This is a genomic window from Aquimarina sp. (assembly GCF_977115655.1).
The window spans coordinates 1-57671 of record NZ_CDSBKO010000008.1 but is presented as its reverse complement, the minus strand read 5'-3'; the positions used below and the strand labels follow the sequence as shown (position 1 = coordinate 57671).

66 protein-coding genes and 1 tRNA gene (1 of these 67 running past the window's edge) are annotated in these 57671 nt (G+C 35.8%); 29 read left to right on the top strand and 38 right to left on the bottom strand.

Annotated elements, in window-relative coordinates:
* The 10 genes from ACZIYX_RS05015 to ACZIYX_RS04970 all read left to right on the top strand — a co-directional run.
* Positions 1-2291 carry the 3' portion of a T9SS type A sorting domain-containing protein gene (locus tag ACZIYX_RS05015; RefSeq protein WP_462681106.1) on the top strand. It extends 946 nt beyond the left edge of the window, so only the last 2291 of its 3237 coding nucleotides appear in the window; its start codon lies off the left edge, out of view; its stop codon occupies positions 2289-2291.
* A complete protein-coding gene (locus ACZIYX_RS05010; protein WP_462681105.1) occupies positions 2291-3664 on the top strand; it encodes a PKD domain-containing protein in 1374 nt (457 codons plus the stop codon). Before ACZIYX_RS05015 ends, ACZIYX_RS05010 begins: the two co-directional genes overlap by 1 nt.
* 18 nt (positions 3665-3682) lie before the next feature.
* Positions 3683-4864: a hypothetical protein gene (locus ACZIYX_RS05005; protein WP_462681104.1), complete on the top strand. Its 1182-nt coding sequence runs from the start codon at positions 3683-3685 to the stop codon at positions 4862-4864.
* A 53-nt stretch (positions 4865-4917) separates the two neighbouring features.
* Complete coding sequence (locus ACZIYX_RS05000; RefSeq protein WP_462681103.1) at positions 4918-8046, top strand: fibronectin type III domain-containing protein; 3129 nt, start codon at positions 4918-4920, stop codon at positions 8044-8046.
* An 89-nt stretch (positions 8047-8135) separates the two neighbouring features.
* Entirely contained in the window at positions 8136-8492 is a 357-nt protein-coding gene (locus ACZIYX_RS04995; protein WP_462681102.1) for a hypothetical protein, read from the top strand.
* Positions 8489-9769 (top strand): hypothetical protein, encoded by a 1281-nt coding sequence (locus ACZIYX_RS04990; protein ID WP_462681101.1) that lies wholly within the window; start codon positions 8489-8491, stop codon positions 9767-9769. Before ACZIYX_RS04995 ends, ACZIYX_RS04990 begins: the two co-directional genes overlap by 4 nt.
* 177 nt (positions 9770-9946) lie before the next feature.
* Positions 9947-10387, top strand: a complete 441-nt coding sequence (locus ACZIYX_RS04985; RefSeq protein ID WP_462681100.1) for a hypothetical protein — start codon at positions 9947-9949, stop codon at positions 10385-10387.
* Positions 10388-10489: 102 nt separating this feature from the next.
* Positions 10490-12838, top strand: a complete 2349-nt coding sequence (locus tag ACZIYX_RS04980) for a TonB-dependent receptor (RefSeq protein WP_462681099.1) — start codon at positions 10490-10492, stop codon at positions 12836-12838.
* Between the two features lie 37 nt (positions 12839-12875).
* Entirely contained in the window at positions 12876-13106 is a 231-nt protein-coding gene (locus ACZIYX_RS04975; RefSeq protein ID WP_462681098.1) for a hypothetical protein, read from the top strand.
* Between the two features lie 132 nt (positions 13107-13238).
* Complete coding sequence (locus ACZIYX_RS04970; RefSeq protein ID WP_462681097.1) at positions 13239-13709, top strand: hypothetical protein; 471 nt, start codon at positions 13239-13241, stop codon at positions 13707-13709.
* A 202-nt stretch (positions 13710-13911) separates the two neighbouring features.
* On the opposite strand, the gene ACZIYX_RS04965 is transcribed toward ACZIYX_RS04970, so the two are convergent.
* Genes ACZIYX_RS04965 through ACZIYX_RS04875 form a run of 19 tightly spaced genes read right to left on the bottom strand, consistent with a single transcriptional unit; the run spans position 13912 to position 23092 of the window.
* The gene (locus ACZIYX_RS04965) at positions 13912-14403 is read right to left on the bottom strand and encodes a D-Ala-D-Ala carboxypeptidase family metallohydrolase (protein ID WP_462681096.1); all 492 of its coding nucleotides are present in this window, start codon (positions 14401-14403) and stop codon (positions 13912-13914) included.
* Positions 14400-14546 carry a hypothetical protein gene (locus ACZIYX_RS04960; RefSeq protein WP_462681095.1) on the bottom strand — a complete coding sequence of 49 codons (147 nt, stop codon included), beginning with the start codon at positions 14544-14546 and terminating at the stop codon, positions 14400-14402. Before ACZIYX_RS04960 ends, ACZIYX_RS04965 begins: the two co-directional genes overlap by 4 nt.
* 13 nt (positions 14547-14559) lie before the next feature.
* On the bottom strand, positions 14560-15186 hold the full coding sequence (locus ACZIYX_RS04955; protein ID WP_462681094.1) for a glycoside hydrolase family 73 protein: 627 nt from the start codon (positions 15184-15186) through the stop codon (positions 14560-14562).
* A gap of 16 nt (positions 15187-15202) precedes the next feature.
* On the bottom strand, positions 15203-15646 hold the full coding sequence (locus ACZIYX_RS04950) for a hypothetical protein (RefSeq protein WP_462681093.1): 444 nt from the start codon (positions 15644-15646) through the stop codon (positions 15203-15205).
* 1 nt (position 15647) lies between these two features.
* Complete coding sequence (locus ACZIYX_RS04945; protein ID WP_462681092.1) at positions 15648-15935, bottom strand: hypothetical protein; 288 nt, start codon at positions 15933-15935, stop codon at positions 15648-15650.
* Between the two features lie 37 nt (positions 15936-15972).
* A complete protein-coding gene (locus ACZIYX_RS04940) occupies positions 15973-16335 on the bottom strand; it encodes a hypothetical protein (protein WP_462681091.1) in 363 nt (120 codons plus the stop codon).
* Positions 16332-16676: a hypothetical protein gene (locus ACZIYX_RS04935; protein ID WP_462681090.1), complete on the bottom strand. Its 345-nt coding sequence runs from the start codon at positions 16674-16676 to the stop codon at positions 16332-16334. The genes ACZIYX_RS04940 and ACZIYX_RS04935 overlap by 4 nt, the downstream gene beginning before the upstream one ends.
* Before the next feature lie 5 nt (positions 16677-16681).
* The gene (locus tag ACZIYX_RS04930; protein ID WP_462681089.1) at positions 16682-16924 is read right to left on the bottom strand and encodes a hypothetical protein; all 243 of its coding nucleotides are present in this window, start codon (positions 16922-16924) and stop codon (positions 16682-16684) included.
* Positions 16925-16926: 2 nt separating this feature from the next.
* Positions 16927-17469 (bottom strand): hypothetical protein, encoded by a 543-nt coding sequence (locus tag ACZIYX_RS04925; RefSeq protein ID WP_462681088.1) that lies wholly within the window; start codon positions 17467-17469, stop codon positions 16927-16929.
* Complete coding sequence (locus tag ACZIYX_RS04920) at positions 17466-17597, bottom strand: hypothetical protein (protein ID WP_462681087.1); 132 nt, start codon at positions 17595-17597, stop codon at positions 17466-17468. The genes ACZIYX_RS04925 and ACZIYX_RS04920 overlap by 4 nt, the downstream gene beginning before the upstream one ends.
* A 35-nt stretch (positions 17598-17632) precedes the next feature.
* Entirely contained in the window at positions 17633-18157 is a 525-nt protein-coding gene (locus ACZIYX_RS04915; protein WP_462681086.1) for a hypothetical protein, read from the bottom strand.
* 12 nt (positions 18158-18169) lie between these two features.
* Positions 18170-18664: a hypothetical protein gene (locus tag ACZIYX_RS04910; protein WP_462681085.1), complete on the bottom strand. Its 495-nt coding sequence runs from the start codon at positions 18662-18664 to the stop codon at positions 18170-18172.
* Complete coding sequence (locus tag ACZIYX_RS04905; RefSeq protein ID WP_462681084.1) at positions 18661-19113, bottom strand: hypothetical protein; 453 nt, start codon at positions 19111-19113, stop codon at positions 18661-18663. Before ACZIYX_RS04905 ends, ACZIYX_RS04910 begins: the two co-directional genes overlap by 4 nt.
* Before the next feature lie 31 nt (positions 19114-19144).
* Positions 19145-19615, bottom strand: coding sequence for a TIGR02594 family protein (locus tag ACZIYX_RS04900; RefSeq protein WP_462681083.1), 471 nt, complete (start codon positions 19613-19615; stop codon positions 19145-19147).
* Entirely contained in the window at positions 19612-21291 is a 1680-nt protein-coding gene (locus ACZIYX_RS04895) for a YncE family protein (protein ID WP_462681082.1), read from the bottom strand. The genes ACZIYX_RS04900 and ACZIYX_RS04895 overlap by 4 nt, the downstream gene beginning before the upstream one ends.
* Positions 21288-22046, bottom strand: coding sequence for a hypothetical protein (locus tag ACZIYX_RS04890; RefSeq protein ID WP_462681081.1), 759 nt, complete (start codon positions 22044-22046; stop codon positions 21288-21290). Before ACZIYX_RS04890 ends, ACZIYX_RS04895 begins: the two co-directional genes overlap by 4 nt.
* A 5-nt stretch (positions 22047-22051) precedes the next feature.
* On the bottom strand, positions 22052-22570 hold the full coding sequence (locus ACZIYX_RS04885; RefSeq protein ID WP_462681080.1) for a hypothetical protein: 519 nt from the start codon (positions 22568-22570) through the stop codon (positions 22052-22054).
* Positions 22571-22620: 50 nt separating this feature from the next.
* Entirely contained in the window at positions 22621-22848 is a 228-nt protein-coding gene (locus ACZIYX_RS04880) for a hypothetical protein (RefSeq protein ID WP_462681079.1), read from the bottom strand.
* Complete coding sequence (locus tag ACZIYX_RS04875) at positions 22832-23092, bottom strand: hypothetical protein (protein WP_462681078.1); 261 nt, start codon at positions 23090-23092, stop codon at positions 22832-22834. Before ACZIYX_RS04875 ends, ACZIYX_RS04880 begins: the two co-directional genes overlap by 17 nt.
* On the opposite strand from ACZIYX_RS04875, the gene ACZIYX_RS04870 reads away from it, so the two are divergent.
* Positions 23091-23408, top strand: a complete 318-nt coding sequence (locus ACZIYX_RS04870; protein WP_462681077.1) for a hypothetical protein — start codon at positions 23091-23093, stop codon at positions 23406-23408. The two genes, ACZIYX_RS04875 and ACZIYX_RS04870, sit on opposite strands and share 2 nt — an antisense overlap.
* Before the next feature lie 59 nt (positions 23409-23467).
* Here ACZIYX_RS04870 and ACZIYX_RS04865 read toward each other — a convergent pair whose 3' ends face one another.
* From ACZIYX_RS04865 to ACZIYX_RS04850, 4 genes are all read right to left on the bottom strand, one after another.
* Positions 23468-24250 (bottom strand): hypothetical protein, encoded by a 783-nt coding sequence (locus tag ACZIYX_RS04865; protein WP_462681076.1) that lies wholly within the window; start codon positions 24248-24250, stop codon positions 23468-23470.
* A 7-nt stretch (positions 24251-24257) separates the two neighbouring features.
* The gene (locus ACZIYX_RS04860) at positions 24258-24905 is read right to left on the bottom strand and encodes a hypothetical protein (RefSeq protein WP_462681075.1); all 648 of its coding nucleotides are present in this window, start codon (positions 24903-24905) and stop codon (positions 24258-24260) included.
* Between the two features lie 96 nt (positions 24906-25001).
* Entirely contained in the window at positions 25002-25850 is an 849-nt protein-coding gene (locus tag ACZIYX_RS04855; RefSeq protein ID WP_462681074.1) for a hypothetical protein, read from the bottom strand.
* 95 nt (positions 25851-25945) lie between these two features.
* Complete coding sequence (locus tag ACZIYX_RS04850; RefSeq protein WP_462681073.1) at positions 25946-26116, bottom strand: hypothetical protein; 171 nt, start codon at positions 26114-26116, stop codon at positions 25946-25948.
* A 348-nt stretch (positions 26117-26464) separates the two neighbouring features.
* Between ACZIYX_RS04850 and ACZIYX_RS04845 the strand changes: the two genes are divergently transcribed.
* The 16 genes from ACZIYX_RS04845 to ACZIYX_RS04770 all read left to right on the top strand — a co-directional run bounded on the left by ACZIYX_RS04845 (position 26465) and on the right by ACZIYX_RS04770 (position 36483).
* A complete protein-coding gene (locus ACZIYX_RS04845) occupies positions 26465-27043 on the top strand; it encodes a DUF3592 domain-containing protein (protein WP_462681072.1) in 579 nt (192 codons plus the stop codon).
* A 566-nt stretch (positions 27044-27609) separates the two neighbouring features.
* Entirely contained in the window at positions 27610-28275 is a 666-nt protein-coding gene (locus tag ACZIYX_RS04840; RefSeq protein WP_462681071.1) for a recombinase family protein, read from the top strand.
* Positions 28276-28485: 210 nt separating this feature from the next.
* Positions 28486-28556 (top strand) — tRNA-Cys (locus tag ACZIYX_RS04835).
* 60 nt (positions 28557-28616) lie between these two features.
* Positions 28617-28778 (top strand): DUF1737 domain-containing protein, encoded by a 162-nt coding sequence (locus tag ACZIYX_RS04830; RefSeq protein ID WP_462681070.1) that lies wholly within the window; start codon positions 28617-28619, stop codon positions 28776-28778.
* 209 nt (positions 28779-28987) lie between these two features.
* Complete coding sequence (locus ACZIYX_RS04825) at positions 28988-29254, top strand: hypothetical protein (RefSeq protein ID WP_462681069.1); 267 nt, start codon at positions 28988-28990, stop codon at positions 29252-29254.
* A gap of 4 nt (positions 29255-29258) precedes the next feature.
* Complete coding sequence (locus tag ACZIYX_RS04820; RefSeq protein WP_462681068.1) at positions 29259-29438, top strand: hypothetical protein; 180 nt, start codon at positions 29259-29261, stop codon at positions 29436-29438.
* Positions 29439-29452: 14 nt separating this feature from the next.
* Positions 29453-29686 carry a hypothetical protein gene (locus tag ACZIYX_RS04815; protein WP_462681067.1) on the top strand — a complete coding sequence of 78 codons (234 nt, stop codon included), beginning with the start codon at positions 29453-29455 and terminating at the stop codon, positions 29684-29686.
* A gap of 72 nt (positions 29687-29758) precedes the next feature.
* The gene (locus ACZIYX_RS04810) at positions 29759-30388 is read left to right on the top strand and encodes a hypothetical protein (RefSeq protein WP_462681066.1); all 630 of its coding nucleotides are present in this window, start codon (positions 29759-29761) and stop codon (positions 30386-30388) included.
* Between the two features lie 257 nt (positions 30389-30645).
* Complete coding sequence (locus ACZIYX_RS04805; protein WP_462681065.1) at positions 30646-30939, top strand: hypothetical protein; 294 nt, start codon at positions 30646-30648, stop codon at positions 30937-30939.
* Between the two features lie 103 nt (positions 30940-31042).
* Positions 31043-32101, top strand: a complete 1059-nt coding sequence (locus ACZIYX_RS04800) for a hypothetical protein (RefSeq protein WP_462681064.1) — start codon at positions 31043-31045, stop codon at positions 32099-32101.
* Between the two features lie 95 nt (positions 32102-32196).
* Complete coding sequence (locus ACZIYX_RS04795; protein WP_462681063.1) at positions 32197-32622, top strand: hypothetical protein; 426 nt, start codon at positions 32197-32199, stop codon at positions 32620-32622.
* Positions 32623-32693: 71 nt separating this feature from the next.
* Positions 32694-34523 (top strand): GmrSD restriction endonuclease domain-containing protein, encoded by a 1830-nt coding sequence (locus ACZIYX_RS04790; protein WP_462681062.1) that lies wholly within the window; start codon positions 32694-32696, stop codon positions 34521-34523.
* Positions 34524-34664: 141 nt separating this feature from the next.
* Positions 34665-35243 (top strand): nucleoside monophosphate kinase, encoded by a 579-nt coding sequence (locus tag ACZIYX_RS04785; protein ID WP_462681061.1) that lies wholly within the window; start codon positions 34665-34667, stop codon positions 35241-35243.
* Positions 35244-35265: 22 nt separating this feature from the next.
* Positions 35266-35580: a hypothetical protein gene (locus ACZIYX_RS04780; protein WP_462681060.1), complete on the top strand. Its 315-nt coding sequence runs from the start codon at positions 35266-35268 to the stop codon at positions 35578-35580.
* An 81-nt stretch (positions 35581-35661) separates the two neighbouring features.
* Complete coding sequence (locus tag ACZIYX_RS04775; RefSeq protein WP_462681059.1) at positions 35662-35949, top strand: DUF3144 domain-containing protein; 288 nt, start codon at positions 35662-35664, stop codon at positions 35947-35949.
* 213 nt (positions 35950-36162) lie between these two features.
* Positions 36163-36483 (top strand): hypothetical protein, encoded by a 321-nt coding sequence (locus ACZIYX_RS04770; protein ID WP_462681058.1) that lies wholly within the window; start codon positions 36163-36165, stop codon positions 36481-36483.
* A 175-nt stretch (positions 36484-36658) separates the two neighbouring features.
* Here ACZIYX_RS04770 and cphA read toward each other — a convergent pair whose 3' ends face one another.
* On the bottom strand, positions 36659-39316 hold the full coding sequence (gene cphA, locus ACZIYX_RS04765) for a cyanophycin synthetase (protein ID WP_462681057.1): 2658 nt from the start codon (positions 39314-39316) through the stop codon (positions 36659-36661).
* A gap of 157 nt (positions 39317-39473) precedes the next feature.
* Here cphA and ACZIYX_RS04760 point away from each other — a divergent pair, with 157 nt between their 5' ends.
* Positions 39474-40334 (top strand): cyanophycinase, encoded by an 861-nt coding sequence (locus tag ACZIYX_RS04760; protein ID WP_462681056.1) that lies wholly within the window; start codon positions 39474-39476, stop codon positions 40332-40334.
* Between the two features lie 11 nt (positions 40335-40345).
* Here ACZIYX_RS04760 and ACZIYX_RS04755 read toward each other — a convergent pair whose 3' ends face one another.
* Positions 40346-41317, bottom strand: a complete 972-nt coding sequence (locus ACZIYX_RS04755) for an isoaspartyl peptidase/L-asparaginase family protein (protein ID WP_462681055.1) — start codon at positions 41315-41317, stop codon at positions 40346-40348.
* Positions 41318-41789: 472 nt separating this feature from the next.
* Here ACZIYX_RS04755 and ACZIYX_RS04750 point away from each other — a divergent pair, with 472 nt between their 5' ends.
* A complete protein-coding gene (locus tag ACZIYX_RS04750) occupies positions 41790-42413 on the top strand; it encodes a hypothetical protein (RefSeq protein ID WP_462681054.1) in 624 nt (207 codons plus the stop codon).
* Between the two features lie 82 nt (positions 42414-42495).
* Here the strand turns inward: ACZIYX_RS04750 and ACZIYX_RS04745 are convergent, their stop codons facing one another.
* The 13 genes from ACZIYX_RS04745 to ACZIYX_RS04685 all read right to left on the bottom strand — a co-directional run bounded on the left by ACZIYX_RS04745 (position 42496) and on the right by ACZIYX_RS04685 (position 57488).
* Positions 42496-43512, bottom strand: coding sequence for a zonular occludens toxin domain-containing protein (locus ACZIYX_RS04745; RefSeq protein ID WP_462681053.1), 1017 nt, complete (start codon positions 43510-43512; stop codon positions 42496-42498).
* Complete coding sequence (locus ACZIYX_RS04740) at positions 43451-44404, bottom strand: hypothetical protein (RefSeq protein WP_462681052.1); 954 nt, start codon at positions 44402-44404, stop codon at positions 43451-43453. The genes ACZIYX_RS04745 and ACZIYX_RS04740 overlap by 62 nt, the downstream gene beginning before the upstream one ends.
* A 6-nt stretch (positions 44405-44410) precedes the next feature.
* Positions 44411-44869 carry a hypothetical protein gene (locus ACZIYX_RS04735; RefSeq protein ID WP_462681051.1) on the bottom strand — a complete coding sequence of 153 codons (459 nt, stop codon included), beginning with the start codon at positions 44867-44869 and terminating at the stop codon, positions 44411-44413.
* A 31-nt stretch (positions 44870-44900) separates the two neighbouring features.
* Complete coding sequence (locus ACZIYX_RS04730) at positions 44901-45377, bottom strand: hypothetical protein (protein WP_462681050.1); 477 nt, start codon at positions 45375-45377, stop codon at positions 44901-44903.
* A 20-nt stretch (positions 45378-45397) separates the two neighbouring features.
* Positions 45398-45664: a hypothetical protein gene (locus ACZIYX_RS04725; protein ID WP_462681049.1), complete on the bottom strand. Its 267-nt coding sequence runs from the start codon at positions 45662-45664 to the stop codon at positions 45398-45400.
* Between the two features lie 5 nt (positions 45665-45669).
* Positions 45670-46317, bottom strand: coding sequence for a hypothetical protein (locus ACZIYX_RS04720; protein WP_462681048.1), 648 nt, complete (start codon positions 46315-46317; stop codon positions 45670-45672).
* A 20-nt stretch (positions 46318-46337) separates the two neighbouring features.
* A complete protein-coding gene (locus ACZIYX_RS04715; RefSeq protein WP_462681047.1) occupies positions 46338-46697 on the bottom strand; it encodes a hypothetical protein in 360 nt (119 codons plus the stop codon).
* Between the two features lie 3 nt (positions 46698-46700).
* Positions 46701-47045: a hypothetical protein gene (locus ACZIYX_RS04710; RefSeq protein ID WP_462681046.1), complete on the bottom strand. Its 345-nt coding sequence runs from the start codon at positions 47043-47045 to the stop codon at positions 46701-46703.
* Positions 47042-48067: a DUF7192 family protein gene (locus ACZIYX_RS04705; RefSeq protein ID WP_462681045.1), complete on the bottom strand. Its 1026-nt coding sequence runs from the start codon at positions 48065-48067 to the stop codon at positions 47042-47044. Before ACZIYX_RS04705 ends, ACZIYX_RS04710 begins: the two co-directional genes overlap by 4 nt.
* Positions 48067-49023 carry an AAA family ATPase gene (locus tag ACZIYX_RS04700; RefSeq protein WP_462681044.1) on the bottom strand — a complete coding sequence of 319 codons (957 nt, stop codon included), beginning with the start codon at positions 49021-49023 and terminating at the stop codon, positions 48067-48069. The genes ACZIYX_RS04705 and ACZIYX_RS04700 overlap by 1 nt, the downstream gene beginning before the upstream one ends.
* Before the next feature lie 31 nt (positions 49024-49054).
* The gene (locus ACZIYX_RS04695; RefSeq protein ID WP_462681043.1) at positions 49055-53338 is read right to left on the bottom strand and encodes a strawberry notch C-terminal domain-containing protein; all 4284 of its coding nucleotides are present in this window, start codon (positions 53336-53338) and stop codon (positions 49055-49057) included.
* 101 nt (positions 53339-53439) lie between these two features.
* Positions 53440-53862 (bottom strand): hypothetical protein, encoded by a 423-nt coding sequence (locus ACZIYX_RS04690; protein WP_462681042.1) that lies wholly within the window; start codon positions 53860-53862, stop codon positions 53440-53442.
* Positions 53859-57488 carry an Eco57I restriction-modification methylase domain-containing protein gene (locus tag ACZIYX_RS04685; protein WP_462681041.1) on the bottom strand — a complete coding sequence of 1210 codons (3630 nt, stop codon included), beginning with the start codon at positions 57486-57488 and terminating at the stop codon, positions 53859-53861. Before ACZIYX_RS04685 ends, ACZIYX_RS04690 begins: the two co-directional genes overlap by 4 nt.
* Between the last annotated feature and the right edge of the window lie 183 nt (positions 57489-57671).

Here is a 57671-nt window from a genome sequence, read left to right as displayed (position 1 = left end):
TTAAAGTGACTAGTGGTATCAATGGAATTCCTTTGTTTTCTGATAGCAGTGATTATTGGTTAGATAAACCTATAATTCCCCAAACACCTGTTATATTTATGAATATTCCTTCAGAAAACACAACTCCTGTTTTTTGTAAGGGAGGAAGTGATGGGAGAATATATTTTAGTGCTTCTGGGGGTGTGGGAGGATATCAGTACGAGATAAAAAAATCTTCCGAAGCCTGGACAGGGAATTGGAAACTTTTTTCTTCTGGAAATAGCCATACAGAAAGTGGATTAACAGAAGGAACCTATCATATTAAAATCAAGGATAAAAATAATTGTGTTGCAGAATTTCAAACGGGATCTAATCAAGGAGAAGAAATTGTTATGACTGCAATTATAAATGAACCTGCCGAAGCCTTGCAGGTCGTTTTTGATACCGATGCTTCTGCCGATCCTACTGCCTATGGCTTTACTAATGGTAAAATCAAAGCCCGCGTATTTGGGGGGACACCAGATAACGGAACCTATACCTATGAATGGAGAGACGCAAATAATATCCTTCTTACTACCGTTACCGAACAAATAGTATCTGGACAGGGATATTTTTTAACCCTTACCGATATCCCAAAAGGAAAATATTATTTGACGGTATGGGATAAAAACTATATCCCCGCGACGTATAAAAATACCTGTACCATAGCCAATGCAGAATATGAACTTTTTGAACCGGATCCTTTAGAGGTATCCATAGAAGAATCCGAATCTATATTGTGCAACGACCAAAATGAATTTGCAGATGAATCCAGTAATGGTCAATTAATAGTCCATGGCATTGGAGGGGTTAGATTACAACTGTTTGATAATAGAGGTTTACCCTATTATTACACATGGAAAAAACAAAACCCAGATACAGGGGTTTGGGAAGTGTTACCCATAAGCGACAGCATTGCCAGAAATTTAAACACAGGGACTTATTCCGTAAATATAAAGGATGCCAATAATATTGTTTTGGGGGACTATGAAAATAACTTATTGGTCCGGGAACAAGACAGTACCTATTTTTTAAAACAACCGGAATTATTGAAAATCAGTTTTCAGAAAAATGATATTACTTGTAGCAGCGGTCAGGATGGATGGGCAGAAGCATTTATTGAGGGTGGAACACCTCCTTACCAGATTTCCTGGTCTACTGGAGAAACCACCCATAGAATCTCTGGACTTATTGTTGGTAAATATGTGGCTTATGTAACAGATGCCAATGGATGTCAGGCTAGTGAACCTATATATATAGAACAACCAAATGGTCTACAAGCTATGGTTTTGGAGCAAAAAAATCCTACCTGTCATTTAGGGAGTGATGGACATATTCGTATTGAAGCTAGCGGAGGAGTTCCCCCATACCGATATATATGGCAAAATGGACAAACCACAACCAATCTTCAGGGGTTGGTAGCAGGAACCTATATTCTTGAATTATTGGATGCAAGGGATTGTACTACGTACTTAGAAGTTGTACTGGAAGATCCTGGACCATTAGTAGTAGATTTGGGAGAGAACAGAACTTTGTGTGCAGATCAGGAATTGTCTTTAGATATTTCGATAAGCGATCCAGAAGCTATCTACCATTGGGAAGCAGATAATGGTTTTACCAGTAATAGCCCCGATGTATCTTTAAAACAATCAGGGGTATATACTGCTACCGTAACCACTTCCGCAGGATGTATGGGAGTTGGCAGGGTACAAATAGAGGTTTCTGATCAAATTATCGATGCAGATGTGGTCGTATTATCTCAGGCATTTACTGGAAATGAGGTAACTTTGGTGAATGTGAGTACCCCAAATGGAGAATTGGTAGAATGGTATTTGCCAGGATCTGCTCCCATTGAGGTTATAGAAGAAAACAAGGACAAGCTAAAAGTAATTTTTGAAGAACCGGGAGTATATGATTTTACCTTGCGTACCTATCAAGGGGATTGTTACGCGGAATACCAGAAAACAGTTATCGTAGAAGAAGCTATAAAACTCCCAAATGTAGGAGATGCGCGTAGCCCTTTTATCGAAGAATTTATAATATACCCTAACCCCACAGATGGAAACTTTACCGTAAAAATAGCGTTAGCAGAAGCAGCATCCATAGCATTGCGTATGTTTAACCTGACCAGTAATTCTATAGAAATGGAAAATAGAAAGGATGGACAAAAGGAATATTTATTGGAGTATACCATGGAAAATGCTACAGGAGCATATCTACTGGTTTTAGAAACCCCAAAAGGAGACGAAATTCGAAAAATAATTTTTAAATAGTGAAGAACACGAACAACATATCGTTTTTAGGTATACTACTAGTGTTATCTTTTTCACTAATTGGATGTAGCAAAGAAGAAATTGTACCAGTAAGGGTAGATTTTGAAGAGGTAATTGTAGAGAACGATTATTCTGTACCAGTACAAGTAGTACTTATTAATAAAACAGAAGGAGCAGATGATTATGAATGGACTTTTGAAGGAGGAAGTCCTGCTTCCTCCAAGCAAAGAAATCCTGGGGCAATTGTCTATAATACCCCTGGAACCTATACCATTACTTTATATGCAAACAACAGGGACAGGGCAGAAGATCAAAAGAGCATTACTCTGGATCTGGATGCTCCAGTCCGTATTGATTTTATAGCAAAGATAGAAACCGACCATTTTTCCCCAGTTACGGTTACTTTAGAAAACAAAACGGAAGGAGCTTCTTCTTATGCTTGGACGTTTGAAGGAGGAAACCCGCCAACATCTGCTATAGAAACTCCTCCAAAAGTGGAATTTACCACTCCTGGAGAACATAAGATTTCCTTAAAAGTATCTAACGAAAGGGAAACTTATACCAAAGACACTACAATTACTGTGCAACCATATTTGGTGGCAGATTTTGATTGGAAAGTGGATTTTCAGGACAAAGACTTGCAAGTCCCCGTAAAGTTACAACTACAAAATAAAAGTACCAGTAGTACGATCTATCAATGGGTTTTTGAAGGAGGGGCACCTTCTGTTACAGAAGAAGAAAACCCAACAGTGGTCTTTAATACACCAGGAACACATGAAATGACTTTGATTGCCTCTAACGGAAAAGAAACAAAATTGGTTTCCAAAGAAATCACAGTAGTGGCAGATACCAATATAAAAGTGTTTACAGGCATTCGTTTTGGTATCAATACCGCACACAACACAAATACTATAGGTAGTTTCTTTTCGGCATATACAGAAAAAGTATATACAAAGGCAGAACTTACAGAAGAAAACGGGAACAGGATAGACCTTGTGTTTTTTGGGCTGAACGCGGATTTTGGTTTCAACCGTTTTTATGCTCCGGATGATTTAGCAGACACTACTTTTGATCTTTTGCCCAATGCTGCACATACCAAATTTATCAATACACAGGAAGCCTGCGCTTGTGGGGCATCCCTAACCGTTGCTCAGTTTGATGCAATGCAAAATGATAATAGGCTACAAAGCATTACCGTTACAGAAAATATTCCAGGACTCCAGCCTTTTGATAACTTGGTAGTGCCAAGGGTTGTCCTTTTTGAAACCGCAGACGGAAGAAAAGGAGCTATAAAAATTAAAAGGTTTGTTGACGATGGGCAAAACTCTTATATAGAAACCGATATAAAAATACAAAAACAAAAATCAACTTAAATTTAAACACATACACTTATGAAATCTTTAAAATTAATTGGCATCGCCTTCATTACAATAATAGGTCTTGTTTCCTGTTCCTCTAATGATGATATAGAAACTACGGGGGTTTATGGTAATGATGTTAAAATAACAGTAGGTAAACTTACTCCCAAAGGGGTTACCATATCATATACTAATGAACTTATAAATCGCTCCAATTTGGATGTTTTTTATGTTATTACTAACAAAAAAACTTCTAAAGAAAAACGCTATCCTGTACAAAAGGATTTGGTAATTAATGACCTTAACCCCGTAAATCCTTATGAAATAAAAATTGTGTATGAATACCCTAAAGGGACAGAAATAGATTTTGTTTCTGGAGAAGAGTTCTTTACTCCTTCTTTATTCGAATTAACAAGAGCTACAAATTCTTATGTAGTAAGCACATACCTAGAAGGGGTATCAGGATATCATAGGTATGTCTATTCGCACGAAGGTTTTTCTCATGTTTTATATAAAACAGATACCAATACGGATACATCAGAGATTTACTTGGTAAATAGTAAGGATCCTAACGATAGCATTCCTACGTTGGATTTAAAAATATTGGAAGATCGTATAGAATTTAAGCTTCAGGAAGATATTATACCAGACACCCCTTATGAATATTATAGAGACTATTATATCGGAATTAAAACAGGAAGCACCTATCATTATCCGACAAGTGAAATTAATATTCTTAGTAAAGATGCTAATGCCCCAATTAAAATAAGAGTCTTTAACAAAAAACCCCATATAGAAGAAGTTTCTGCTAATGAGGTTCGTACTCCTTCAGAATGTACAACAGATGCTCATTATGTATCTTTTAAGGGACATTTTTTCACTACGCAACGCTCCAATGTAGGATTGATATATAAGCCAGGATTAACAGAAAAAAGTGATGCAATCATTACTCGTATATCCGATGGAAAAGAATATATCCTACAAGATGAATTGACGAATATAGGCGAACATTGTTTAGCTTATGACCGTGTATCAAGCAAGCCTTTTGAAGGAGGCTTAGAAGAGTTTCCAAGCTTGCATTATGCTCGTTTTGCCTATTTCCAAATTCCTGTGGCGACATCTGATTTCCCTTCAGGAGAGTATAAAGTAAAATTTACATTTAACTGGGAAGGCGAACATTTTGAAACCAATGAGATCCCATTTACGCTACAATAGATCAATATAGTACTCTAATAAACCTAACGAAAACGGATATAAAGATACAGCAGATGAAAATCCACAACCAAACCACTAGCAGGATGCAAAAAAAGCTTTTTAAGCTACTACTCTTTATTGGGATGTTGTCTCCATTAGGTGCAATAGCACAACTCCCTGTACAGGTCAATGGTAATTTGTTTCCGCCGTATAGTGTAAAACTATCCGATTATGCTACTGCCGATAGTGACCGTATGGTATTTCATCTGCTTTTACGAGATGTTAATGAGTTTAACAGGCAAGTCGTTTTAAAATTATTTATCCAAGGAAACAATGGTTTTTCGGCACGTAGTACCGATGTGGTATTAGGGGCTACCCCAATTACATTAAATGGAGGCGTTCCAACAAGATTGACCAATATCGACCTTCGTCCTTATTTTCAGTTAGAAAACTTGGCAGGAATAGCTCCACAACAATATAGTCAACCACTTGCTGCGGGGTTATACCAGTTTTGTTTTGAGGTGTATGATTATCTATCAGGACAACAACTTGGAGAAAAAGGATGTGCTACTGCTTATATAGTACTAAACGATCCTCCTATTTTAAATATGCCAGTTCGAGGAGAAAATGTAATGTTTAAAGATCCTCAAAATATTGTTTTTCAATGGACTCCTCGACATATCAATGCTACCAATGTACAATATGAATTTACGTTAGTCGAGATTTGGGACAACAATATAGATCCGCAGGCAGCATTTTTGGCTGGCACACCATTATACCAGACTACCACTAGGGCGAATATGACATTATATGGTCCTGGGGAAACCCCTTTACTACCAGATAAAACTTATGGATGGAGGGTTCGAGCTATAGTAACCGATGGTATTAGTGAATTATCGTTATTTAAAAACAAGGGATATAGTGAAATTTATCATTTCTACTATACCAAACAATGTACTGCTCCACAATATGTTTTAGCAGAAAGTAACAGTAATAGTTCTGCAATGGTATATTGGCAAGGGTATGACCATAGTCAATATAAGGTGCAGTACCGAAAAAAGAATGGGGACAATGCTAAATGGTACGAGGTAAATGCATATAACGAACAAGCACGCATACAAAGATTACAGGAAAACACTACGTATGAGTATCGTGTAGGTGGAAAATGCGGAGAAAATGGGGCATATACTTTTTCGAGGATATTTGAATTTACAACAACGACCAGAGGTGGTTCAGATTTTACCTGTGGGGTAACTCCACAGATAAATATAGATAACCGAGAACCTTTACAAACTTTAGTGGTTAATGATATTTTTACTGCGGGGGAGTTTCCTGTAACCGTAAAACGCGTCCTTTCAGGAAATACCGAATCCCCGGCTGTAGGTGAGCTTGCACAAGGAGGTACTGGTGTGTTTTCTGGGTGGGGATATATTACCGTTCCTTATTTATCTGATACCAGGATCAAAATAGGGTTTGTAGATATTAAAATCAATAATGACTATGAACTTATCGATGGCATATTGGTTAGTGATTATGACCCCAATTGGGGTGGTATGGTAGATATTGGGGATACCGTAGATACCGTTGGCGATGTAATCGATACTGTAGGAGATACGGTTGGGGATGCTATTGATACTGTAGGGGATGTAATCGGTGGTATTGGATCTGGAGAAGATACACCTGTTGTAGATCCAGACACTACCCCTGTAGATCCAGACAATCCAAATCCTGATCCAACGATTACAGACCCTCCAATACCAGTTGAAGATCCTCCTGCAGAAGAAGAACCCGTTGTAGTAACAGATCCTCCTGTAGATCCAGATACTAATGATCCAGAAACAGAAGAAACTGAGAATAGTATTTTTATAAGATATAATGGTAAGGATTATAAGAATGGAGATAAGATTGAAATACAATACGAGAGAGATTTACCTTTACAAAGGTTTGAGCTAATTGGTATTAAAGGAGAAAAAATAACTTGGGATGTTTATAAAAACTTTAATGACATAGCAGTTATTAAAGCATTCACAGATACTGATAACGATGTTTCTTTTAATGTTCTAGCTATGCCTAATAGATATGTTTTAGCAGCAGAGTATGAAGAAAAAAAGGATATCAGAGTAAATATTCATATTATAAAAGATGAATTTAGTCTTACTGAATTAACAGCTACTCATAAAAAAGAACCTAAGAGAATTGCGAAGTCAGGAAAAACACTTTACTTGATAGATAACAAAGGTGTTCTTCAAACAAAAAAGGAAGTCATTTATAATGCCATTATAGAACCAAATTTAAATTCTAATGAATATGCTAAAATAGATTTTAAATGGTATTATGATAAAGCAGGTACCTCAGGAAATGATCCTAAGGATATTGGAGAAAAAGATATTGTTCGGAATCTTATAGAAACTAATAGAAAAATTGAAACCAGAGCGGAAGTAGGTTATCCAGTAAAAACGACTAAAAGTGTTGATGTTAAATGGGAAGAACAATATGAAACTTCAACAGATTATTTAAGCAAATTCAATAAGGTTTTAACTTTTTTAGAACAATTCAATAGAGTCAATGAAAAATTTAAAAAAGTTTTACCTTGTGAAGGTAGTATTTTGAAGAATTTTGAAGCACTCGTTGGAGCTAAAAAAATTGCATTCAAACTTAAAACCTACAATGAAGAAGACAAAGAGAGCCGGGAAATATATGATATATTGCAAACTAATTTGAAGCTTCAATATGCAGATCTAGCAAAAATTGAATGCGGTAAAGATATAGGATACTTAGGTGTCGCCATAGGTAAATTATATGGAGGTATGGCGTTAGGTTCTACGATCGATTTCAAATATTCTTTAAAAACTAAAAATGAAACACAGGAACAAAAAACAGTTCCTCAAATTTCTGGTGGGCTAGTACTTACTACAGATTTCGGTTTTAAAACGAATGATATACTTGATGAATATTTTTATGCAAAATTAGCTTTAGAGATTAAGGCGGGTACAAAAACAATTTATCCGTACAAGGGAGAAAATCATTTAATAGGTAGCTATTTTTATTTAGGTAAAACAAATTTTGTAGTAGAAGGATATATTGATACATGGCTAACTGGGAGAGAAAATTTTAATTTTAAATTTCTAGTTTTTGACACCTATTTAGAAAGTGATCTTAGACTTGTTTTTGACTTAAAAGCTAAAGATATTTATCTTGAATAATTTTTATGATGTCTAAACTAATAAACATAATATCAACAGCAATATTTATTCTGATTTTTATTTTACTCTTTTTAAGTAGTTTAAAAGTTATGTATATCAATATTAAATATTTTAACATTATAAAATATGGTAGTATTATAGATATAGAGTCTATAGAAGGGGCTCTCTCAGATAATGAAAGAGGGGTCTATATTAATACAATTGTAATAGATCAGACAAAAGATACAATTAAAGGAGGAAGCCAAAAATATTTTTCTATTGGGGATAAAGTAAAGTTACGTTATGTTGGTAAAACAGGAAATAGAATTTTTGAAGTTAATGACAAGACTATAAGATCAAGATATGGTATATGGGATTGGTTATCTCCTTTTTTATTCTTATTAACTTTATTTATGTTATATAAATTTATAAAACAAATAATTCTAAAATTAAAAATTAAAAAATGATTAAAGTAAAAATTTTATTAATTCTAGTATTAGGAATTTTATTAAGAGTTGATGCTCAGAACATTGATGGGGTTTGTTCTAATGCTAACATCTTTGGAGATCCTATTGAAAATAATGAGTTTGAATATATCAAATATCAACCAGTTTTAAAATTGACAGAAAGATATTCTTTTTTTAATCAAGTTAAAAATAATACCCCCGAAGAGTTAATGATTTCACAAATGTCAGTACTTGATAATAAATGGTTGTCCTATAATTTTGATGATGACTTGGAGTGGGCATCTGAACAATTTGAAAGAATAAAAACACAAGATAGAGATAAAAACTATTTGGAATTACTAAGGAAAGCAACATATACTTTTAAAAATGAAAAATACTCTATAATTAGAGTAAATGTTTTTGATGAAAGAAAAAAAACTCCCATAGTAGTAAGTTTAATGTCAAAGTATAAAAATAATAGATGGGTACTAGTTAGAAATAAATCTAAATCTTCAATTGAATTCTTTTTAACGAACTTAGGCTTGGATTATCTCGATGCTTTATTTGAAAATAAAAACTCTGATAATACTAAATTTAATCAATTCATTAAATCTTCATGGGTTGGAAATGAATTTAGGTTATCAGAGGCATATTCCAAACTAGGAAACTCTATGTTTGATAATGATGTTTCTTTGAAAACTATCTATGAGCGAAATAATCCAACTGTTATTGTAAGCAAAGATTTTCAAAAACATAGTCCTAATTTTTCTTTTAAAAAGATAAAGATAAAAACAGATTATTTGATTCCTTTATTTAATCAGAAGTATTGCACCTATTTCATAAATGACCTATCAGAATTTAAAGAAGAAGGAATAAAAAAACTTATAGGACATATAAAAGCAATAAACTTGTCAAGTGAAGATGAAAAAACAGAAATTATTCCAATTCATAAATTCGAATATTCAAAAAAAGAGAAAAAAATAATTTTTATAAAATGTTTAAAGAAAATTATTCCTAATAATCAAGAATACCTAACAAATGTTTTTGAATTGGTAGATGGGAATTTAAATATATACAATGAATTAGATAATTCTGATAATTTGATAAAAGAACTTATATCCATTTCTAAACAAGAAATTATAACAGAATTTTCAAATGGAGAAGATAATCCAAATCATCCAGAAATCAATAAATTAAAACCATTGGTTAAAGATGCTAATGGCATTTTAAATATAGAAAAACTAGCTCAAGTACTTAAAGAAAATAAATCCGCATTAAGTAAGTACTTGGATCAATGATTTATTAAAACTTTTGAAAAGCGATTAACCAAAATAAAGTAATGACATTCAAAGTTAAAAGTATAAGGTCGCGCAGAACCAGAATATTTTTTAGAAATATTAAAATAATAAAAACGTAACAAAACCAAACTTAATAACATTAATAACTAACATATATTAACTCAAATTTTCAAAACCATGAAAAAAGCAATTTTAGTGGCAGCTTTGTTTTTAAGTGCATTATCTATTTCCTGTAATAAAGATGATGATACTAGTAACGATGTAGTTTTAGGTAAGTGGAAGTTAGAACAAACTTTTACCAACGACCAATCCGAAAATATTTCAGATTGCAAAAAAAGAACAACAATGGAATTTCACGATAGTGGAACACTTATTATACAGCCTCATCAAATGATAGGGCCAGAGGGTCAAGAAGAATGTGGTGTAAGAAGCACACAATCTGGGTTTTGGAAAAATTTAGGCAAAGAAAATAAATACGAATTTACTATTGGTCATGGGGATAATGCTCAAAAAGGTACTGTAACCATAGTTGTAGAAGGAAATAAACTAACAAAATCAAGTACTTTTATGGAAGGTGACATCCAAAGTATTTTTAAAGAAGTATTCCAAAAGCAATAGCTTATTCAAATTACGAAACCTAAAATCAGCTAAAAATGTTCTAGTTGATTTTAGGTTTGTTAAAGGTTTCAAACAAAGATAAAAAACAAAAAACTATAGGTATTGAAAAACTATACCCTACTCTTTCTTATGCTTATTTCTTTGGTAGGAAACGCCCAAAGCATCGATATCGAGAGCGTCGGTAAAGCCAAACCTATTAAGGTAAGCGGTGTGGTTTCTGCGAACGGGGTATATTATAATTCCAACCAAAATAACAATAGAGCGCCTTTTACTTATTTTTTAAGGGGAAACCTTAATGTGAGCATCTATGGTTTTGCTATACCTGTCTCGTATAGCTTTACCAACCAAGGGGATAATCTGGACTATGCATTACCATTTAACTTTAACCGTATAAGTTTACACCCCAAATATAAATGGGCTACAGCACATATCGGAAATGTTGCCATGACCTTTTCTCCATATACCCTAAGCGGGCATCAGTTTACAGGAGGAGGTGTTGACCTTGCCCCACCAGGAGCATTTAAAGTTAGTGCAATGGCAGGAGAACTATTAAAAGCCACCCCAGATGATGGAGACGAACGCACCGTTCCTGCTTTTCAAAGAATGGGATATGGACTTAAAACCAGTTTTGAAAAGGAGCGGTTTACCATAGGTCTTATCGGGTTTTATGCAAAAGATAATATAAACTCTATAGATTCTGTACCAGAAGCCAAAGGAGTGTTGCCAAAAGAAAATCTGGTGATCAGCCTGAATACCGAAGTAAAGATCACCAAAGAGTTTACATTGGGTGTAGAATACGCCTCTACAGCAATCACGCAAGATGTACGCGCACCAGAAAGTAATGAAGGTAGTAAAGGGATTACTTCTTTTTTGTTCCATAACAGGGCATCAACAGAATTTTACAATGCATTCCAAACAAATTTAACATACAACATTGGCAGAACCAGTGTTGGTATCGGATATGAACGTATCGATCCTGGATATGAGACTTTGGGTGCTTATTTTTTTAATAATGATTTTGAAAACATTACGTTAAATACGGCAAGTTCTTTTTTTAAAGACAAGCTTACTTTGGCAATGAATGTAGGATATCAAAGGGACGATCTAAGAAACATAAAACCCAATGCCACCAATCGTTTTGTAGGAGCTGTTAATGCAGGATATACAGCATCAGACCGTTTAAGTTTTACAGGATCGTATTCTAATTTCCAAACCTACACCAATATAAAACCAAATCAGTTTGATGTTATCAATGATGATAATCTGCTGGATGACGAAATAGAAAATCTGGATTATCGGCAGCTTTCCCAAAATGCGACACTTGGGATTAACTATGTGCTTTCCCAAAAAAAAGAAACTACTCAAAATATTTCTTTAAATTATGCGCTTAATGATGTGGCAAATGAACAAGGTGGTGTTGTTCGTGTGGGAGATGCTTCTACCTTTCATAATGCTGCTACCGATTACACTATTGCTTTTTCCGATATAAACCTAGATATCCATACCGGGGTGAATGTAACCTACAATACTATTGGTACAGAGGATGCCACCACATGGGGTCCCAATGTAGGTGTTGGAAAACGTTTTTTAGAAAAAACACTTGGCACTCGGCTTGGATTATCTTATAACGAATCCCAAAGTACCTCGGGAAAAACAAAGGTATCCAACGCACGTTTAAATATAACGTATGTTTTATTAGAGAAACATAATTTTAATGCTAGTGCCATACAGCTATTTAGAACAGGAGCTACCCAAAAAGATGTAAGCGAACTTACCGCTACTTTTGGGTATACCTATTCTTTTGGTTTAAAAAAACCAAAATTCCGTAGAGAAAAAAACCGTTTATTAAACTTCTCTTATCAACAGCGCGTTTATGAAGGCTCTCCTTCCGAAATTACCTCACAGATAAAATCGGTAAGTGAAGAACTGGGTGTTGATCGAATGGTTTCACAAAAAAGAGGTGAACTGGAATTATTAAAAGTAGCATTAAGAAAAGCGGAGTCCAAAGATCATAAACGTTATAAGGATACTGCTTTAGAGTATTTAAAATCTCTGTATAGCTATGGGGATTTTAAAAAATTATATGACCAATGGATATATGCTGCATCTCAAAAGTTACTGAAAGAAGGTCAGGAAGTTAATTCTGACCTGAATTATGAATATACGATACTCAAAGCTAAATTTAATACCTATAAAAAACCAGAAGATCAGGAAGCTTTAAAGAGAATAGAGAAGAAATACAATGCTCATTCTAATATGTTATCCTCTATGAAGAAATGGAATCTTAAAATGGAGGATATTCAAAATCCAAAAGGAGCATTTAAGCAACTAAAGGATAAATACGAGAATAGAATATATACTATGTACATAGAGGGGAAACCCGATACTAAAATCATCAATTATATCGAAGTACGTCTGGCAGATTTATATCATAAGGTGTTGAAGGAGTAGATTGCAAAAATTAAATTTTTCACAAATCTTATAAAAAATGAAATCCTATAAAGAAAAAGTACAAACTCTGAACAAAGCATATTCTCAAATGAGAATTGCTTTTTTAGACTATGCTGCCAAAAAATCAACTTCTAAAAAAGATATCCTAACCATACTTAAAATGATGGAGGAAGCATATAGGAAGAAAAAAGCCCAGTATTATTTAGAGGAGCATATCACAAAAATAAATGGTTCTATTAAAAATATTTTGAGTGGCACTTTAAAATAGGATTTTGTTTTATAGTTGCAGGAAGAAGGCAAGACAATAAAAATTGGGAGTAGTCCAATGTGATAGTCGTAGATGGTTTATTGGAGAACAATGAGGATTAGAGGATAAAAGGAACACTTGTTATTATATTTAATGAACAACATAATTAAATTTCATATTGCCAGTAGTATTTTAAACGCTTCTATTATAGGAACGCTTATGATAGCACATGGCTTAGTTATCGAGGAATTTGACTATTTGTTCTCGATCCGGATTCCTGTATATTTTGATTTAATCTATCTTATTTCTACTGTTATTATTTCATGGATAGCTCCCTTTATGATCCATAAAATAAAGAACTACAAAAAACATTTTTTTATTCTCTTCGCTTTTTACTGGATACTGATCCTATCCTTTTTAGTATTTGAATACTTTCATAATCTGGAATATACAGATGCGTATCATGGGGTCGTAGGCTATATAAAACATTGCATAACAAAGATATTAGTAAGTGAACAAGCCATATTACTATCGGTTTTATTACCTGGAGTAATTTATGCTTTACAGTTTCTGGCAGGTAGAGTTTTTATCCCTGAATTATATGGTGATGAGATTATAGAGTAGGGAGTTATAAAGTGCAGTAAGATTTAACTTTATATGTGTAGATTGCTACATACGTAAAACGGTTTTTTGTATTTCTGTTATAACTTCTGCATGTTTAGAACTTTCTCCATATTTGCATACGACAATATCTCTGCTTTTACTTCTTTATAACTGTTTCTTTTTCTTAAAGAAAGATTGATTATATATTAATTTTTTCTAATATCTATACAAACGGATTGATTGGTGGCTTTGTTCCAGAAGGGTATCCCCATGCGACATTTTGGGATTTAGAAGTATCGCTATCCAGATGTACAAAAGTCTTTCCCACCCCGATACGTTTAAAACCAACTAATTTGGCAGCAATTACTAGTTTATTTCTAATTGCCGTATTGGGAACATGAATATCGGCAGCTTTACAGACAGGGATTTTATGAGCAGAATTAGAAACCCCGCCCACCTTCGCATTCCAATAGGGAGTTCTCGCACCAGAATTGATGTTTTTAAAAACAGGATAGCCCGTTTTGCGTTCCAACTCCTGAAGCATTCCAATAAACCTGCGATCCATACAACGTCCTGAACCTTTACTATCGGGGCTATCAAATACCTGTAACGATATCTTTTTCTTTTTTCTTTTTCTCTTCCAGATGGCCATGCTAATTCCAATCAGGCAAACTGTTCCAAAGGTCAGTATTAGGTATTGTTCTTGCTTTTTCATTTTGCGCCACAGTTACATCCTTTCTTCTTGGATTCGATACTTTTAGACTTCATATAAATGCTATAGCCTATATTGATAATACTTACCGCTAGAAATAAGGTAACCAGTGCATTGCTTTGTGTACTATTTGGGTTTTTAATCATGTAACAGGGTTTTTTATTTAGGTTTGGTTTGAAATACGACCACACCGATAATCAACACTCCAATCCCCATAAGTACTATCGGAATTGGAGAGATCTTTTTTTTATGCAATTTTTTTAGAACAATAATCTGTTCTATATCCTTCATGATACGTTTGATCTTGGTCGCATAGGCAGGATCGGTGGCATATCCAGCTTTTGCTACTTCCTCTGCAAATCGATAGGGATTTTTCTTATGTTGCAGCGCATACTGGTACCGTTTGTTTTTAAACAGTAATCCTGCCCAATCCACAAAAGAATAAAAGGGACTGGGATAGGCACGAAATACATCCTTAATCTTATACTTCCATTTTCCATTAGAAGCCTGGACGGGATATCCAGGAAACACAAAAGGAAATGGTTTAGTGGCAGAACTCGAATATTCGGTAGTGGTTACCAGTTGGGTATCCCCTTTCCATCCCCCATAATTCTTTCCAGATCCTTTTTTGATCCCAAACATCATATTGCCAGTAATGGATTTCCCCCAACCAGATTCCAATGCACTTTGCGCCAATGCAAATACCACTGGTATGCCAGAGGATTTTGCAGCTTTTTGGGCATGGGGATAGTATCGGGTTACAAATGCTTCTTTGTTGGAGGACATAGATATATTTTTGTCGTTATGGAGTGGTATTAAAAATTGGGGTTTTCGGAATTTCTAATGGATATTTAGCCATGTACGAAGGGAAATTTATTACTACTTCATCCAAGTCAGAGGATAAAAATCCTTCAATAACCAAAAGGCCATACGAACTAATCCTACAAAAAAAGGGATTGCCCTCTGTACTTTGTGCAGTCCAGGATATTACCCCGTCTACCTGTGCAGGAACAGGAAGTTTTAGCACAGTACTTTCCACTCCATTACCTCCAATTTGCCCTGCACCACCAACCCGTCGAAGGCGTATGTCGATACATACCACTAAATTGTTGTTCACAACAGTATACATGTTACTATTGCCCACATAAAAAACACTGTTCGAGTTTATGTTTTCTGGTAAAACCGAAAATACCTCCTGAAAATTTTTGGTGATCTCTATGGCATCACTTTGGTATCCTGTTTCCATATTATTGTAGTATTAAAAGTGTGGTTACCCCGATCAGTCCTCCCGTAAGCAGTATTTTATGGAATTTCCCCCGTCGGATCTTTCGGTCTTTTTTTTGCATCGCCTCTAAAAGAATGGTAGTACTTTGGTTTTTGTTATCTACCATAGTTGCCGAGTTCTTTAGTTTTGCTTTCTGAAAAGCAATCACACTATCTTTTTTCTGAAGAAAAATCCGAAGGGTCACATTGGTGTCCGAAAGTTGCGTTGCCAACGAATCGTTATACTTGCCGATTTCCAATAATTTTGCCAATGCTTTGGATTGTTCGGAATTAAAACAAAAATGTTTTTTATTCTTTATCTGTACTACTTGTGGTGTTAAATTCTGCGAAATACTGAAAAAGGGCATCATCAGTATACCGATCCATACGGTGTATTTTTTCATCTTTTCTTTTTTTTAGGGTGCTTATATTTTGGTTATTCTCTGTTAATACCTGTTGCAGGCTATCTGTTTGTGCTTCCAAAAGGAATATTCTATCCTCCAGAATGGTATTGACTTCTAAAAGCATGGTGTTGTGGTACTCCAGTTCTTCCAACTTTTTAGAATCTTGCTGTCCCTGTAGGGATTGCCCTGCGGGAAGTACCCAAACAAATAGTACTACCAACACTCCAATCCCGATAGTTACAGGAAGTATGTTTTTCCACAGGCTCATACAATTTCGTTGGTATTTTCCGGGGATCTTTGCTTTGGGAATATCTTTTCAAACAGGAGTTCTAAAAGGAATTTATGGAACACAATGGCAAAGACAAAGGATTGCAATAGCACTTCACTTTCTTGCAAGGTGTAATCCCGTATAAAAAAGACAAAAATCCCATAGATGCCCCCAATAAGTAGTACCCTGTACCGGGTGCGAACCCGAATCCCCAGTCCGTTAGTAATCCACTTGGTTACTGTACAAGAATTAAATATCCTGGCAATCAGGATAAAAGTGATCATATATGCCCAGTCCAGGGTACTTAAATAGGTAAGCAGGTTTTCTGTGATAGCTTGCATAACATTTATTTTTGAAGGTTTTTTTGAATTTGGTACACTTGTTTTTGCAGGCTTCCAAGTTGCCTGTTGGGGAAATAGTTTTTCATCAAATGAGAAACCGTTACCACTATAATACCCGATGCCAAAAGGCTAAGCACGATCTTTCCCATCGTTTCATTGGTAAGGGTAATGGTCACTTCTGTTTTTAAACCATCTTTATCTACTAAAGCATCCAGATAGTCGGAAATGTTTCTTTTTGGTTTTGCCATCTTTATTGTGGTATTTGTTGGTGAATGGGAATTCCCATTTGGTGTTTTTCGTATGTCGCTTTATCTACCATGTCTTGTTGTATGCTCTTTTGCACCAGGGCAAGGGTTTTGGCATCAAAAACTTTGGTTATTTCTCCTTGCCATCCATGATTTCGCAAGAGCCATATTTGCAGGCGTTCCACTTCCTTGCCCGTACTTCCCATTTGTAATGGGAACACGCTATCCTCTTGCTTGTTGATCTCTCTTACTGGTACAGAAGGCGCAGAATCCACAGGAACCGTTAAAATCTGCGTTGCCGCTACTGTTGGTGTCTCTTTTTCTCTCCTTACTTTTGTTTCTGTTTTTGTTTTTGTTTCTGCTTCTGCTTCTTTTTGCAGAGGTACTTGCCGTTTTAAATAGGTGGTTTTCTTTTGTGGTGGCGTTGTATCTTCGGGTATGGCTTTAGCAGAGGTAGTACCCCGCAGGAGATAGTAGGTAAGAATACCTGCTCCTGCTATTGCCCCTGCAAGCCATAATTTTTGTGGGATTGGATTGTCTTTTCTCATGGTCGAATCATTTGTATACTGGTTTTCATTCCTTTAATATCTTCTTTGGAAAAAGAAGCCTTGCCCAGACGTTTTCTGGCTGCTTTGACCGATTGCTTTGTCTTTTCTGTATGTATTTTATTTTTCATAGTCCCTAACATGGTATGTTTGTATTTTTTTTTGATTATCCGAGCAGTCTGTATTTGGGTAGTTTTCGCACTGGGATATGCACATACTCTTCCAGTTCTTTGGTACTTAAAAAGCTTTTTAAGTATTGCCACATATCGGTTTTGTAAGCAGTAAAGAATGCTTTGGAAATACTTGCTACCTGTGTTTTATCTTGTATCCGTTGAAACACCTTGTTGACCTCCATTTCATCATCATCCCATCTGCTTTTAGCATTTTTTAAGGTCTTGGCATAGGAAGCTGCTGCTTTTGGGGAAAGCTGCCGAATACGTTTTCCGCTTAGCCAATTTTTTACATCCTTTATGTAATTCATATCATAGGGATTTTTCCAGTTGGGTACTGCTACTGGAATTCCCAAGGTATTTTTAACTATCTCTTTAGAATCCAAAGGATCTACGGACAGATCCATAGGAAGTGCTGCTGCTTTCTTTTTTGGGCGTAGCCAAAAGAAATACACGCCTGCACCTATACCCATAATTCCTATTCCTGCTATAGTCCAACCCATTGTTTTAGTAATCTGCATCTTCTTATTTTTTTATACGGTTCTATAGTTTGGTATTCGCTGTAGGATCTCCAATACTTTTTTAATTTCCTCTCTATCCAAATGGTTTTGTAACTGTTCTATCAGATGTATCTTAAATTCCTGATGGTACTGTTTGGCTACCTGGGATGCCTGTACCTTATCTTGTAAGCTTCGCAGTACCCCATAGATCACTTCTTCCTTATCGCCTCCCCGGTACCAGGGACGAAAACCAGAATGTAGTTTTTTTGCCAATCGTTTGGCTACCTTGGGTTGTAATACCGCTATGCGTCCGCTTACCCGATCCAGTACCCGTTCTGCATAGTACATATCCAATGCATTTTCATTCTCCAATCCTTTGGTAGAAGGATGTAATCTTGCCGTTAGCACCTGTAAAATGGCACTACTAAGCTTATCTTGTTTACGACCCACCGATCTATAGTACAGCGATCCTGCCAATGCCAGAATACTTAGGGTTCCTGTTATTTGTAGTGGTAGGGTTTTATTCATTTTATTAGTGTTTTTAAAACCGTGGCACTTCTCCCTGCGGGATGTAGTTGTAGCAGATCTGTAGCATTCCCTTTTTTAGCCGTGTTCCATAACAGCATCCCAATTACCAACACCAAAAAACCAAGGGTTAGTGGTATCCCCCAAGACAATACCCCAGAGAGGTTTTTGCCCAATCCTGCAATATTGCCCCCTATGGTAGAAATATCAGCAATGGTTCTGGTGGCAGCGCTGGATACATCGATCTTGTTTTTGGCAAGCCAGCTATTAAATCCAGCGTTGGTGGTACAACTACTATTTCCGTTGGATTTCCACGTTACCAGCCACAACATTCGTGCATTATTCCTTCCTACTGCCTTTTGTAAACTTTGGAAATAGGAGATCCACAGCTCGCAGGGATCTCCCGATTCTGGAACTAAAAACTTTCGGTGGCGTACTTCGATTTCTGTCATGATAGGATTGCTTTTATACTAGGGATATCGGTTATACAATACCCATAGGAATGCGAAAGGATTTTTCTGGCTTTTTAGCCAACTCCCGATATCCCAATACGCGATATGCAGGATACGAGCGGATATTTACCTGATTGTTTTGGTTGCCCCCCAGACAGTATACCTTGGATCTGTCTTCACTATGCCCGATATAAAACCCCACATGTCCTTTCCAACTGCTTTTTCGTTCTCTCCAGAACACTACGATACTTCCCAATACAGGGTTTTGTATCGATTTCCCTACACCAAGCCAAGAGCGTGCATCGAGTTTGCCACTTCCGATATAGCCTGCTTTTTGGGCAACCCAATTCGCAAAACAAGAACACCACGCTGTTTCGTCCTCTTGTACCCAGGAGTGTCCGATATCGGAAAAATACATAAGGATCCTGGGATGGTGTGCTGCTCCTTTTTTTTCGGTAACCCCATATTCCTGAAGCGCAATAGAAATACATTCGTTTCTCATATCGTGTTTTTTAAAAGGTGTTGTCGTTGTATCTGTTGGTAGTAGGTAAGAATGGTAATGGTTTGTTTTGGTGCAATAGAAAACACCCATCCATTTCTCCCGTTTAGCAGAAACCCTTTTAATCCCGTAACTTCCGAGATATTGGCAAAATCCTGTGGGCTGGCATAGTTGGAAAAAGAAATGGCATGGGTGTCTATCGTTCCGTTTATGGTTTGTTCCACTACCTGTAATACCGAAAACCGCTGCGTCCCTGAAAGCACAAATTTGACATGTTCTATACGGGCAGGGTTATATATAAAATCCTGCTGTTTTTCGGTATAGCCTTCATTGATGGTTACCGCACTGGTTTGTGCGCTATAGGTAATTACCGAGATCGTCGCTGAAAATGGGGTACTGCTATATATGGTATTGGTAGCAGGATCGATAGCGATTCCTGTGTGTACGGCTCTCAACGAGAAGGTATGGCGAACCGTATTGCTTGCAGGATCGAGTACCGAAAAGGTATTCTCCCCTCGGTTTCCTACATATAAAAATTCCGTATTGGGATTCCGTAGTATTCGGTATGGGGAAGCTCCCACGGGTATTTTGGCAACTACTGTTTTGGTCTGGGTATCGATAGCATATACCATAGCATCTGTAGAAGACACAACATAGACCTGATCTTTTACGGGGCTATATACCCCGGTAGTAAGCCCATTTCCTATATCGGGAATCGTGGTAATGCCATCCTGCGTATCGATAACGGTACTACTATTGTCCCCAGAATTCCATACATATACTTCTCCTGTTTTTGGATGTACCACCATACTCCTTGGCGCTTTACCTACTGCTATAGTGTTTACTACGGTATTGGTTTGGGTATCCAGAACACTTACGGTATCCTCTGCAATATTGGCTACATATACTTTAGCGTTGATGGGATTAAATGTAATTCCGATAGGACGGTTTCCTACGTAAATACTATTTTCTACTTCCAGATCGGTAGTAAGGATGGATACGGTATTATTTAAAATACCTGCCACGTAGACCTTTCCGTAGTTTGGGGAATTGGGCAGGGAGTTCACGGTCAGGTCTACTGGCGAAGCTCCATAAGGGCTTCCTGCACCGCCATTAGGCGCGTGCAGAGGGATTTGTTTTTTTACAACCCCATCCGAAAGGATGGTGATGGTATGCGATAATTGGTTCGCGATATAGGTATACCCATTATAAGGATTGACCAGTACTGCTTGCGGATAGATCCCTGTACCACCAGCAGTACTTGTGGAAATGGTTTGTACCAGATGTTTGGGTACATCCCCGTCAAGCAAGGGACTGATTGGGGGTTGTCTATTGCCACTCCACAAATGCACAGACCGCTCTATATCCGAGGTATTGTGTATGGTAAGCTGGGTGGTATCGTAGTTATGATCTAACCACGCATTCTGCTCTTTTTTCTGAACAGGAGCAGCAAGCACTCTTTTGGATCGTAATTTTTTGGGTAGGATCACAGGAGTATATACTTCTTCTGGTAATATCCTATCTGTGGGGGCTATAAACCCATCTTCTTCTGCTTGATCTTCTGTATCTATAGGCTCTATAGGGGTACTATCCTTTTTTCTGGAAGTACCCCATAATGCCCAAAGTGCTGCCAATCCAATACCCGTCAGTATAAAGGTAAGTTCTGTACTTTTTTTCATTGTGCAAGGGTATATTGGTCTATAAATGCCATGATATCTTTGGTACGCTGTATTTGTGCTTGTCCTACTAGGTCAGGGTACATGCTAAATATTTTGGTTGCAGCATATACCGCTTCAATTTTTGGAAACCCATAATCCAGATAGTGCCGGATACCGCACAAATCTGCGGTCTTCTGGCTTCTGGTATTCAAAAACCAATGGCATCCTTCATGCGCCAAAATAGCTACCCGTACAGGAATGGTAAAGGTGGTAAAGAGCCGTTGGGAGATCTGCACTCTGGGCATCTTGCGATGTGTTCGTGCAGGGGTAATAAGTTCGTTCCCGAATCCATCTACAATGGCAGGCAGGTATTGGAACAAAAATTCCCCCGTAGGACTGTCATAAAACCCCGCAGGAACATAACCTGCCTTTTGTGCAAACTGTACTGCAAAATCCATAAAACGGTTCTGTTCTGGACTTGCCCAAATTTGCTTTGCTGGCATTTTCTCGATTTGAAAATCTACTACAGTAAAGCTCTTGGAATTTTTCGGCTCTTTTTTATCATAAACCTCCATCTCCAGATACTCCGCAGATACGGGTAAAGGAATCTGTAGGGTACGCTGTTGTCCTTTCTCCAACTGGGCTTTCCTTCGAAAATAATGGGTGTTTTCCCGATACGGATCGTATACCCTAATTCCAATAGCAACGGCAGATACCGCTTGTATGGTAAGGGAAATCGTAAAAGCTTCTCTGTTAGAAGGAATGGGAAGGAGCATACGGCTTAGGATTTGGTTATGTGTACGTATTCTTTTTGGTTGTTTTTATATAGCACCACCCCGGCAATAACCACCAAAGTGAATGCTACCCCGCCAATGATGATGGGGGTATAATTGGTTTTCTTTTTCTCTGAAGAACCCGAAGCAGTATTGGCATCTTTTGCTTGCAAACCGAAGGAGTAATCCTTGTCTTTTTCTGGAGTTTGGGAATCCATATCGGGTATAGGAACGGGCTTGCTTAGGATGGTGTCCACCGCACTACCAATCGCTGCACCACCTCCTAAATCCTGATATACGTTTCCTAGTTTGGAAAATAAAGTGCCTTTTCCGCTTTGTCGGTTTGCGATACGTTTGGCACGTTTATCTTCCCGTTTGGCAATACGGATATTTCGCCTTGCCAAACGCCTGGCTTTTCTGGCAGCTTTACGTTTGGCACGTTCTTCTTTGGATCGGAACAAAAAATCATCATAGGAATCTTCCTGAAATTGCTGTTCTAAAAGGTATTCTGTTTCTCCTGCTATCATGGGATCTTATTTTTTATGGGTTTATCTGGTGTATAGAGCTAAGTTGTGGTTTATAGCACATATAACATCCGAAGGGTAGAATCTTTGGTATCGTAAGGGATTGCGGTATAGGGTTTTCCTACAAAGGGATAGCCTTTTGCTTCTCCCGGGGCCAGGGAAACGGAATTTACCGTAACGGGGCTGTCCCCAATATTCTTTATCGAGGCAAATAGAAATCCCAATGGAATTTCTCCTGGGGTAGTAACTTCGGTTTCGGTAATTTTAGCGAGTATGTCCATTGGTTTTGGTTTTAGAAATTGAAGAAGTGAAATACCATACCGCAGCAAGTGCTACTACAGCGGTAACCCCAATTTTGATCATGGTTGCTTTCTGCTTTTTCTTCTTTTGTTCTTGTAAGGGGCTATTTTCTTTTATGGGCATGGTTTCTTCTGGTGTTTGGTCTGGATCTGCTGTTGCTCTGTTGCTACCTCTGGGAGGTGCAGCACTGGGAGCAGGGAAATTCATGGAAATCATTTTTGGCATGGCTTTCGGTTTGGATGAACGTTTTGGTTTTGGAGGTACTACTTTGGTGGGCAGTACCTTTTTAGGAACGGTGATTTTCTTTGGTTTGGAAACTGGCGTAACAGGGACAAAAGGAAACCGCCAAGGAGGTTTTTGCATCGGGGGTTTCTGTCTCGGTAGTACCATACGAAATGGGGCTACAGCTCTGGGGATTGGTTTTTTGGGTGTCCTTCCTACAGGTCTGGATAGCCGTCTTGCCGTAAATACCCGACCAGAAATCCGTCGGGGGGTCCTGCCCGGTCTTCGATTAGAATGTCTCCTTAGAAAAGGATCATAGCTTTCTGCCGTTTTACTAGCATATCGATACGGTACAGGAACTTCTATCATAGTTGTTACTTATCGGGTTAGGGGCATTGGCGGGGCATATCCTGGAACCATAGCAGCAGGTTTCTTAGTAGCTACAAAGCCAATTCCCCCGATCAGTAACAATCCCACGACACCTCCAGCAACCATAAGAATGGTATTTCTGGATTTTTTGGCTTCTTCCTTCATTTTTTGGATTCGGGCTTCTTCCTGACGTTTTTGCTCTTCTTCCCTTTTTCGTTGTTCTTCCCGAAGCCTGCGCATTTCTTCCTGTTGTTTTGCCTGACGTTCCTGTTCGCGTCGCTGCATTTCCTGCACCTGGCGTTGCATGTCCATCTGGATTCTTCGGGATTGGTCGGCAATCCTTTGGGATTCTGCACGGGAAGCTGCCAGTGCTGCACTATTGGCAGAACTACTGCTGGTATTGCTTGCTCCTCCAGAACTTCGACGTCTTCGTTTTTTACCTAAAAGACCTCCGACAATCCCTATGGCTCCTTTTGCCAATGCGCCCCAAAACGCATCTTCTTCCTCTTCTTCCACAAAAGCATGGTACTCCTTGTTTTCTAATTGCAATAGCTCTTTGCCATTTTTCTGGATATGCACTGTAACCAGATCCCCCAAATCTTCTATAAATTTAGATTCGGTATCTTTTAGCATGGTAACGGTAGCTGCAATAAGCTCTTTGCGATTGGGAGCTTCTCTAAACCGTATGCCATGATCCCCTAACAAGGAGATTACGGTATCGGGGCGCTTTAAGATCAAGTGACTGATCAAATCAATCGCCTGATTATAATCTTGTTGTTTTCTGGTCTTCATATTTTGTTTATTTTTTTAATACCGAACATAGCATAAACCCACCTAGAAAGCTCAACCCTATAAAAAGCAGTTCTTCTTTGTTAAAGGAGTTGCTTTTGGGTTTTTCTACTATAGCAATGGGAGTGTCCTCTTTTGAGGGCGTATCGGTTTGTAACAGGCGACGTTGCCGTAATTCGTTCCATACCATCTGTACTTCCCCAGCAAGCTTGGCATCTTTTGGGTTGGCATTGGATTTTTTGACGATACGGTGGTAGTATTTCTCCAGTTCCTTATCCGAGGTATCGCTAAACTGATCTAAAAAGCTGTCTTCATCCCCAGATCCCATATAATTGGAATGCCCACAAGAACCACAGAAATTATCTTCTTCCAGATAGTTGTCTTCACTACAGGAATTACAACTTCCTTTTTTGGGGGCTTCTTTTTTTTGTAGGCTCAGGATTGCTTTTTTATCGGGATGTACTTCCATTAGTTTGGAGATAATGGCAGTTCCGTTTTTTTGCACCAGTTCTTTTGTAGCTTCTACCAAATGGTGTATGTTCTTTGGGGGTTCATACCCGCAGTCATACAACAGGCTTCGCACCGGGGCAGGATTACTATAAACAATATATGCAATGCTGTTTTGTGCAAATCCCTTGGGTATAGTTGAATTTCTCATAGGTTTGGGTTGCGGTTAGGATTTCCAAAAGCGGATACAGCCAAAGCAGTATGCTATAGACTGTATCCTTTTGGAAAACAAAAATCAGCGAATGTATTATCGTGTTCGTTTTTTCAAATGCGAGGTAGCAGCCTTGGAGGGTAAAGCACGTTTTCTGCGTTTTATTCTTCTGCCCAATACCCTTGGTCGCCTTTGGTGCATCATGTCCAATTGGGGGAGTCCTGTAGCTCGTGGCGTACGGGACAGTTCAGCTACATTGCGCCCATTTAAAAGGTTGCCCATATTGGCACGTACCCGAATCGTAAAGGTAAATACTGCTTTGGTTTGGGGATTGATCGTTAGTTCTATAGAGCTCTGTCCGCTCACATTCATCGCAAATCCACCAGAATCTACCATGTTTTTGTCAAAATTCTGTGGGGAACTGGAATTTCTGGGTTGCCATACACGGGTGGTAATGGTTCCCGAGGCGGTTTTATTGACAATCTTCAGTACATTGTCAAACTGCAAGGCATCACTTACCGAATATTTTAACCCGACAATCCGAAATGGATTGGCTTTACTTTCTTCCCGAACTTCCTTATGGCTGCTTTCCCCAACTTCTACCGTAACGCCATCGGGTTGTTCAACTTCTTTATTTCCACCAAAAATGGTGGCAATCTTTTCTTCATCGGTAGTGTTTTTAACCGTTACTGTCAAGGTACGGTCGTTAGCGTCTATCTTGCCAAGGGTACTACGACGGTAATCGTCATAATCTTCTTCGTATTCCATATAGGTATCTTCTTCTTCGGGTTCGTCCTCATAACTGGCATAGTCGTCTTCCAGACCTTCTAATCCGGTATCGTAATGGTCTTCTTCTTCGTCATATTCCTCGAAACGGTCATCAAAGTCATCATAGCGGTCTTCGGCATCGTCCTGATAGCGCATTAATTCATCATTGTAACTCATCTTGTTTTTGGTATTGTGCCATATGCTATGGCGGTTTTGTAAGGGTGTTTTTGGTAGGGTTTGTTAAATACAGGAGATCCAACCTTTCTAAAGGTTTAGGATACAGACTTTGCCAGCGAGGCTTTTTTCGCTGCAGCCAGTTTTTTGGCTTTTCTCTTGTCCCATAACGGGCGAACATAAAATGCTCCAATTCCTGTAAAAGCTATTGCGGATATTACAATTACCGCTGCGATAGCTCCATAATCCAAATCTTTTTCGTTTGCCATTTCTTTTGTCTTTTTTTAGTAAATAGGTGGCTCGGTTTCTAAACCTTGAAGGGCTAAATTCTGGTAGTAATTCCAATATTCCTAGCACCATATTTACTACGGGGTTGCAAAAAAAACAAGATCGTAGAGGTAATAGGAAATACAGAAGAGAGAGGTGTAGTAAAAATAGTTAGTGGTTATATAAGAATTCAGGATGTTTTTAATAGATATCTTTAAAATAGGAAGCTATCGCTTATCAATAAAACGAACTCTATAGAAAATTTATTTTTTTTGGGGTTCATTAAGATGCACTATATTTACCTTTCGACCTAAACACTACAAATAAGCATACCTAAAAAAAGTACCAATATGAAAATAGATTTTGAAAATTGGAATTTTGACGTAATCCCAACAATTTTTATTTGTATATGCTTACCACTGTTTTTATATTTTGCTTATTGGTTGTTTATTACTGGAATTGTTGGAGCTATACGAATGTTAAGTAGTAGAAATTGGAAGCCTACCATTGGGAAAGTGATAGATTCAGAAATTAGATTTATAAAATTTGGAGGAGGATCAGAAGACCCAGTAAGCTTTGAATTTGTTCTAAAAAAGACCTATACCTATTCTGTGAACGGGAAAAAATATGAATCTAATCAAACTCTAGCCTCGGATTCCTTATACCAAAAGGAATTTAAGCCTATGTCTAAATTTCCGAAAAAGTATGGGGATTATAGAAAATACCCTAACTTTTTGGATGCTGAAAAAAATATAAAAGTTTGGATAGGGAGACCTATTACTGTATACTTTAATCCTGGTAACCCAAGAGTAGCTTGTTTAGAGAATAGATTTGAAAAAGAAATATTATTACCAATTTTTATGGGGTTGATATTTGGAATCGGGTTAACTTATTTTGCATATTATATATTAAAACCATTATTTCAATAAATGCTATAGTGGTGCAATGGTAGTTTTTAAATTATAGCTGTATTACTATCTAACAAGTTATTCTATTTTTGCTATAATATTCTAGATCACTATATACCCATTTGTAGCTTCTTTTTTTATGATAATTCAAATATTATAATTTAGATTTTTGAATAAAAACTATATAGGATTATCTACAAGGATAATTTTGGAATTCATTATTTGAAGGCTGTCTTTTATTTCTTCTTTATTTCTAAATATCTACAAATATTATTGGATTCTGATAATACCAGAACTTAGTATATTAGAACCGTTAATTATAAAGAGGGAATTACGTCTTTGATAATAAAAAGAAAGATATAAGATTTTGAAAATACGATTGAATTAATCTCTAAAATCGTAAAGAAAACAGGAACACTTTTTCTAATATTTCTGGTTTGTTACTTATAGACACGGCTCCTAACATAAGGGTTAATAAACTGGTGGTTTTATTGACCTATTGGTTAGAAACCGAGGTATACAACCTATCAAGTTCAATAAAACGGTTCATTTTCTAAGTTTGCGAAATAACACTTAAATGAACTATTATGTTATTTGGATATGCACGTATTAGTACTCCTTCCCAAAAGTTTGATTTGCAAATCGACGCTTTGCTGAAAGCAGGAGTAAAAGAAAAGAATATTTATAATGATGTTTCTTCCGGAGCAAAAGCAAATCGAAAAAACCTTGATTTACTTTTAAGCAAGTTACGTGAAGAAGATGTAGTCATTGTTTGGAAGATGGATCGAATCGCTAGGAGTGTTTCGCATATGCTAAAACTTGTTGATGAATTTGAACAATTAGAAGTGGGTTTTAGAAGTTTACAAGAACCTTTTATTGATACAACATCTGCCTATGGAAAATTTGTGCTAACCATTTTTAGTGCTGTTGCCGAAATGGAACGCAATATTATTGTGGAGAGAACATTAGCTGGACAGGAAAGTGCACGGAGAAGAGGCGCTGTAATTGGCAGACGAAAGGGACTAAGTAAAAAAGCCGAAACAAAATCCATTTTGGCAGAGAACTATTACCGGGATGAAAAAAATCAGCTTTCTATTGCTGAAATTATGAAACTGGTCGATATTAATTCAAAAGCCACTTTATACAAATATCTAGCTTATCGTGGTCGCAGGAATTGCATTGTTTGTAAAGCTATGTTTTGGGATAAAGATCAAGATTTCGATAATGCTTGTTGTTCTAAACATTTTAAATAAACGGGGAAATTAATTCTATTTTTTAATTTTTTTAGTAATTTAGAAGCAACGTAAAAACTTATTACCCCATATTCAGTTTAACTCTGGGTATGGGGTGTTTTATTCAAAAAAAACAACCACTGTGGAAAACCGTAATTAACTCGTTGATAAATTATTGATATTGCAAGACTATAATATGAAAAATGATAACTAAAAAAAATAATAGTTTATGGCATTGTGGCTGAATGGCTAGGCAAGACTCCGCAAGAGTCTTTATAATGGTTCGAATCCATTCGATGCCTCGAAATGAATTTCAAGTAATAAAAAGAATTGACTTAAAGTATAAATAAACGATTATAAATATGAAATACAAAATTGTAAAAGAGAGTTCAATATCTAAAATAGAATCGACCGTACAATCACTTTTAAATGAAGGTTGGATTCTACAAGGTGGAATTTGTGTTGATGCTACAGGTACCGGTTTTGGTATCTTTGCTCAGGCTTTAATTTTAAAGTCTGAATAACCGATCACTCCTGGACCAAGAGGATATTCTATTGAATCTCTAGTTTCATCAATGGGATTAACAAAAAAAGAATGGACCAGGTTAAAAGAAAAAGGAATTAACTATTTAGATGATTCCGATATCAATTATATAAACAAGTATTTTGAAACACATTAAAGTCTAAATAAACGATGGAATATATTTTACACTCCGATAGTCTTGATCCAACAATGAGATATGAATCTCTTGCTAAATATGCATTAGGTTCTGACCATGAAGATGCAAGAGCTACAGTATATGATTTTGTATTTGTGCCAGAGACATCAAAAGATGGTGTTGCGATATTTAAAAAAATATTAGATGGTTTAATCAGGAAGGAATCTAATAAAACCGAATTGAAAGCAATTAAAGATTCTTTAGAAGAAAAAATGAGTCAATTAACTGCAATAGAGTTGATAGATTATCTAATAAAAATAGTAGAACCTAAAGTTCAATAAACCGATGGAAAATAAATACTTAGAAATAATCAACTACTTATTAAAAAACCTAAAACAGATTGAGTATCAATCAGAAAATATAAATAATTATTCAGAAGATCAGTATACTTTAAATGCTGCAAGAGAAATTTCTAATATAGCAGGAATAGCAATTGGGCATGTAGAGGAAAGACTAAAAAATTAAAGTTCGATAAAACGATGAAATATAAATTTATAGGTCAAGAAAATAGCGATGATGATCATCATTTGTATTTACAATTTGGTTCTAGCAATAAATCTTTAGAAGTTGAGATTAGAATGGAAACGGAATTACAACATCCCGTTGGTGAAAAAATGTTAATTGATGCTGAAGAAATAGATAATTTAATTAAAGCACTTCATGAGATTAAAGAAGAAATAAGCAGGAAAAATCTGACACTTTTAAGATTATAAAAGATAATTAAAGTTCAATAACATGATTAGACGATAAATAAAGATTTTTTTATTTCATTATTAGTGTTCATTATGACAACTCAGGAATTATATATAAAATACATTGAGAGAGGGCAGTTTAATAACCCTGATTATGAAAGGGATGATGAGCTACTATCCTTATTTAAAATTAAACACTCTACGCTATCAAATGAGCAAGAGGATCAACTCATTTACTATTTAATGAAAGATGATCAAGATTGGATGTCTATGTATTTTGTAGCAGATTTACTCTATTTTTATTCTGATTTCGGATTGGATTTGATGGAAAATATGCTCCAAACCGGAGTTAATTATTCTGACCCTAGCTTTAACCGAATATTTCTTAGACCGTGTATAAGAAGTAAAAAAAGAAATGCCACAATGAATTGGTTGATAAATAAATTTAAGCACGGAACTTTAATTGAACGAATTGGAATTTCTAAACTATATTATTGGTTAGGGTTTGAGGAAGTAGACATATCTCAATTAAAAATTGAGATTTATAATAAAGCTAAAACCTCTAATAATATTATCGAACTATATTTTTATAAATTGGCAATTGGTAGCCTGGGATTTAGATTTAAACCAATTCCAAAAGATACAGATAGTTTAATTAAAAAGGTAAAAGGGAATACAGAATATGAAAAATTCTTGACTGAGGATTTGAAATGGAAAATGTAATAAAACGAATACCAACAATTTGTTGTATACATACTGATTTACAAGAGATGTTAAAGTTCAATAAAACTATGACTTGGAGAAAAGTTTGCTCATTAATAATATTACCCATAGGTATGTTATTTTTGTTTGGTGGTATTATATTCAGAATTTTACATTGGGCAGGACAACATTTTTTGCTCTATTCAGGGCCAATTTTAATAATAATAGGAATTGGGTTAATTTTATGGGATAACAAAGTTCAATAAAACGATTGAAAAATGAAAGAGCTAACTGAAATAAAAGTATATGCTACTGGAAAAACAGATCCTTTCATCGAATCTGGAACACCCATTTTACAGATTCAAAACGGAGAAGTAAATGTTGGTAGAATAGTTTATGACCTAAATGATGAGTGGTCTCTTCATATTGACCATCCAGAAAACAATCAAGAGGTAAGTTCTCTTGCTCTTGAATTACTAATTGATAAAGAACCAAAGTTTCTAAAAAGTGAAAAATCAGTTATTGTTTTATGTCCAAAGAGAATAGCGGACAAAATAAATTGGCATAAGTGATTATAAAAAGTAGTATAACCTAAAAATTAAAGTTCAAAAAAACGATAAGTTTTGCGTAGTATAAGTTTAAAAGTTCAATAAACCGATAAATAAAATTAGAAGAATGATTCAACTAAATCTAACCAAACCAAAAAGTACGAAAAAACTTGTATTATTATTTACCTTTTTAATTCCATCGTTGATAATATGTCAGGTAATAAATAGTAATAAAACTACTGTTGCCCAATTTTATGATGGACAAGTGAAAACAGTAGAACTTAACGGTGGAAAAGTTGAAGGTCAGTTTAAACTTGGATTTTTAAGTTGGTCGACTCCATATGAATATGTAAAATACCCGGAAATTAAATCTGCCGAGAAGCACAACACATTTTTTATCAATTTAGGAATTACAAATTCAAGTAGTTTTCTTAATTTAAATAGTTTTGATTTTAAGGAAAAAAATGGATTTGTTGTAGGTGCAACATTTCAACATTCATTTAGTGAAATTTATCTAGCAGCAGATACCACAAAGTATAATCCCCATAAGTTAAAAGCTTGGACTGTAGGGTTAAGTTACCAACAGGATAAGTTTAAAAACGTTGATCCTGTAAGGGATGACATACAAACTGCTACACCAGATAAACTCCTGATTAAAGGGGGGTATAGTTTGTATATCTTTAGATACAGAGATGAGGTAGATTTTAAATATAGTTGGATTCCAAGTTTCAATGGTGAAATAAATATTGTAGATTACAATTCTACGAAGTTACAGAACTATTTACTTAACTCTAATACAGCAACAGACGCTGATGTGACATTTACAAGTAGTACAAGTTTTGATGGTAAATACGGAACTATTGAGAATAATATTAGTTCCGCAAACTTATCTATCTCATCCCCTTTTGTTCCTGAATCTTCTTTTTGGAAACTACCTATTTTATCTCCAATCCCTTATGCTGGGGTAAGTGTATTTGAAGAGGATAAACCAAGATGGAACGCTGGGATAGCCTTAGGACTGCTTTCAAGTTCCTTGCTAAATTCTGAGAGAAAAGAAAAAGATGGTGGTGTTTACCGTAAATTTAATGCACCCTCTTTTTTAACTGTTGGTGTCGATTGGAATTATCAAGATGGTGTGGGTAGTAAGCCAAACTATTTTGTAGCTGGAAGTATCAAGCTTAAATAATAAACCTAGATAACGGGAAAATGTTTTTCGTGAGTGATATTAAATTAAAAGTTCAATAAAACGATAAGGATTTCTAATATGTTTTAAAAAGCCATATGCGCAAATTATCTGAAATATTAATTAATATCGATAACTTTATACCTGATGATGGTATTTGGTTAAAATTAGACGATTTACTTATTGAACTTCAAGAAACCAATGAATTACCAAATGGGATTAAAAACTTATTCAAAATTTTTGAGAGATTTCCTAATGAGGATGGGGCTGGTGTATTTTGGGCTATTTTGCACAGTATAGAAAGTGTAAAAGACTACGAAATTGATTTACTAAAATCTATAAAGAGAAAACCAACTGAAATAACTATTACTATGCTACGAAGAATTCATAATAGCGGTCAAGAAAAGATTGGTGGAATCAAAGTTTTGGACATTTGCTTAGATAGTCTAAGTCACAAAAAAGCGGATAATGATGTTATTGATGAAATAAAGGATTTGATAAATGATATTATAACTGATGATTAATAAAGTTGAATAAAACGATTGTTGTAGGGCATTTAAAAAAACATTGAAGCGCAAAGAAATATTGAAATAATATGGCAAACGAATTAGAAAAAGCTATAACTGTAAAAGAAGCAATAGATAATATTGATTCAGGAGACCTGCTTCTTCCTTCAATTCAAAGACGATTTGTTTGGAATACAAGACAAATTGAATTTCTCTTTGACTCAATTATGCAAGATTATCCGATAAACACATTTATGTTTTGGTCAGTAACTGATGCAAACATTAAAAATCAGTTTCGTTTCTACGATTTTTTAAGAAAATATATCGAATACAAAGGCGGAAACAATGAAGAAAGAAACACAAATGGATACAAAGATTTTAAAGCTGTAATTGATGGACAACAGCGATTGAATAGTCTTTATATAGGTTTAAAAGGAACGTATGCTTACAAAAAGTATGTATACCGAAAAAAGAAATATCAAAAAGATGAGCGAGATTATCCAAGTAGGAAATTATACTTAGATATTCTGAATCCAATTATAAACGATGAAGAAAAAAAAGTTTACGATTTTCGCTTCCTCGTCTATAATGAACACGAACAACAAAACACAAAAAAAACAAAAGTAATCTTTGATGAAGAAGGAAAAAGACACGAAGTTGAATGCTTTTGGTTTGAAGTTGGAGAAATTCTGAAATTCCAAAACGAACACAGCGTAATTACTTACCTTTCAAAAAACAACCTTGATATTGGTGGTTTTCCAGGAGAAACATTGTTAAAGCTTTACAAGCTAACAAACGAAAAACCAATAATAAATTTTTTCTTAGAAAAGAATCAAGATTTTGACAAAGTACTTTATGAGTTTATAAGAACTAATTCAGGTGGGACTACACTTTCTTTTGCTGACTTATTAATGTCAATTATAACAGCATCTTGGGAATCAGGAAAATCTACAAAAGGTGCACGTGAAGAAATTGACGAATTAATCAGACAAGTAGAATACATTGGATTTGGAATTAATCAAGATTTTGTTTTAAAAACTTGCTTGGTTCTATTCTCAGCGGATATCAGATTTGCGTTAAAAAACTTTCAAGGAGAAACTATTCAGAAAATAAAATCTGAATGGGGAAAAATAACAAGGAGTATCAAATCAAGCTTTGAGCTTGTGAAATCACTATCTTTTAATAACCATTCTCTACGGTCAAAAAATGCGGTTATTCCAATAATCTACTACATATACCTAAAAAATTGTTCAAACGACATTAACAAAGATAATAAGCACATTAGTAATAAGTCAATCATTAAAAATTACCTTCATCTTTCGCTTTTGAATAAGCTATTTGGTGGTAGTTCAGATGGGTTTTTAAAATCAATAAAGCAAGTGATTGAAAAAAACTATGAAGGTAATTTTCCATTAACTCAATTGAGAGATAAGTTCAAAGGTACTAATCGTAGCTTCTTGATGGACGAAGAAAAATTAGAGAATATCCTTAGAACCTCTTATGATAGCGTAGATAGCTTTTATGTATTGTCACTTCTATTTCCAAAATTCAATTTTGAGTTTAAGAATCCGAATATTGACCACCTACATCCAAGAAGTCAATTTGAAAATTCAAATTTCAGCTTTCTAAAAGACGAAGAAGACGTTGAGTTCTATCATAGCCATTGGAATACTGTGTTGAATTTGGCCTTACTTTCAGAAGAACAGAATAAATCTAAGAACAAATCAGAATTAAAGAATTGGATAGAAGAACAAGAGAAACATAACCTTGGAATAAGAAACACACTTTTAATACCTGAATCAGTTGACTTGAAATTTGAAAACTTTAAGCAGTACATTCAGGAGAGAGAAAAGTTGTTAAAGAAAATAATACGAGAAAATACGGAACAAGAAAAAACGCCCTACATTGTTGCTAGGTAATTGACTGTTCTCGCATGCTTTTGAAAACCCTCGTGAATTTTCAGTTTGGTGTGTACCAGCAAAGTTTAACGCTAACCTATGCAACTACTCATAGCAGAGATCGTTAAAAGTTTAATAAAACGATAAAATCAAATACCCTCAATGAGAGAATGTCATATTTTACTTGCTGAACCATTCACACCACGTGATTTTTTTTCTAAAAATTTAATAGAGGTATTTAACCTTGAAGTTATAGATACATCAAAATTATTTCGATTTGAGATACAAACTAAGAGTGTTATGGGTAAAGAAGTGCTTTCATACATTGAAAAAGGTAAACTTGTCCCAAATAAATTAACGATTGAGCTATTTAAAAAACGAATAGCTTCTACCAATGCAAACTTTTTAATTGAAGGATTTCCCAAAACTAATGAACAGTACGACTTATTGAAAAGTTATTTTACTGATTCAAAAATATCTATCAATCGTATATGGTATTTAAAGTTGAACAACGTGAATTATTCTGTGGAAAAAATGTATAATGAAAGTATAAATCATAATAAGAAACATGGAATAACTAAAGACTCAATAAAAGATAAAATAGTGAACTACATTGATAATGTAGGTACAATTGCTAAACATATGAAAATGAATAGTAAATTAATAACAATAGAAATAGACCGAGAAAGGAAAAGTTTAACGGAGCAACAGATCTTAAATAAAATCAATAAAGTTCAATAAACCGATTAAAATTTTAATAAATATGAATAATGTAATTAGTTTTCCAAGTAATTATCCAGAAGGTTGTTCTGATGATTTGATAAAGGATCTTATTACAAAGTTTCAAAAACAAATTGTCGAAAATAATTACAGAAAAAATCCGGTTATAAGGTCAAATGATTATCCATTATTAATTGAACAGGGTAATAAAGAGTTAAATATTAGGCTACAAAAAAGATTAATTTCAAACCTAGAAAAATCTTCTAAAAGGCAAAGAGAATTAACCTGGGCAATAATAATTATTGGGGGAGCGAATTTAGTTTTAGGAATATTTAAATTACTCAACATAATAAATTAAAAGTTCAATAAAACGATAACTAAAGTCACAGTTTTCTGTAAAGAATTACAAAAATTAAAGTTAAAAAAATGATAATCACAAATGGAGGAAGTTGATAAACACTTTTATGATCGGGCTGATGAGCATATTAACCTATCAAATGATCAATTAAATACCGAAAGTAAAGGAAAGGTAAGTGCTTCAATGATGTATGGCTTATCTAGATTTAATTCATGGGTGAGTGCCTGTGGATGGAATAGCAGTGAAGAAATGAAATCTGCTAAAAAAGAAACTCTTAATTATTTTGTAGATGAATATCGAAAAATGCTTGAAGAAAATCTTGATGATTACATTAACAATTTTGATGAGTATATGAAACCTAAAAAATAAAATAAATATACAGCAAGGTGTCTTGTAAATCATAGTGACATCTACAGAGGTAAGTAATGCAGTATTACCTTAAAGTTTAGTAAAACGATTGCTTAAATTTAATTTAATATTAAAATATTTTTGATATCATTTTTTGTGATATGTTTGATTTTAAGACTTTTAGATCAATGTGTTCGATTGATTAATTTTGAAAGAATCTTAAACAATTAAAAAATGATCTTTTTAGCCCAAGCCCAATACTTTCCAATTGAAAAATTCCTTTTGGCAATAGGTACAATTATTCAAATAGGTGGATTAATGTATTTGCATTATAAAATCGATTTAACAGAAAAAAAGATAAACGAATTTGATAAATCCGAACCTGAAATTTTTGTAAAAACCATGAAAAAAGATTTTGAGGAATATTTTAAAAAAATAGATGATATAAGAAGACTAGAACGTCAATTTACATTAAAGAAATATAAATATTCAAGAAAGGGAATTTTGATTATAATTGCTGGTGCACTATTACAATTAGGATCTATTTTCTTTTAATAATCAAAGTCTAAATAAACGATAAATAAGAAATAAGCCTAATTGGGTTTATACAATTAGTATAAATTATGGATTCTCAGTTCCTTTCATAAAATAAAAACCCTTAATTTACGGCTTTTTCTTTTTGAAATAATATAGTATTGAACCTACTTATCTGTTAAAGTTTTGACAACTATTAAGGAACTGAATTGAGGTTGGGTATATCAGTTTTCAAAACTGTTAAATCACCTTCTTTTTCTTTTAATTCTCTAATGAGTTGAATAGACTCAGGTATTGCATCACTGGTTAAAACAATAAAGCTTCCTTTTATAGCCTCTTTAATAGATTTTTTAATTGCAGTTGCCTCGTCAGGAACGATGCTTACCATCTTATTCTTATTAACACTCTGAATACCTTTTAATAATAAATCTAAAATTTCCTGAGATGTTCTTCCCCTCAGTTCAGGATCTTGTCTTATTATTATTTCATCAAATACTTTGGCACTTACTCTTCCTAGTTCAATTATGTCTTCGTCTCTTCTGTCGCCTGTACCTGAAATGATTCCAACTTTAGGAAATCCCATTGTTTTTTTCAGGAACTTACCTATGGCTTCCATTCCAGAAGGATTATGTGCGTAATCTAACAATACCCCAAATTCCTTGAACTGAAACAAGTTCATTCTTCCTGGAGTTTGAGCAGGTGATGGTGTAAATGTCTGCAAAGCCAAACGGATGTCTTCGAGTTGCACATTTCTTAGAAATGCTGCCAACGCAGCAGGTAAAACATTTTGAATCATAAATATCGCCCTGCCAGAAAAGGTAAGTGGAATATTCAATACTTTTTCAATACGGATTTTCCATCCACCTTTGTTAATTGTTATATATCCATTTTCATAAATTGCAGCAATTCCTCCGGCATTGCAATGATCTAGCACACGTTTATTATTCTTATTCATACTGAATAGTGCAATTTTTGAAGTAATATTTTCAATCATGCCTAGAATGAGATCATCATCTGCGTTTAAAATCGAATATCCTTTTGGGCGCACATTTTCCACAACTACTGATTTCACTCGTGCCATTTGCTCTATAGTTTGGATTCCTGTTAATCCTAAATGATCAGAAGTAATATTGGTTACAACACCAATATCGCAATGACTGAATCCGAGACCTTCTCTTAGAATACCTCCTCTCGCAGTTTCCAAAACCGCAAAATTTACTGTAGGATCACTGAGTACAAATTTAGCACTTTTTGGGCCTGTACAATCACCCTCCTGAAGCATTCTGTTTTGCACATATACTCCATCAGATGTTGTGTATCCTACCTGAAAGCCAGCACTTTTCATGATGTGTGCTATTAAACGAGTCGTTGTAGTTTTTCCATTTGTTCCTGTAATGGCTATAATAGGTATTCCAGCCTTTTTCCCTGCTGGATACAACATATCTATTACTGGCTCTGCCACATTTCTTGCTAACCCAATGGTTGGATCGAGGTGCATTCTAAAACCTGGTGCTGCATTCACTTCTAATACAGAACCACCTGTTTCAATTACAGAATGTTCCAAATCACTAGCCATTACATCAATACCACAAATATCTAATCCAATTATTCTTGAAATACGCTCCGCCATAAATTTGTTATAAGGATGAACAGTATCTGTAACATCAGTAGCTGTGCCTCCTGTACTTAAATTAGCTGTGGTTTTCAAAAAGAGTTTTTTCTTATTTGGCAATACGGATTTTATGGTAAGATTTTTAGTGCTTAAAATATGCTGAGTCATCTTATCTACCTTAATTTCGGTTAACATGTTTTCGTGCCCAAAACCCCTACGGGGATCTGCATTAACTTTATCTATTAATTTTTTAATAGTAGATTTTCCATCACCTACTATATGGGCAGGAGTGCGTTTTGCGGCTGCCACTAAGCGATGATTGATTACTAAAAGTCTAAAATCATTGCCTTGTATAAATTTTTCAACTATTATTCTTTCTGAATGCTTTTTAGCCAATTTAAAAGCTATTAATGCCTCTTCTATATTTTTGATATTGGTAGTTGCTCCTTTTCCATGATTCCCATCAATGGGTTTAATAACACATGGATAACCAATACTATCTAATGCATTAATTAGCTCTTCCTCTGTCATGGAAATACTACCTTTGGGAACAGGAACTCCTGCTTTGTTTAAAAGGTACTTCGTATCTTCTTTATTACCTGCAATTTCAACCCCTATACCACTGGTTTGGCAAGTTATGGTGGCCATGATACGCTTTTGATTTACCCCATACCCTAATTGAATTAATGAATCTCCATTTAAACGCATAAAAGGAATTCCTCTTTTAGAAGCTTCATCGACTATAGATTGTGTACTTGGCCCTAATTTATCTTCTTCTCTAATTATTTTTAAGGCTTGAATATCCAAATCTAGTTGATAAGGCACTCCTGTAATTAATGCTTCTACAATTCTTACAGCTGTTTTTGCAGCATAAATCCCTGCGTTCTCTTGTGTATAAGTAAACACAACATTATAAACACCTATTTCTCCCGTTCCTCTTGTTCTTCCAAATCCACAATCCATTCCTGCAAGAATTTGAATTTCTAAGGCAATATGCTCAGCAATATGTCCCATCCAGGTTCCTTCTTTTACTCTTTGAAAAAAACCACCCTCGCATCCTTCGGAACAACGATGTTCATACAAAGAAGGAATCATTTTTTCCAACCGTTCCGAAAATCCATTCAATTTGTTAGAGGGTAATTCTTCCATTTCCTCTAAGTCAAGTTTCATCACAATTAACTTATGCCTTCTATTTGACCAGTAATTAGGTCCTCTGAGTACTTTAATATCTAATATCTTCATCTTAATAAACTTGATTTATTCGAACCCAGAGAGATTTCTCTGTCTTCGCTATTTGTAACTTTTAAAAAGAATAAATTAAAAATGAAGAATATGAGGTGTCATATGCTAACTTTGTCTCTTTGAAAGGATCTTTTTCAAAGATAATCCAATAAAGCTAATGATAAGTAATAAAAAACCAAAAGGAATACTAATTGCTATTGGTGGAGCAGTTGATAAAGGAACAGGCCCTGATGATGACAAGAATAATGCTGAAAATTTAATGGAGAAATTTCTTGAAGAAGGTATATTAAGACGTTTACTAGAAGCGCTTTCTGGTAAAAAGAAACGTATAGAAGTAATTACAACGGCATCGCTAATTCCTGAAGAAACAGGACAACACTATATAGATGCATTTAAAAAGCTTGGAAACGAGAATGTTGGCGTTATTCATATTAAAACGAGAAAAGACACGCTTATCCCAGAATATTTGGATAGAATTAAACATGCTTCAGGGATTTTATTTACAGGGGGAAATCAATTAAGATTGACTACCATCTTTGGCGGAACAGAGCTATTAACAACAATGATGGAGAGATATCAAAATGAACATTTTATTGTAGCAGGTACGAGTGCTGGAGCAATGGCGATGTCTACAACCATGATATTTGGAGGCAGTAGTACAGAAGCATTATTAAAAGGAGAAGTAAAACTATCGAGAGGTTTTGGTTTTATTGAAGATGTAACTTTTGATACGCATTTTATTAAAAGAGGACGATTTGGAAGACTATGCCAAACTATTGCAACCAACCCTATTGGTATTGGTATTGGTTTAGGTGAAGATACAGGGTTGTTGATTACCAATGGAGACCACATGGAAGCTATTGGGTCTGGACTGGTAATGATCGTTGAGGGCGGCAATATTAAATACACAAATATTGCAGATATAGAAGACGGAGAGCCTATATCAATTGAAAATTTAACCGTACACGTTCTTTCTAAAGGACATAATTATATTCTTTCTGAAAGGCGAATGATATAATAAAAATTTTATCATTTATATATTTCCACCTTAGGTTTATTGTCTGTTGTTACCACTCCTCGGTACATTCCTTCCGTGTTAAAAGACATAATGTAATTACCTTTCTTATCAAGAGCTATCAAACCGCCTTCTCCGTTTTGATGTTTTAATTTTTCATGTATTACATATGCTGCTGCTTCTTTAAGTGTGTACTGTTTATATTCCATTAAAGCTGAAATATCATAGGCCACGACATTCTTAATAAAATATTCACCATGGCCCGTACAAGATACTGCGCAGGTAGTATTATTTGCATAGGTTCCTGCTCCGATTATTGGTGTATCTCCAATTCTACCAAACTGCTTGTTGGTCATACCACCTGTAGAAGTAGCCGCAGCTAAATTTCCCTGATCATCTAATGCCACTGCACCAACTGTCCCTAGTTTCCTACCTCCATTTTCAATATTTCCTTCTAAGACTTTATTCTCTCCAGTGTGATCCAGAATTACTTCATTATTTTGCTTTGCCTCCTTCAATTGTTGGAAACGTTCTTCATCATAAAAATAGGAAGGCTCCTCAAAATCACAACCCTGCTGTTTTACAAATTTCTCGGCTCCTTCTCCCACTAGCATAATATGACTAGAATATTGCATAACTTGGAGAGCGGCTGAAATAGGGTTTTTGATGTGAGTAACACTAGCGACTGCGCCTGCATTTAATGTAGCACCATCCATTACAGATGCGTCCATTTCATTTTTACCTTCGTTTGTAAAAACAGAACCTTTCCCTGCATTAAACAATGGAGAATCCTCCATGATCTTTATAGCAGCTTCAACGGCTTTAATCGCAGTACCTTTATTTCTAAGAACTTTTTCACCTTCAAGCAACGATATTTTTAAAACTTCTAAATAAGCTGCTTCCTTTTCAGTACTCATATTTTCTTTAATAATTGTCCCTACACCTCCATGTATTACTAATACATATTTATTTTTAGTTGACTCCATATGCTTTATTGTAAATGTAAACTTATTTGTAATGCTTCATATTAAATAGATCAAATATATCCAAAGCTTATGTATGCTGTGTAAGAACAGTTGTCACGCTTTCCGCTACAATTCCTCGCACTTCGCCAAAAAAAGGCTCTGACTGTGGGATTTTCACTACAATCCTTCACGCAAAAAGGGAAATTTGTCGTACACCCACTTTGTTCTGGTTTTTGATTTATCCGTTTTTTCATTTTACTCTTAACTGGTTAGCTTTTGTGCATACCTCAATGATAATCATTTTTACAATTAATTTTATAGTCTCTATTTTGGCAAAGAGATCTTATTAACTAAAGTTCAATAAAACGATGTAAAAGAGAAAAAGTTAAAATAAATATAATTTTACAGATCGTATGGTAACATTTTAGCTAATTATGATATATACTTATAGTTTAATAATTAGTCTATCATTGGACAACTAAAAAAATCAAACTTGGAACATTATTTCAGTATTAATTATAGTTTTTCTCATAATATGGGAATAGAATACAATGATTTCCCTAATGTTGAGGAGATTTATGGCGAAATTTATTACAATGATTTTGAAAATGATCCCGTAAAAGCTGGTCGTATCGAACTTCATTACTATAATTATGGCTTTATAGATGAAGGCTTCAGTTTTTATCATGCATTTGACCGATCTATAAATACCATCGCAGTAGGTAATGCAATTCTTGATTATGAGTCAAGTGATTTAAAGAATGAAGTTGAAGAACTGATTGGAATTAGCTGTAAATCTGATATTCTAGTAATTCAGGAAATAATGTTTTATCCTGATTTCAGAAATAAAGGATATGGCAAAGAAGTTATCTCTGGAATAGAAACTTTTTTTAAAGGCAGATGTGGCTATATTGTATTACAAAGCTTTCCTAAACAACATGATGCAAGTATTATAGATAATAAAGGATTTGAAGAGTTTGGTTTTGAAAAATTAAATGCTAATTATAGACAAGCACAATCCTCTCTTGATGCGTTTTATAAAAATTGTGGATACTGTCTTCTTAAAATTGAAAATTCTGAGGATAGTTTTTTTATAAAAAATATAAATCCTTTATAACTATGTCAATTATAGATTAGTTAGATTATTTCTCGATCATGTTTGGATATACTTGAATCATATTAATAACTTATGAATTCTACTAAACAGGATTTGCCAGTTTGTCTTCATGATAGCGTAAATACTCGGAAATCAACTTAACAATAGCAGCATTTCGATTTGGGTAAACAGGGACATCATAAAAATCCCTCTCATTGAGCATCATACGTATGGTGGATTTTTCTTCCTGATCGATAAACCGTTTACATGCCCGAATATAGGCTGTTCTGGTGCAGCCACTAACTTTTCGTCTACGCATATCGATATACACAAAAAAGCTCCTTTGTTTTTTATATGCCTCTTCTGTAGTGAATTTACCTTCATCCATAGCCCTGGAGCATAGATCATATTGTTCGTTAATTATTAATTGTGCTATTCTGACAATCGGATAATTTGGGATTCTCTCTTTATATTTGGTCACAGGATCCAGTTGATGATGCAAACGTATCCAGGTACAAGCCTGAAACTGTGTTGTGGTAATTTTGCCCAGAGATTGATGTAAAAATAAAATATCGATTCCTTTATGCCTGACGGTGGTAAGTGCCCCAATGATAGACTGTCCTTTTGCGCCACTCATGTAACTATCCACATCGTCCAACACTACCAATCCATTTTTAAAATGGTTTACGATCTTTTCTGCTACCTCTCTTTTTTCTATATTACTCATTGCATTTCCATCGGGTCTAAATGGAAGGATTCTTCTGGCAGCAATTTTTGTCAAAGCTTTAATATAATTTGGGCTTACGGTACGAAAAGTAGGGTAATCATGCCCATTGGTATCAAATGCTAAAACCTTTCTTCCTTTCTTTCCTGTTTCAGGATTGTCTTTCATATACAATTTAATCTCCTGATTCGTTCGAAAGGTCTTTCCGACTCCTGTTTCTCCTATGATGAGCATAACAAAAGGATCTCGCTCTACATCTTCATTGCTATAGACAATAGGTTTTCTATCTTCAGTAGATCTTTGACTGGTCTTGAATTTTGACTCTGGAGCAACATTATTTTGCGCTATCTTCTGCCACTTCGATAATCTTGCTTTCCATTCTTGGTTCTTCCTCATATTGGTCTTCCCTAATAACAGGATCTACTATTTCTTTTGTTAGTTCTTCTTCTTTTTGAGGTTCCGATTTTCCATTAATTTCTTCATAAGCTAGATCTATCCTATCTTTCTCCAAATCTTCGGATTCTAAATCTGGATCAGAAGTCCCATTTTCCTCTTTTACGATATCTAATATTCTTTCTACCAAAAGGTCATTTTCTGCTTTGATTTCCATAACTACCCGTCCTTTTTTAAACAAAATCGATAATGCAACAGCCATTAACTGTCTTTCGGGAGTAAGCTTTTTTGCTTTTCTTTTTAGGATCTGAACCAGCAATGGTTTTAGCATTGCCTTATCGTCCTTGTCCAGCTTTATCCGCTTTATATTTTTATCATTCTGCACCTCAATGAGTTCTATAATCTCTTCAAACTCATAGAACTCTTTGTGCTTTTTGATCTTTACAAAATATCCCCCTCCAAGATCGATAAGATTATTGACTGTCCCGAAAATACTATCCGCAGCTTGTTTTGCAGCAGCAGTAGGCAATTCGAATTCTTCTTCTTGGGGATCTTCTTTAGCTTGCGTATCGGTATCTTCGGTATTCGATTCCTGTGCACTTCCTGCTCCAAATTCTTGTTCTGGTGCATCCAAAGGGGTTGGATCTCTTTGCTCCAAATTTTCTTGCTCCATGGTACTGCTTGAATTATGTTCTATTGCTTGGGAATCCTTTTTTTGTCCTGGTTTGTCTGGTTTCCAAATATTCCAATCGTTAGATTTTGTGACTCCCGCTATTTCTTTTTCAATGACCGCCTGATTTAAAGGGCTCAATTCTTCTTCCTGAAGATCTTCAAAACCAATATTATTCGGGTTTTTTAACACCTCGATCACTTCTTTTTCCAGCTTTTTTTGCATAGTTCCTTAGTTTAACTTGGCTATAAATTCAATAAGGTTTTCTTCTAATACTTCATACCTTGCGATAAAGGGTTTGTTATATTTAGGAAGGGACAAGGATTCCCTGCATTTCCGAATATGGTAGTACGCCCCAAATTTTCCTTGGTCAAAATGCTTTCCTATCTCCTTATAGCTTAATTCGGTATATAGGTTTAACAGATGATAACTTGCCTTACGTGCTTCTTTATAGGCATTGGAGAGGGAATCTTTCGGTACTACATCGTCTCCAACTTCAAAAACTTTAAAAGCCTCTGAGATCACAAAAGTGGTTATCAATCTGGTTAGTTGTCTTTTTTGTTTTCGTGCCTTTACCGTTCCCGATAACTGGGTTATGATTTTTAAGGTTTTCGGTACCCCAAACTTTCCTATGAGGGTATCCATACCTTGTTGCAGTTCTGCATACTCTCTTCCTGTTGTTTTTTCCATTCTATCCTAATTACGTAGTGAAACCGATTTCCTATTCTTCCTTTAAGGGAATAATATTATATCGGTAATAAAAAAAAGAGGTTCTTTTCAGCAAGTGATTCCCAATTCTGGTATCTCCTTTAAGCTTTGTTTTTATCCCCATATTTATCAATTTTGACCTTCGGATATTGGTGGTTCTTCTCATTTTGACCAATTCCTCTACAATCATTGCATCCGATTTCCCTTTTATTGTTTTTTTGGGAGTGTTTTCTGGTCTTTTTACAATCGAAGGATACTCATTATTGGTAAGATGTTCTTCATATTCTTCTTCGATATCTTCTTGAATTTCAATATCCAATTGCTCGACTTGTTCTAAGAGTTCTTGAAAATCTGGCTCCTGAATGGTTTCTAATAGTGCATGCAAGCGATAAAAGATATCTATCTTCTCCTGTATTGGTTCTGGCAGATCTGCTACTTTCAGCTTATTTTCCTGCAAGAATTGCTTAAATTGAATTACCTTATATTCCATAATTTTCTTATTTAAAATCCTTATGCCTTCTGGCTATTTTGTTTATCTCGTGTTACCGCATTTTCAATACCCTTGGATATCAAGGCGGTCAATACGGAAGTAACCGCAACTACGGTTAGTGTTTGCAGTAATTCTTTGCCTTTTGGAACCCCAAATTGAAAAGATTTGCTACCTGCATTCTTGCCCAGATTGTAATACAATAATGCTTCTGCCAGACCAATTGCTACTCCTGCACTAGTTACAATCATTACGGTCTTGTCCATTTTTTTCTTTTTCTCTTTTTCCATAGGGTTTATTTAGATTCTAATTTTTCTTCTATTTTATCCAATCGTTCCTTTAGTTCTTCATTATCTTTTTGCCCTCTTATAGCATTCATACGATAGATTTTTAAAAGATTTCGATGGGTGTTTTTAAGTAACTTTTTAGATTGTTTTTGCACCTCCATTTTATCCTCCAGATTTTCAGGAATCAGATTTCCCAAGGAGATAAAATGTCCTTTGATTTTTGCATATCGGGTAGGAATGGGTCTTGGACCTTCTTCTTTTCTTTTTTTTTCGTTGTATTTTTTAATTTTTACACGACATTGCTTAATCTCCTCCAGTACTGCATCTACCTCTGTTTTGGTAGCAGTCTTTCTTGGTTTGTCTTTGGGAATTGCTTTTTTTTTATTGGAAGCTTTTTTATTTTTCTTAGAAGTCGGTTCCGTTTTGCTTTCTTCTGTAATAGGGTCTGCACAAGGGTTATTTTCAACAATAGCATCTGGAGATACTTTTGTGACCATTTTATAGATCTTATCTATATTATCCGCTGCTGCCTTTTCAAAAGCATCTTTTGCTTCTATATTCTTATAATCCTCCATAATCTGTTTTACGGATTTCTGAAGTGCTTCTGGTTGTACCTTAGAAAGGTCTAGTTTCAATATATCTTGTATGGTTGCCATTTATTTTATTTTTTAAAGGGTTATGCACTTTTTGCATTTAATTCTAACTCTATTTCTACTTCCAATAGCGCTATAGCTCTTGCTCGTTCTCTTTCCTGAATCTGTATTTCTTCTACGGACAGCTCTTTTTTTACAGTTTCTTTTTTCTTTGCAGTAGCCTCGGAAGCACTTTTAACATCCCGATTCAATAGCCTGTATAAAAGTTCATCTGCTTCTTGCGCTTCTGCATCCGCTTTACGGAAGCCTTTGGATTCCTTTTTGATGATTTCAAAAATCTGAACAGGGTCTAGCTTCTTTTTGGTTCTCGCCAGGATTTCCTCTTGGTGCAAGATCTCTACTGATTTCAGGTCTTTCTCTTTTGTATCTTTTGTCTTGTACATAATTTATAGGGTATGATCGATGGAAAATTCTTGTTTATATAGGGTAGTCAAACTCCAAAAGAATTCGTTTGCTTCTTGCTGATCTGAATAATGAACAGAACAGTTTTGGGGAGTGCCATCCATATCAAAACATTCATAGCGATAGCATTGCACCGGGCGATCTTCATCTTGGATATCAATTGCTGTCCAACGCAGAATCAAAGTATTTGGTCGTTTCCCTGATACCATAATTCGGAAATCCCTGCAATGCTCCCTGCATTCCTTATTTATTTCTATAGCTCTATCCATTAGGGCATAGATGATATCCTTTGTAATGTTTTGAATTTGTTTTGTTGTTTCCTGCTTCATTTCTTATGGATTTGTTCGGTATATGTCTTTATAATTTGTGTGACTTCCTTAACTGCTGCATGTATAGAATAGCTCTGTTCAAAAACAGCATAGCGGTCTTGTCCTTTTGTTATTTGGGTCACAAAATCTTTCCCCATATGCTCCTTTATAGATCCCAATCCAGTGGGTATGTTCCACCCAAAATGATCGCTTAATGCTATCAGTGCTTTAAATCCCCTGTAGCGAAAATATCTTGGATCACTGGTCATCACTAGGAGTTGGTTTTTGTCTAACCTGTCCTGAAACCTTTTTATCCTAATAACCCCCATTGCCACGTTGTTATGAAAAGAAGTTCCTAATAGCGCATTTACTTCTACAGCTACTCCTCGTATCTCCATAAATTCCACCAGTTCGGCACACGCCAAACCGACATATACGAGTTCGTCCCCTTTTACCCCTGCATTACCACCTGCCATCAGGTACAACCGCAATGCTGGATAGGAAGATTTTCTATCTTTGAAATAGGCAAACACGCTTTTAACTGCAGTTGTTTTATTCGAAGTATCTAATTCTATCCGAAGCTGGTTAATGGCATTTTTCATTGGATTTTTTGACCCCGTAGGTTGCAATCGGTATAACCCCATCGCTGCACGATCAAAAGAGAAAACCCCCAGACCTCTGTCATTATATGCCACTTTTGGTTTGGAAAGGATCTGGTTATCCATCAGTTTTATATACTCGGATAACTTCTCCTGGATCTTAGGTTGAATGGTGCGTAATAGCTCCATTCCAAGAAAGTACTTATGTGCATTTAATTCCCCCACATTTTTTGGGCTTGGAGATCCATACCATAAGCTCCCATTTTGTATCGTTGCAGCAGTAGTTTGGTTTATCTGTTTCAATATCCCGCGATTATGAGTATTTAATCCAGCAGCCTGTGTATCTACAAAGTCATTAAATGCCTGTACACTATCGAAAGTAGAATAGCTGGTAGTAAGGCTATCTTTGTTATTTTGGATTGTATGGATCAATGGAGCTTTCATTATCCCAATCTCTTTTTATATTCTGTCTTGAATGCATTCAACATTACTACTCCTTTATAGGAGTTTAGAAAGCCTTCCAGATTTACTTCCAATTTTATTTTTTTTGCTTTATCTGCATTCATTGTCATAAAGTAGCTTTCCAAAGCATCCTTTAGGGTTTTCCCATTGGGAACTTTGCGATACGGTTTCCCATGTTCATCTTGTAGTCCGGTAGCTCTTTTCATTTCCAGTTCATACCCCCGTTCCATATTGAGCATGGTTCTCAGGGTCATAATATCTTCGGTATCGTCATCTCCCATTTCTTTCCCTTCATAGGCTAGTATGGCTTTGCGTATTTTTATACATATATCTGCTACAGGAGCATACACTAACTGCCGTTCCAGCACTTCATTAAACCCAATCTTATAGATGCATCCACTAAAGCGGTCCAAAAGCGAAGCATCCTGCTTATTGTTCCCAACATAGTTTCCACTCGCTCCTTTGCCTATTACATTTCCTGTGGCAATGCAGCCAAAGTCGTGGTGCTTTACAATGGGTTGGTTCAAACCGTTAAAAATGATCGCATCCGATTTAGAACTCTTTGCCAACGCATCATTTAATAGTCCTGCGGTATTGGCATCTAACTTGGGCATCTCATCCAGGATGAGTATTTTTCCATCCCTCCAGGCTTCTATAAGCGCACCTTCTTTATATCCTGAAATCGTCTGACCTCCTTTGATATCGATCGGGGATGTCCATTGGTTACAATTCACTACTACAAATGGCAATGCTTTCTTATCCTTTTCCGTTCTTCCAAAAAGGGCATAGGCAGCTTTTTCTCCTAAAGTGGTTTTTCCCGTTCCTGCACTTCCCACCAGAAATACATTGTTTCCGCTACTTAAATCATCCAATACCTTCATAAAGTTTGGAATCTGTACTATCTCTGGAATATCTAAGGTGTATATTCTGTTTTTCATATCTATTCTATTACCTGTTTTTTATTGCTACTTAGGAAGCGTTTTGAAGTCTATGGTATAATCGTAACTGATCCAATACCATATGTATAGGCTTTATAAGTCCAATCCTATCTTCATAGGCGGTCCTGCCCAATTCCTCCTCCGTATACCTTCCAAAAACAAATTCAGGATTTCCATCTTCGTGTGGATTATTGGTGATAAAAAATCCCAGTGTATCTTTCGCTTCATAAAGCGCTTGCTCTTTGGCTTTTTCTACAATACTTTCAAATTCTTTCTCTATGGGAGTTCCTGTAATTGCTTGCTTCCAAGCATTATAAGGAACTACTGCATTCTTAAAAATTGGAATAAGCGAATAGTTGTATTTCTCTTTATCACTTAAGGGGCGGGTATAGGATACCACACCGAAAGGGTATTTTGTATCTTCTGGTTCTTTATAGTCTTTGAATCCTGCAATTGGATTGCTTCCTTGCCCATAGGGCCTGCCCAGTTCATAAGAATAGTTCCCTTCCGATGGTTTGGTATTGCGATCCCATTCTTTTTGATTTTCAATTTCCCAATCTTCCAGTTCTTTTGCTTTTCCTAAAAATTGCAGGCCATAGGTGTCTAATTGTTTTAAAAAAGCCTTTAGGTGATCCCAATGTAGTACTCCTGTCATTTCGCCCCCATTCTGAACAAAGTCTGGCAATTCATCAGGGGCCTGACCTTCTTCCCGCCTAATTAGTTCCCGTAGTTTGGGATCTATAGCCATTTTATAGTTCTCTCCTTTATGGATATATACTTGCAAGTAATTCTCTCCAATTCGTTTGAAACGGAGCTGATCTTTTTGATCGGAAAAGAATTCGTCTATAGAAAGGGCTTGGATACGGGGAAAAGCTTCTGAAATGGGCAACAAAGCTTTAGATATCCCATCTTTACCAAACTCTTTATCCATCAAAATACCATTCTTAATGATTCCTGTTTTGGTATTGTATTTCACTAATTTGTTTTCCCCTCCAATTGCCTCGGATGCAGCTACAATATTTTCGGTAAGAATATGTCGTTGTTCTCTTTTGGAGGATGCCTTTTTGATCCGTTCATTCCATTCTATTGGGATCTGTATACGTTCTTCTTCTGAAATATCCATACTCTGTGAATAAATCAAACTTATGTAGGCGTGTTCTTCTGGCTGCAAAGAATAGGAAATAAGTCTACGGGAATCCGCTACTGCAAATCGTAAATGTATATTGCCATAGGTATATGGATTCTTTGCAGATGTCCCTAGTGTAATCCCTAAAAAGATGCCCCAAGAAGGTTCTTTAGCAGGGTTCAGGTAGGGTATTTTCAACACTTGTCCAATAGTGAAATACCCTATGTATTTTACTATTTGATTTTTAGTATATTCTAGCTTTTGTATATACTCCTGTATGGCACTTGATTTTTCTTCTATCAGTTCTTGCAGCTTTTCCCGGTCACTGGCTATTTTATCATTTTCCTCGGCATCTTTACCACTTCCCATATCTGGTAAATCCCCTAATTCTTCCTGAAGTTTATGTACAACTTCCATTCGTTTTTCTCTACGTTCTTCAATTAGTAATGGGAATTTCTCGTGGATATCCTTGGTAAGTTCCGCACGGACTTGTTCTGGTTTTTTTCCGTCCAAAGCCTTGGCAATTCGATTTTCAACATCTTGTTTGGTTAAGGGACGCTTTAGATTGTTGACAATACTTACTTCCCGAACGGTATCTTTACCAAAGGGGGTATTTCCACCATTTCCTTTTTGGAACAGGAACCGTTTTTTAATCTCGGCATCCAAGGGCAGAAACTCCGTTTCTAAATCATAGGTTCCTTGTTGCTTCTCTAACTTGATTTGATGGTCGTAGCGTTCCAGTAGGACATTGTATAAATTGTCCTGTTCTTCTACTAAAAGTAATCCCGCACGTCCTGTAAGTTGTCGTATAGCCCCTTCTTTGCTATCGTTACGCTCATAAAACTTTGTACCTGTTTTTGAATCGGTTACTTTATGATACGTTGGATGCCCCAATTTTTGCATCATTTCAGGATTTTCATCAATCCATTGCCAAGCGACTTTATCCCCATATTTATTTAAAAAATCAGCACTTTTAAGCGTGTCGTCATTGGTATGTTGCGATCCTGTGGTATTGGCATCCAAAGACTTTAGTTTAGCCTTTAGCATGGTCATCAACCTTCGCTCTGTTGGGATATCACTAGTGATATAATAGTACTCTGGTAAGTTTACCTGACCTGTTCTATTAATACGCCCTCGTTTTTGTACCTCGATGTTGATATCCAATTCAAATTGGTGGATAATCATCGCCCGTTGTCTTTGGTCTGCAAAATCTTTGGATGCATGCGCGGAGGAACCTGTACTACCACTTTGATTAATCAACAATACATCGTATTCTCCGCTATTAAATAACCGAAAGGATTTTTCTGTATCACTTTTATGGGAGATAATGGTAGCTTCTTCTTTGGTGAAATGTACCTTCTGGGTTCTTCCTGTAACTTCCGTTACCTTAAAAAACCCATCCTGATGTCCTCCTGTATAAGAAGGTTTTTTCTCGTTTTCTATGTATTGAACCAGTTGGTCAATTGGGGAAATACTAAGTCCCGAACTTTCCAGGAGCATCGCCTTTTTAATCCTGATATATTCTTCTTGTCCTTTTTTGGATAATTCCTCTACGGTAATTCGTTGCCTGCTTTTTTTTCCTTCAATATCGGTGTAACTATAGAAAAAGATGCTGTCTAACCCTTTAGTCAGGGTACGAACAAAATCCAATTCTTCTTTTGGAAGGATATCCCCGCTGGATAGGTTAAGATCCTTTAAAAAAGCCCCCATAGTGGATTTAAAGGCAATAACCACTTTCTTATTTTCCTTTAGTAAAGACACTGTTTTTTTTGCCACTTCCTCGACTTTTAAGGCAAAAAGCATTTGGTCTACAATATTGAATACCCTAGAAAAATAAGGAGCTTGTTTTACCCCTAAACCTCTGGGTTTTTCTCCCATTCTTTCTCCTTGGGCTTTTGCCTCTGCGTGAACTAATGCCAGTACAGGTGCTGCATATTCTTCTTCAAATTGAACTACTTCATTCATCAATTTGATAATTCTATTTACACTCGCCCTGTTTTTACTACGACTAGGTTCTTCGTCCAGGGTGATGTATTCCACTTTAATCCCTTCGTTGGAGCGTTGTCTTCTAATGAGCTGACCGCTTTCGGCAAGATTGGATGCCACAATTTCCTGAAGGGCTAACCCACCTCTGCGCATCGCGTTTACAAAAGCATAATCTTTTAATCCTGTTTCGGAAATAGCCGTTTTCTTTCCATAGAAAGGCATTACCTCCGGGTATTTTGCAAAAGTTGCACTTAAAAAACAACACGAATGTGTTTTAGGGAGTACCCTTCGCATCCAATCCCCAATAATCGAATCAAATCCTCCAGCACTATGGGATTCATCTAAAATGAATACTACTTTTTTATAGCGTGTACTTCCTTCCATACCACTCTCACAGATACTTTCTATCCAGGCACGTTTGTAATAACCAGCAGACTGTATCTGACTGTAGGTGGTAAATATCATATCGTATCCGCTTGGCAAATAATCTATATTCTCATAGATTGTTACGGTTGGTGTCGTTTCAGGATTGGGTAATTTTTTGCCAGTTCTTTTATGCCATTCGATAGATTCTATACTTTCCGTAGCCAAGGTTTTTGTGGTGGTAAGTAATTCCTCTTGCGCTTTACCCGATAAGGGTGTAAAAATTACGTTCCCATCTGCATCTTTTATTTTTGCGTCAGAATCCGAATTAGAATTGACAATAAAAGGGTGGATATCTTCAAAACCAATAGCTCTTAGATCCCGGTACATATCGGTAAACAAACTAGGGCTTTTGGTAAAGAAAATGGGTATGTATCCTTGTAGTACTGCATGCCGAATAACGGCTGCAGCTTGTCTGCCTTTTCCTATTCCTGTTTGATCCCCAATGATGATTCCTTGCCCTCGTTCAAATTGTTGGAGATATAATGCAATGGCATCCACTTGTTCTGCTGAAAAAGCCTTCCACAAAGTAGCTGTGGATATGTATTTTAATGCATTACGAACATAAGTATCTATGTTCCCTTTTTCCTTTACGATACGGTTCAAAGCCTTTTGCACTTCAAAAGCCATATTTCTAGGGATCAGGGTATCCATTTTAAAACTTGCATTGGATTTCGGTTTGTATGGAACAAGGGCAGTTTGATCGGCTGCCAACTTTGCTACTTGTTCAGCATCCTGAGTGAACCCATCCTGTTCTTCTTGTACCTCGGTATTTTCCATAATTCTCTTTTTTTAAGGGGCTTTCTTCTTTTTTTAACACACTGGCAAGGGATTTTTTATCTTCTGTATTATCCACTGCTGTTACTACTATCTATTTAGGGTTACGCGCTTTCAAAATTGGATAGTACTTCTAAATACCTTCGTAAATTGGTATCCACATACATTTGGACAGCATCTTCCTTTTCCATTCCACCATACATTAAGGAATCGTCGGGTACGGTATTATCCAGACTACTCCAGTTTTCTTTAAGTGCCCACAAGGCACTTTGCATTTTATCATGGTACAGCAGGAAATTTGCAATTTCTTCTACGGTTCTACTATCGGAATAGACCGTTTCCAAGTATTCTTCCATCAGGGCAACGGGATCGTCCCCTTCTTCCATAGACCATGCTATTAAATGGTGTAATCGGATAAAGATCCCTGCCTGATGGTCTTCAAAATTTTCAAATGGTATGGGATTGCTAACCATAAACAGGGCAGCACTATCTTCGGATGGCATTAATTGATTATTAAAAAATATCATAGTCCTAATTCTATTTTAAGTTGGGTGATAATCACCTGTAATGAATATTCTACTGGCTTTTTTATATGGGAATCGATACGTTCCCATAATTCCTGAAAGCTGTTCACCACTTGTTCTATAGTGGGGCTTTCCCTCTTTGTAGGTGCTATCCCTTCTGGCACCTCTTTTCTTCCATGAATAAGGATTAACATGGTCTTGGTAACCGCACCTTGCTTATTGTAGAGTTTATAGCTGTTCATATTGATGATATCCTCTACGTGATAATGGCGATACAACCAATTGAAAAAAGGTTTGTATTTCTCTATATATCCATCAGAACCGAAATACACGTGTCCCATAATAATAATGGCTGCCTTTCCTGAATCTTTAAGGGTGTGCAAAGCTAGTCCTGCCATAAAATGCTCTAACCGCATGTGTTGTGCTACCCCAATTTGATTGTTAAAATATTTTTGTGTCCATCGTTCTTTATCAAACTTGGAATCGTCCCAACTGGCAAACGGGGGATTGGTAACCATTACATCAAAGGAGTGTGTCCATTCTTCAGGAAAGGGTTCTGCTGCATTACGGTGTGTAATGGTATCAAATCCTTGTGCTTTCAGGGAATATCTTCTGCTCTTATCTATTTCATTGACATGTGTTTTTTTTGGATCTGCACCAAGTACCAACAAACCATTTCCTGCACTGGGTTCAAAAGTGCGATCCGCACTGGACATGTTAGTATATTCTGCTATCATTGCTCCTATAGGGCAAGGGGTAGAATACTGCTTAAACAGTTCTTTGCTACTATCGGAATACGCATAGGTAGGCTGTACGGTATTCCAGAATTCCATCATTTGATTTAAGCGTCGTTCAAATGGAATGGGAAGGTTATAAATCTGCTGATACCATAAAAGCCAACTGAGTTCAACGGCTTCCCACAAAACCCCCAAATTGGGTGCGCCAGATTCTTGTTGGACTGCTTCAATTTGTTTTCGGCTAAGGCGTTTGGCATCGATATAGTGATCGTGCATAATTGCAATGACTTTATCGAGATAGTCAGAAGAAGGGGCACTGGCTTGTTCGATACTGCCAGTACTGTGTTCCATTAAAAAATCATCGATTAAAAAGTCTACCTTCTGAAGTACAGGGGTACGGTCTTGGGTATCCATAACCTTATTTCCCACCAGACCAGTAAGCAGTACATCATAAAATTGGGCTATTTTTGGAGCGTCTGGATGACATCCCTTTTCCCGAACCCTTTTCATTGCTTCTGCAAATAATTCATCCTGAAATATCCAGTTCTCCTTTTCTAATAGGTCCCTGGCTGTTTCCAGTTCGCTATCTAACTGATGAATTGTTGTTTTCAGTTTTTCTTTATGCGCAAGACTATCCGTGTCTATTTTCCCTTCCAAGGAGGAAAGTTCTGAGGTGAAAATACTTTTCTTTTTATTGATGGGGATTTCCTGTTTTTTTTCAAATTCCGAATAGGAAATATGCCACCGAAAAGCAAGATTAAAAATGGGTAGGTTGTCCCTAAAGGCTTCTTGTCCTGTAAAAGGAATGGGAAAACCTTGCGTCACAAATTCTTTACGAATGCGATCCGCATCCTTGGATTTTACCAAGAAGAATTCTTCTACTGAGGTTTTTTCAACTGGTTTGGGTTCTTTTAATTTTGGAGTACTTAGCTTTCTTTTTTGTTCTTTTAAAAAAGAGGTGATCAGTTCTTTGGAAGTATCCAGGTCTTCCATTTTATATTGGATTTGTTGGTATGCCTCTTTGTCTTCTTTTTTAGATTTTGGAGCACCTGTTTTAGGGTTTGTATGTATTAGTTGCTGGGTTTTGAATTCTGCTTTTTGTTCTTCAATAATTTCCAATGCTTTTTCTAAATCGCCAATTGGACGATAGTTATTCGCAGCAGACCACCAATTTTGAGGTTTGTCAAATCCCCCTATGATACTTTGTAGCGGATACACACTTCTGTAGCCTGAATTAATATTTACATACGGATAATTTGCATCTGTTGGGAAACCTAAATCTTCAAATACTTGTTGTCCCCGTTTTTCCCATTCCCTCGACTCTTCGGTATTCTTCTCAGCTTTTTCTTTCTTTTTTGGTTCTTCTCCGTCTACCTGTAAGGGAAGTACTGCTTTTGATCTTTCCTCTGGTAATTTGATTTTAATCTTATCTGCAAAATCAAATATTCGAAGAATGATCTTTTCATAAATTTTCTTCATGCTTTCTGATGCACCCATCCGAATTGCTTCAGTATGCTCGTATTGTAGTCCATCCAAAATCTGCAAAAAAGCAAACTCTATAGCTTCTTCTTTTGAAGGATAAGTATTATCTCCTCTGCTTGGTGAAAAAGAATAACCACTCCATCCCGATAAAGTGTTGGTCACACTTAAACCATATAAATATTGGTCTTGTTCATCTTGAACCAATTTAATCGTTGCTTCAAACTTAGATTTTAAGGGAAATGGAATTCTAATGGTATCATATCGCTCGCCTGCATGATCTTTGGTATATACACCATTTTCATTGGTATAGGAAGTATAAGAATATGGTCTATCAGAAAGGGTTAATTTGGAAAAACCTATGGTAACTAATCCTAATTCCCCTCCATATTCCTGAGTATCATTAATCGTGTTTATGAGCTTAATCGTTGTATCCCTTTTTCCCTGAACCCCCATTCTGGATGCATACCCTCCATATAGGAGTGGATTGGAAGCGGTAACAATATTCACATCGTTTCCTTTCCAAACATAAGCGTGCGCCCCTTTAGGTTCATCATAATTGTATCTTGCTGTATAGTACTCCCCTTTATTTCCAATAGATTCTAATATTTTAAGAAAAGTATCAATCGACCCAAAATCCATTGCCCTATAACTATACCCAAAATCATCAGGTTTGTTAAGGTTGGGATACCCTTCTAAAATGTCATCTGGAATTGTATTGCCGGCTAACAATGCGTCTAAAAGTAATTGCTCATGTTCGTGGGCTACCGCATCAATATATTCTTCATCTTTAAGTTCTTTTTCTGACCCTCCAGAATCCAATAAATAAGCTTCTCTGGTTTTTAACCACTTTGGTTCTTCTTTTGAGGTATTCTTTTTTTCGGTTTCAATTATTTTGACTTCTTCTTTTTTAATTTCAGAAACCCCTGTTATAATACGTCCTTCATCAAATGCGTTTCTTGCCCGTCTTTTAAAATTTCTAGGACTCACACTTACCGAATTCAGTCTGCTTCCAAATTTCGCTTTTGCAAAACGTGTTGCTATATCCGAAGCTATTTTCTTTAAATCATCAAAAATTACATAATCAACACCTTTGTCTTCATCCTTATCATCGTCAGTTTTAATATTGACAAGGCTAAATTCATAATGATCTATATGGTTTCTATCCACATCATAAGAGGGTGCTACTTTTATTGTTTTAGGATCTATTCCATTTTTAAAAGCTTCCCGAAGTCTTTTAGTATAGTCATTATAAGATGGGCGATCAGTTACATACCATATACCTCCTTTTGAATTAGATTTTTTAAACCCTAAATCAATTAAATAATCTTCCAACATTTTATCGGACAGTTTTGGCACAAACATTAATTCAATGCCGTTCTTCTCTTTGTTGTATGCAATAGATAATCTCATTCAAATTTTATTTTATCAAACTGTTTGAAGAAAAAGTTGTATTTCTTTCCTATAGGGAATAGTTCTATCTCCTTCCTATAGAGAAAAGTTGCAGCTCACTCCTATAGGGAATAGTTCTATCTTCTTCTTATAGAGAAAAGTTGCAGCTCACTCCTATAGGGAATAGTTCTAGCTCCTTCCTAT

Bases quoted from the DNA above. Each gene is read 5' to 3' on its own strand.
- ACZIYX_RS05005 (WP_462681104.1), top strand. From the start codon at position 3,683: ATGAAATCTTTAAAATTAATTGGCATCGCCTTCATTACAATAATAGGT.
- ACZIYX_RS05000 (WP_462681103.1), top strand. From the start codon at position 4,918: ATGAAAATCCACAACCAAACCACTAGCAGGATGCAAAAAAAGCTTTTT.
- ACZIYX_RS04995 (WP_462681102.1), top strand. From the start codon at position 8,136: ATGTATATCAATATTAAATATTTTAACATTATAAAATATGGTAGTATT.
- ACZIYX_RS04990 (WP_462681101.1), top strand. From the start codon at position 8,489: ATGATTAAAGTAAAAATTTTATTAATTCTAGTATTAGGAATTTTATTA.
- ACZIYX_RS04985 (WP_462681100.1), top strand. From the start codon at position 9,947: ATGAAAAAAGCAATTTTAGTGGCAGCTTTGTTTTTAAGTGCATTATCT.
- ACZIYX_RS04975 (WP_462681098.1), top strand. From the start codon at position 12,876: ATGAAATCCTATAAAGAAAAAGTACAAACTCTGAACAAAGCATATTCT.
- ACZIYX_RS04970 (WP_462681097.1), top strand. From the start codon at position 13,239: ATGAACAACATAATTAAATTTCATATTGCCAGTAGTATTTTAAACGCT.
- ACZIYX_RS04965 (WP_462681096.1), bottom strand. From the start codon at position 14,403: ATGAAAAAGCAAGAACAATACCTAATACTGACCTTTGGAACAGTTTGC.
- ACZIYX_RS04960 (WP_462681095.1), bottom strand. From the start codon at position 14,546: ATGATTAAAAACCCAAATAGTACACAAAGCAATGCACTGGTTACCTTA.
- ACZIYX_RS04955 (WP_462681094.1), bottom strand. From the start codon at position 15,186: ATGTCCTCCAACAAAGAAGCATTTGTAACCCGATACTATCCCCATGCC.
- ACZIYX_RS04950 (WP_462681093.1), bottom strand. From the start codon at position 15,646: ATGGAAACAGGATACCAAAGTGATGCCATAGAGATCACCAAAAATTTT.
- ACZIYX_RS04940 (WP_462681091.1), bottom strand. From the start codon at position 16,335: ATGAGCCTGTGGAAAAACATACTTCCTGTAACTATCGGGATTGGAGTG.
- ACZIYX_RS04935 (WP_462681090.1), bottom strand. From the start codon at position 16,676: ATGCAAGCTATCACAGAAAACCTGCTTACCTATTTAAGTACCCTGGAC.
- ACZIYX_RS04930 (WP_462681089.1), bottom strand. From the start codon at position 16,924: ATGGCAAAACCAAAAAGAAACATTTCCGACTATCTGGATGCTTTAGTA.
- ACZIYX_RS04925 (WP_462681088.1), bottom strand. From the start codon at position 17,469: ATGAGAAAAGACAATCCAATCCCACAAAAATTATGGCTTGCAGGGGCA.
- ACZIYX_RS04920 (WP_462681087.1), bottom strand. From the start codon at position 17,597: ATGAAAAATAAAATACATACAGAAAAGACAAAGCAATCGGTCAAAGCA.
- ACZIYX_RS04915 (WP_462681086.1), bottom strand. From the start codon at position 18,157: ATGCAGATTACTAAAACAATGGGTTGGACTATAGCAGGAATAGGAATT.
- ACZIYX_RS04910 (WP_462681085.1), bottom strand. From the start codon at position 18,664: ATGAATAAAACCCTACCACTACAAATAACAGGAACCCTAAGTATTCTG.
- ACZIYX_RS04905 (WP_462681084.1), bottom strand. From the start codon at position 19,113: ATGACAGAAATCGAAGTACGCCACCGAAAGTTTTTAGTTCCAGAATCG.
- ACZIYX_RS04900 (WP_462681083.1), bottom strand. From the start codon at position 19,615: ATGAGAAACGAATGTATTTCTATTGCGCTTCAGGAATATGGGGTTACC.
- ACZIYX_RS04895 (WP_462681082.1), bottom strand. From the start codon at position 21,291: ATGAAAAAAAGTACAGAACTTACCTTTATACTGACGGGTATTGGATTG.
- ACZIYX_RS04890 (WP_462681081.1), bottom strand. From the start codon at position 22,046: ATGCTCCTTCCCATTCCTTCTAACAGAGAAGCTTTTACGATTTCCCTT.
- ACZIYX_RS04885 (WP_462681080.1), bottom strand. From the start codon at position 22,570: ATGATAGCAGGAGAAACAGAATACCTTTTAGAACAGCAATTTCAGGAA.
- ACZIYX_RS04880 (WP_462681079.1), bottom strand. From the start codon at position 22,848: ATGGACATACTCGCTAAAATTACCGAAACCGAAGTTACTACCCCAGGA.
- ACZIYX_RS04870 (WP_462681077.1), top strand. From the start codon at position 23,091: ATGGCTTTCGGTTTGGATGAACGTTTTGGTTTTGGAGGTACTACTTTG.
- ACZIYX_RS04875 (WP_462681078.1), bottom strand. From the start codon at position 23,092: ATGCCAAAAATGATTTCCATGAATTTCCCTGCTCCCAGTGCTGCACCT.
- ACZIYX_RS04865 (WP_462681076.1), bottom strand. From the start codon at position 24,250: ATGAAGACCAGAAAACAACAAGATTATAATCAGGCGATTGATTTGATC.
- ACZIYX_RS04860 (WP_462681075.1), bottom strand. From the start codon at position 24,905: ATGAGAAATTCAACTATACCCAAGGGATTTGCACAAAACAGCATTGCA.
- ACZIYX_RS04855 (WP_462681074.1), bottom strand. From the start codon at position 25,850: ATGAGTTACAATGATGAATTAATGCGCTATCAGGACGATGCCGAAGAC.
- ACZIYX_RS04850 (WP_462681073.1), bottom strand. From the start codon at position 26,116: ATGGCAAACGAAAAAGATTTGGATTATGGAGCTATCGCAGCGGTAATT.
- ACZIYX_RS04845 (WP_462681072.1), top strand. From the start codon at position 26,465: ATGAAAATAGATTTTGAAAATTGGAATTTTGACGTAATCCCAACAATT.
- ACZIYX_RS04840 (WP_462681071.1), top strand. From the start codon at position 27,610: ATGTTATTTGGATATGCACGTATTAGTACTCCTTCCCAAAAGTTTGAT.
- ACZIYX_RS04830 (WP_462681070.1), top strand. From the start codon at position 28,617: ATGAAATACAAAATTGTAAAAGAGAGTTCAATATCTAAAATAGAATCG.
- ACZIYX_RS04825 (WP_462681069.1), top strand. From the start codon at position 28,988: ATGAGATATGAATCTCTTGCTAAATATGCATTAGGTTCTGACCATGAA.
- ACZIYX_RS04820 (WP_462681068.1), top strand. From the start codon at position 29,259: ATGGAAAATAAATACTTAGAAATAATCAACTACTTATTAAAAAACCTA.
- ACZIYX_RS04815 (WP_462681067.1), top strand. From the start codon at position 29,453: ATGAAATATAAATTTATAGGTCAAGAAAATAGCGATGATGATCATCAT.
- ACZIYX_RS04810 (WP_462681066.1), top strand. From the start codon at position 29,759: ATGACAACTCAGGAATTATATATAAAATACATTGAGAGAGGGCAGTTT.
- ACZIYX_RS04805 (WP_462681065.1), top strand. From the start codon at position 30,646: ATGAAAGAGCTAACTGAAATAAAAGTATATGCTACTGGAAAAACAGAT.
- ACZIYX_RS04800 (WP_462681064.1), top strand. From the start codon at position 31,043: ATGATTCAACTAAATCTAACCAAACCAAAAAGTACGAAAAAACTTGTA.
- ACZIYX_RS04795 (WP_462681063.1), top strand. From the start codon at position 32,197: ATGCGCAAATTATCTGAAATATTAATTAATATCGATAACTTTATACCT.
- ACZIYX_RS04790 (WP_462681062.1), top strand. From the start codon at position 32,694: ATGGCAAACGAATTAGAAAAAGCTATAACTGTAAAAGAAGCAATAGAT.
- ACZIYX_RS04785 (WP_462681061.1), top strand. From the start codon at position 34,665: ATGAGAGAATGTCATATTTTACTTGCTGAACCATTCACACCACGTGAT.
- ACZIYX_RS04780 (WP_462681060.1), top strand. From the start codon at position 35,266: ATGAATAATGTAATTAGTTTTCCAAGTAATTATCCAGAAGGTTGTTCT.
- ACZIYX_RS04775 (WP_462681059.1), top strand. From the start codon at position 35,662: ATGGAGGAAGTTGATAAACACTTTTATGATCGGGCTGATGAGCATATT.
- ACZIYX_RS04770 (WP_462681058.1), top strand. From the start codon at position 36,163: ATGATCTTTTTAGCCCAAGCCCAATACTTTCCAATTGAAAAATTCCTT.
- cphA (WP_462681057.1), bottom strand. From the start codon at position 39,316: ATGAAGATATTAGATATTAAAGTACTCAGAGGACCTAATTACTGGTCA.
- ACZIYX_RS04760 (WP_462681056.1), top strand. From the start codon at position 39,474: ATGATAAGTAATAAAAAACCAAAAGGAATACTAATTGCTATTGGTGGA.
- ACZIYX_RS04755 (WP_462681055.1), bottom strand. From the start codon at position 41,317: ATGGAGTCAACTAAAAATAAATATGTATTAGTAATACATGGAGGTGTA.
- ACZIYX_RS04745 (WP_462681053.1), bottom strand. From the start codon at position 43,512: ATGAGGAAGAACCAAGAATGGAAAGCAAGATTATCGAAGTGGCAGAAG.
- ACZIYX_RS04740 (WP_462681052.1), bottom strand. From the start codon at position 44,404: ATGCAAAAAAAGCTGGAAAAAGAAGTGATCGAGGTGTTAAAAAACCCG.
- ACZIYX_RS04735 (WP_462681051.1), bottom strand. From the start codon at position 44,869: ATGGAAAAAACAACAGGAAGAGAGTATGCAGAACTGCAACAAGGTATG.
- ACZIYX_RS04730 (WP_462681050.1), bottom strand. From the start codon at position 45,377: ATGGAATATAAGGTAATTCAATTTAAGCAATTCTTGCAGGAAAATAAG.
- ACZIYX_RS04725 (WP_462681049.1), bottom strand. From the start codon at position 45,664: ATGGAAAAAGAGAAAAAGAAAAAAATGGACAAGACCGTAATGATTGTA.
- ACZIYX_RS04720 (WP_462681048.1), bottom strand. From the start codon at position 46,317: ATGGCAACCATACAAGATATATTGAAACTAGACCTTTCTAAGGTACAA.
- ACZIYX_RS04715 (WP_462681047.1), bottom strand. From the start codon at position 46,697: ATGTACAAGACAAAAGATACAAAAGAGAAAGACCTGAAATCAGTAGAG.
- ACZIYX_RS04710 (WP_462681046.1), bottom strand. From the start codon at position 47,045: ATGAAGCAGGAAACAACAAAACAAATTCAAAACATTACAAAGGATATC.
- ACZIYX_RS04705 (WP_462681045.1), bottom strand. From the start codon at position 48,067: ATGAAAGCTCCATTGATCCATACAATCCAAAATAACAAAGATAGCCTT.
- ACZIYX_RS04700 (WP_462681044.1), bottom strand. From the start codon at position 49,023: ATGAAAAACAGAATATACACCTTAGATATTCCAGAGATAGTACAGATT.
- ACZIYX_RS04695 (WP_462681043.1), bottom strand. From the start codon at position 53,338: ATGGAAAATACCGAGGTACAAGAAGAACAGGATGGGTTCACTCAGGAT.
- ACZIYX_RS04690 (WP_462681042.1), bottom strand. From the start codon at position 53,862: ATGATATTTTTTAATAATCAATTAATGCCATCCGAAGATAGTGCTGCC.
- ACZIYX_RS04685 (WP_462681041.1), bottom strand. From the start codon at position 57,488: ATGAGATTATCTATTGCATACAACAAAGAGAAGAACGGCATTGAATTA.